The sequence below is a fragment of the Azospirillum thiophilum genome, assembly GCF_001305595.1.
GTDB classification, from domain to species: Bacteria; Pseudomonadota; Alphaproteobacteria; order Azospirillales; family Azospirillaceae; genus Azospirillum; species Azospirillum thiophilum.
Genome location: NZ_CP012401.1, coordinates 961,790 through 1,017,769, shown reverse-complemented (window position 1 = coordinate 1,017,769; position 55,980 = coordinate 961,790). Strand labels below are relative to the sequence as shown.

Annotated in this window: 51 protein-coding genes; 29 read left to right on the top strand and 22 right to left on the bottom strand. The window is 68.5% G+C overall.

All coding sequences use genetic code 11. The annotated features are described in order from the left end of the window. The first annotated feature begins 127 nt into the window (after positions 1–127). The 3 genes from AL072_RS04610 (at position 128) to hslU (ending at position 3,757) form a co-directional block, all read left to right on the top strand. Positions 128–1,726, top strand: coding sequence for a hypothetical protein (locus AL072_RS04610; RefSeq protein WP_045582495.1), 1,599 nt, complete (start codon positions 128–130; stop codon positions 1,724–1,726). Between the two features lie 103 nt (positions 1,727–1,829). Next, positions 1,830–2,393: an ATP-dependent protease subunit HslV gene (gene hslV, locus AL072_RS04605; protein WP_045581323.1), complete on the top strand. Its 564-nt coding sequence runs from the start codon at positions 1,830–1,832 to the stop codon at positions 2,391–2,393. A gap of 5 nt (positions 2,394–2,398) precedes the next feature. After that, positions 2,399–3,757: an ATP-dependent protease ATPase subunit HslU gene (gene hslU, locus AL072_RS04600; RefSeq protein WP_045581324.1), complete on the top strand. Its 1,359-nt coding sequence runs from the start codon at positions 2,399–2,401 to the stop codon at positions 3,755–3,757. Between the two features lie 160 nt (positions 3,758–3,917). On the opposite strand, the gene mltA is transcribed toward hslU, so the two are convergent. After that, a complete protein-coding gene (mltA, locus tag AL072_RS04595; RefSeq protein WP_045581325.1) occupies positions 3,918–5,129 on the bottom strand; it encodes a murein transglycosylase A in 1,212 nt (403 codons plus the stop codon). Continuing rightward, positions 5,129–5,806, bottom strand: coding sequence for a Tim44/TimA family putative adaptor protein (locus tag AL072_RS04590; RefSeq protein ID WP_045581326.1), 678 nt, complete (start codon positions 5,804–5,806; stop codon positions 5,129–5,131). The genes mltA and AL072_RS04590 overlap by 1 nt, the downstream gene beginning before the upstream one ends. A gap of 304 nt (positions 5,807–6,110) precedes the next feature. Here AL072_RS04590 and AL072_RS04585 point away from each other — a divergent pair, with 304 nt between their 5' ends. Both AL072_RS04585 and secB read left to right on the top strand, forming a co-directional pair. Further along, positions 6,111–6,773, top strand: a complete 663-nt coding sequence (locus AL072_RS04585) for an FxsA family protein (RefSeq protein ID WP_045581327.1) — start codon at positions 6,111–6,113, stop codon at positions 6,771–6,773. A gap of 172 nt (positions 6,774–6,945) precedes the next feature. After that, a complete protein-coding gene (secB, locus tag AL072_RS04580; RefSeq protein WP_045581328.1) occupies positions 6,946–7,434 on the top strand; it encodes a protein-export chaperone SecB in 489 nt (162 codons plus the stop codon). 130 nt (positions 7,435–7,564) lie between these two features. Here the strand turns inward: secB and rho are convergent, their stop codons facing one another. From rho to hemE, 4 genes are all read right to left on the bottom strand, one after another. Continuing rightward, positions 7,565–8,821: a transcription termination factor Rho gene (gene rho / locus AL072_RS04575; protein ID WP_045581329.1), complete on the bottom strand. Its 1,257-nt coding sequence runs from the start codon at positions 8,819–8,821 to the stop codon at positions 7,565–7,567. Positions 8,822–9,183: 362 nt separating this feature from the next. Beyond that, complete coding sequence (gene hemJ, locus AL072_RS04570) at positions 9,184–9,612, bottom strand: protoporphyrinogen oxidase HemJ (RefSeq protein WP_082108856.1); 429 nt, start codon at positions 9,610–9,612, stop codon at positions 9,184–9,186. Positions 9,613–9,639: 27 nt separating this feature from the next. Continuing rightward, positions 9,640–10,776 carry a ferrochelatase gene (hemH, locus tag AL072_RS04565; protein ID WP_045581330.1) on the bottom strand — a complete coding sequence of 379 codons (1,137 nt, stop codon included), beginning with the start codon at positions 10,774–10,776 and terminating at the stop codon, positions 9,640–9,642. 88 nt (positions 10,777–10,864) lie between these two features. After that, a complete protein-coding gene (gene hemE, locus AL072_RS04560; RefSeq protein ID WP_045582497.1) occupies positions 10,865–11,890 on the bottom strand; it encodes a uroporphyrinogen decarboxylase in 1,026 nt (341 codons plus the stop codon). 496 nt (positions 11,891–12,386) lie between these two features. Here hemE and AL072_RS04555 point away from each other — a divergent pair, with 496 nt between their 5' ends. Genes AL072_RS04555 through dnaQ form a run of 5 tightly spaced genes read left to right on the top strand, consistent with a single transcriptional unit; the run spans position 12,387 to position 16,056 of the window. Then, on the top strand, positions 12,387–13,226 hold the full coding sequence (locus AL072_RS04555) for a pyruvate, water dikinase regulatory protein (RefSeq protein ID WP_045581331.1): 840 nt from the start codon (positions 12,387–12,389) through the stop codon (positions 13,224–13,226). Positions 13,227–13,276: 50 nt separating this feature from the next. Then, positions 13,277–13,828, top strand: coding sequence for a Maf family protein (locus AL072_RS04550; RefSeq protein WP_425388584.1), 552 nt, complete (start codon positions 13,277–13,279; stop codon positions 13,826–13,828). Next, entirely contained in the window at positions 13,825–14,706 is an 882-nt protein-coding gene (locus AL072_RS04545) for a shikimate dehydrogenase (RefSeq protein ID WP_045581333.1), read from the top strand. Before AL072_RS04550 ends, AL072_RS04545 begins: the two co-directional genes overlap by 4 nt. Before the next feature lie 8 nt (positions 14,707–14,714). Next, entirely contained in the window at positions 14,715–15,380 is a 666-nt protein-coding gene (gene coaE, locus AL072_RS04540) for a dephospho-CoA kinase (protein ID WP_045581334.1), read from the top strand. Next, entirely contained in the window at positions 15,373–16,056 is a 684-nt protein-coding gene (gene dnaQ / locus AL072_RS04535) for a DNA polymerase III subunit epsilon (protein ID WP_045581335.1), read from the top strand. Before coaE ends, dnaQ begins: the two co-directional genes overlap by 8 nt. Positions 16,057–16,174: 118 nt before the next feature. Here dnaQ and AL072_RS04530 read toward each other — a convergent pair whose 3' ends face one another. Genes AL072_RS04530 through AL072_RS04520 form a run of 3 tightly spaced genes read right to left on the bottom strand, consistent with a single transcriptional unit; the run spans position 16,175 to position 19,762 of the window. After that, a complete protein-coding gene (locus tag AL072_RS04530; protein ID WP_045581336.1) occupies positions 16,175–17,149 on the bottom strand; it encodes a quinone oxidoreductase family protein in 975 nt (324 codons plus the stop codon). Positions 17,150–17,183: 34 nt separating this feature from the next. After that, positions 17,184–17,681 (bottom strand): methylated-DNA--[protein]-cysteine S-methyltransferase, encoded by a 498-nt coding sequence (locus AL072_RS04525; protein WP_045581337.1) that lies wholly within the window; start codon positions 17,679–17,681, stop codon positions 17,184–17,186. Positions 17,682–17,698: 17 nt separating this feature from the next. Next, complete coding sequence (locus AL072_RS04520; protein WP_045581338.1) at positions 17,699–19,762, bottom strand: thioredoxin domain-containing protein; 2,064 nt, start codon at positions 19,760–19,762, stop codon at positions 17,699–17,701. A gap of 213 nt (positions 19,763–19,975) precedes the next feature. On the opposite strand from AL072_RS04520, the gene AL072_RS04515 reads away from it, so the two are divergent. The 7 genes from AL072_RS04515 to AL072_RS04485 all read left to right on the top strand — a co-directional run bounded on the left by AL072_RS04515 (position 19,976) and on the right by AL072_RS04485 (position 26,380). Next, positions 19,976–20,227 carry a DUF6489 family protein gene (locus AL072_RS04515; protein ID WP_045581339.1) on the top strand — a complete coding sequence of 84 codons (252 nt, stop codon included), beginning with the start codon at positions 19,976–19,978 and terminating at the stop codon, positions 20,225–20,227. Further along, positions 20,224–20,598, top strand: coding sequence for a (2Fe-2S) ferredoxin domain-containing protein (locus AL072_RS04510; RefSeq protein WP_045581340.1), 375 nt, complete (start codon positions 20,224–20,226; stop codon positions 20,596–20,598). Before AL072_RS04515 ends, AL072_RS04510 begins: the two co-directional genes overlap by 4 nt. A gap of 34 nt (positions 20,599–20,632) precedes the next feature. Continuing rightward, a complete protein-coding gene (gene mnmE / locus AL072_RS04505) occupies positions 20,633–21,976 on the top strand; it encodes a tRNA uridine-5-carboxymethylaminomethyl(34) synthesis GTPase MnmE (RefSeq protein ID WP_045582498.1) in 1,344 nt (447 codons plus the stop codon). A gap of 132 nt (positions 21,977–22,108) precedes the next feature. Further along, complete coding sequence (gene mnmG / locus AL072_RS04500; protein ID WP_162492055.1) at positions 22,109–24,004, top strand: tRNA uridine-5-carboxymethylaminomethyl(34) synthesis enzyme MnmG; 1,896 nt, start codon at positions 22,109–22,111, stop codon at positions 24,002–24,004. After that, positions 24,001–24,615: a 16S rRNA (guanine(527)-N(7))-methyltransferase RsmG gene (rsmG, locus tag AL072_RS04495; protein ID WP_045581342.1), complete on the top strand. Its 615-nt coding sequence runs from the start codon at positions 24,001–24,003 to the stop codon at positions 24,613–24,615. The genes mnmG and rsmG overlap by 4 nt, the downstream gene beginning before the upstream one ends. 62 nt (positions 24,616–24,677) lie before the next feature. Continuing rightward, entirely contained in the window at positions 24,678–25,475 is a 798-nt protein-coding gene (locus tag AL072_RS04490) for a ParA family protein (RefSeq protein ID WP_045581343.1), read from the top strand. After that, positions 25,472–26,380 (top strand): ParB/RepB/Spo0J family partition protein, encoded by a 909-nt coding sequence (locus tag AL072_RS04485; RefSeq protein WP_045581344.1) that lies wholly within the window; start codon positions 25,472–25,474, stop codon positions 26,378–26,380. Before AL072_RS04490 ends, AL072_RS04485 begins: the two co-directional genes overlap by 4 nt. 28 nt (positions 26,381–26,408) lie before the next feature. Here AL072_RS04485 and AL072_RS04480 read toward each other — a convergent pair whose 3' ends face one another. Genes AL072_RS04480 through AL072_RS04460 form a run of 5 tightly spaced genes read right to left on the bottom strand, consistent with a single transcriptional unit; the run spans position 26,409 to position 30,770 of the window. Continuing rightward, positions 26,409–26,903, bottom strand: coding sequence for a dihydrofolate reductase (locus tag AL072_RS04480; RefSeq protein WP_045581345.1), 495 nt, complete (start codon positions 26,901–26,903; stop codon positions 26,409–26,411). Positions 26,904–26,937: 34 nt separating this feature from the next. Next, a complete protein-coding gene (gene hemW, locus AL072_RS04475; protein WP_045582499.1) occupies positions 26,938–28,107 on the bottom strand; it encodes a radical SAM family heme chaperone HemW in 1,170 nt (389 codons plus the stop codon). Beyond that, the gene (rdgB, locus tag AL072_RS04470; protein WP_045582500.1) at positions 28,095–28,694 is read right to left on the bottom strand and encodes an RdgB/HAM1 family non-canonical purine NTP pyrophosphatase; all 600 of its coding nucleotides are present in this window, start codon (positions 28,692–28,694) and stop codon (positions 28,095–28,097) included. Before rdgB ends, hemW begins: the two co-directional genes overlap by 13 nt. 12 nt (positions 28,695–28,706) lie before the next feature. Further along, positions 28,707–29,426 carry a ribonuclease PH gene (gene rph / locus AL072_RS04465; protein ID WP_045581346.1) on the bottom strand — a complete coding sequence of 240 codons (720 nt, stop codon included), beginning with the start codon at positions 29,424–29,426 and terminating at the stop codon, positions 28,707–28,709. A 39-nt stretch (positions 29,427–29,465) separates the two neighbouring features. Beyond that, the gene (locus tag AL072_RS04460; protein ID WP_200909779.1) at positions 29,466–30,770 is read right to left on the bottom strand and encodes an MFS transporter; all 1,305 of its coding nucleotides are present in this window, start codon (positions 30,768–30,770) and stop codon (positions 29,466–29,468) included. A 311-nt stretch (positions 30,771–31,081) separates the two neighbouring features. Here AL072_RS04460 and AL072_RS04455 point away from each other — a divergent pair, with 311 nt between their 5' ends. Continuing rightward, a complete protein-coding gene (locus tag AL072_RS04455; protein ID WP_045581347.1) occupies positions 31,082–33,346 on the top strand; it encodes an NADP-dependent malic enzyme in 2,265 nt (754 codons plus the stop codon). A gap of 53 nt (positions 33,347–33,399) precedes the next feature. On the opposite strand, the gene AL072_RS04450 is transcribed toward AL072_RS04455, so the two are convergent. Further along, positions 33,400–33,957 carry a GNAT family N-acetyltransferase gene (locus AL072_RS04450; protein WP_045581348.1) on the bottom strand — a complete coding sequence of 186 codons (558 nt, stop codon included), beginning with the start codon at positions 33,955–33,957 and terminating at the stop codon, positions 33,400–33,402. A gap of 11 nt (positions 33,958–33,968) precedes the next feature. Further along, the gene (locus AL072_RS04445; protein ID WP_045581349.1) at positions 33,969–34,574 is read right to left on the bottom strand and encodes a helix-turn-helix domain-containing protein; all 606 of its coding nucleotides are present in this window, start codon (positions 34,572–34,574) and stop codon (positions 33,969–33,971) included. Positions 34,575–34,736: 162 nt separating this feature from the next. Between AL072_RS04445 and AL072_RS04440 the strand changes: the two genes are divergently transcribed. The 7 genes from AL072_RS04440 to AL072_RS04410 all read left to right on the top strand — a co-directional run bounded on the left by AL072_RS04440 (position 34,737) and on the right by AL072_RS04410 (position 42,776). Then, positions 34,737–36,365: an ATP-binding protein gene (locus tag AL072_RS04440; protein ID WP_045581350.1), complete on the top strand. Its 1,629-nt coding sequence runs from the start codon at positions 34,737–34,739 to the stop codon at positions 36,363–36,365. 128 nt (positions 36,366–36,493) lie between these two features. Then, the gene (locus AL072_RS04435) at positions 36,494–37,537 is read left to right on the top strand and encodes a PstS family phosphate ABC transporter substrate-binding protein (RefSeq protein ID WP_425388575.1); all 1,044 of its coding nucleotides are present in this window, start codon (positions 36,494–36,496) and stop codon (positions 37,535–37,537) included. Positions 37,538–37,565: 28 nt separating this feature from the next. Next, on the top strand, positions 37,566–38,948 hold the full coding sequence (gene pstC / locus AL072_RS04430) for a phosphate ABC transporter permease subunit PstC (protein ID WP_045581351.1): 1,383 nt from the start codon (positions 37,566–37,568) through the stop codon (positions 38,946–38,948). Beyond that, positions 38,941–40,254 carry a phosphate ABC transporter permease PstA gene (gene pstA, locus AL072_RS04425; RefSeq protein WP_045581352.1) on the top strand — a complete coding sequence of 438 codons (1,314 nt, stop codon included), beginning with the start codon at positions 38,941–38,943 and terminating at the stop codon, positions 40,252–40,254. Before pstC ends, pstA begins: the two co-directional genes overlap by 8 nt. A 77-nt stretch (positions 40,255–40,331) precedes the next feature. Next, positions 40,332–41,078, top strand: a complete 747-nt coding sequence (gene pstB, locus AL072_RS04420) for a phosphate ABC transporter ATP-binding protein PstB (RefSeq protein WP_045582503.1) — start codon at positions 40,332–40,334, stop codon at positions 41,076–41,078. A gap of 91 nt (positions 41,079–41,169) precedes the next feature. Beyond that, positions 41,170–41,874: a phosphate regulon transcriptional regulator PhoB gene (phoB, locus tag AL072_RS04415; RefSeq protein WP_045582504.1), complete on the top strand. Its 705-nt coding sequence runs from the start codon at positions 41,170–41,172 to the stop codon at positions 41,872–41,874. A 173-nt stretch (positions 41,875–42,047) separates the two neighbouring features. After that, entirely contained in the window at positions 42,048–42,776 is a 729-nt protein-coding gene (locus AL072_RS04410; RefSeq protein WP_045581353.1) for an SAM hydrolase/SAM-dependent halogenase family protein, read from the top strand. Between the two features lie 111 nt (positions 42,777–42,887). On the opposite strand, the gene AL072_RS04405 is transcribed toward AL072_RS04410, so the two are convergent. The 3 genes from AL072_RS04405 to AL072_RS04395 form a co-directional block, all read right to left on the bottom strand. After that, positions 42,888–43,613, bottom strand: a complete 726-nt coding sequence (locus tag AL072_RS04405) for a Bax inhibitor-1/YccA family protein (protein ID WP_045582505.1) — start codon at positions 43,611–43,613, stop codon at positions 42,888–42,890. A gap of 145 nt (positions 43,614–43,758) precedes the next feature. Then, the gene (locus tag AL072_RS04400; protein WP_045581354.1) at positions 43,759–46,299 is read right to left on the bottom strand and encodes an ABC transporter permease; all 2,541 of its coding nucleotides are present in this window, start codon (positions 46,297–46,299) and stop codon (positions 43,759–43,761) included. Between the two features lie 187 nt (positions 46,300–46,486). Beyond that, positions 46,487–47,254 carry an ABC transporter ATP-binding protein gene (locus AL072_RS04395; protein ID WP_045581355.1) on the bottom strand — a complete coding sequence of 256 codons (768 nt, stop codon included), beginning with the start codon at positions 47,252–47,254 and terminating at the stop codon, positions 46,487–46,489. A 151-nt stretch (positions 47,255–47,405) separates the two neighbouring features. Between AL072_RS04395 and AL072_RS04390 the strand changes: the two genes are divergently transcribed. The 4 genes from AL072_RS04390 to thpR all read left to right on the top strand — a co-directional run bounded on the left by AL072_RS04390 (position 47,406) and on the right by thpR (position 50,924). After that, complete coding sequence (locus AL072_RS04390) at positions 47,406–48,023, top strand: arylesterase (RefSeq protein ID WP_200909777.1); 618 nt, start codon at positions 47,406–47,408, stop codon at positions 48,021–48,023. An 8-nt stretch (positions 48,024–48,031) separates the two neighbouring features. Then, positions 48,032–49,183, top strand: a complete 1,152-nt coding sequence (locus tag AL072_RS04385) for an FIST signal transduction protein (RefSeq protein ID WP_045581356.1) — start codon at positions 48,032–48,034, stop codon at positions 49,181–49,183. Positions 49,184–49,211: 28 nt separating this feature from the next. Further along, on the top strand, positions 49,212–50,255 hold the full coding sequence (locus AL072_RS04380) for an NADP(H)-dependent aldo-keto reductase (protein ID WP_045581357.1): 1,044 nt from the start codon (positions 49,212–49,214) through the stop codon (positions 50,253–50,255). A gap of 105 nt (positions 50,256–50,360) precedes the next feature. Continuing rightward, complete coding sequence (gene thpR, locus AL072_RS04375) at positions 50,361–50,924, top strand: RNA 2',3'-cyclic phosphodiesterase (RefSeq protein ID WP_045581358.1); 564 nt, start codon at positions 50,361–50,363, stop codon at positions 50,922–50,924. A gap of 6 nt (positions 50,925–50,930) precedes the next feature. On the opposite strand, the gene AL072_RS04370 is transcribed toward thpR, so the two are convergent. The 3 genes from AL072_RS04370 to dnaK form a co-directional block, all read right to left on the bottom strand. Further along, positions 50,931–52,148 carry a GGDEF domain-containing protein gene (locus AL072_RS04370; protein ID WP_045581359.1) on the bottom strand — a complete coding sequence of 406 codons (1,218 nt, stop codon included), beginning with the start codon at positions 52,146–52,148 and terminating at the stop codon, positions 50,931–50,933. Between the two features lie 213 nt (positions 52,149–52,361). Then, a complete protein-coding gene (gene dnaJ, locus AL072_RS04365; RefSeq protein ID WP_045581360.1) occupies positions 52,362–53,513 on the bottom strand; it encodes a molecular chaperone DnaJ in 1,152 nt (383 codons plus the stop codon). A 147-nt stretch (positions 53,514–53,660) separates the two neighbouring features. Beyond that, positions 53,661–55,577 carry a molecular chaperone DnaK gene (gene dnaK / locus AL072_RS04360; RefSeq protein ID WP_045581361.1) on the bottom strand — a complete coding sequence of 639 codons (1,917 nt, stop codon included), beginning with the start codon at positions 55,575–55,577 and terminating at the stop codon, positions 53,661–53,663. Positions 55,578–55,980: the final 403 nt, after the last annotated feature.

Genomic DNA, 55,980 nt, shown 5'->3' with positions numbered 1-55,980 from the left:
TTGTAGCAGGAAGCATCCGCACGCGCCAGCATCCGGCATGGCCGGACGGTATCTGTCCATTCCGACGATTGTCGTACCAAGGTGTGCGCTGTACAGTGATTCACATCCGATGCGTGCATATCCGCCGATGACGACCATCACACACCCATTCGCCGCAACTTTGTTCCTCATTCTCGCCTTGCTGCCTGCCGGCTGCGCAAGCGTGGCGCCGCAACAGTCGCAGAAAAGGGCACCGCCGGTCGCCGCCGGAACCACCGCCCCCTTCCGCTTCGGCGAACTGGCGATCGGATCGATGCGGCGGGGGATGCAGATCGGCCGCTATGTCTGGGACATCGACTGCGCCCCGCCTTACGACGACGTCTATTGGACCAGCGGCGTCAACATGAGGCGCGGCTCCACCGTCGAGCAGCGGTTCGGCGAGACGATGGCCGCTGCCGGCTTCGACGTGGTCGGCCGGCCGGGCGGCCCCGACAGCCCCGACGGCAACCGCAGCCGCGCCCGCTTCACCGTGCAGGGCGACCTGCTGAACGTGCAGCTTGAGTTGTGCCATCGCATGAACTGGCTGACCGGCGGCGACAGGGGCACGTCGGGCAGCGGCAGCGTGAAGGTCGAATGGACGGTCTACGACACCCGCGGCGACGGGCTGGTCCACCGCGCCGTCACCACCGGCGCCGCCACCCAGAACCAGGGCGTACCCCAGGGCGATACCTTGCTGATCGAGGAGGCCATCGCCGATGCGGTCGAAGCGCTCGCCGCCGACGCCGGCTTTCGCGCCCTGCTGTCGGGCGGAACCCCGCCCGCCGCTCATGCAATGGGGATGGCTCCGCCGTCTTCCGCGACCGCATCGGCCGGATCCGGCCCCGTTCCACTGACGCCAGCCGCCATGCCGCCTGCCCCGCCGCTCGCCGCATCGACGGCTTCCCCGTCCGGGATGCCAAGCCGGCTGCTGCTGCGGGCCGGATCCGGTCCCGGGACAGGCCCCGGATCTGGCCGGACCGCCGCGGCCCGGATCCCGGTCGGCCGCAACCATGGCCTGGTGATCGGCGAGACGGAGGTCGGGGGCGAGGTGCAGGCGGTGCTGCTGGCTCCCGTGCCCGGATCCGATCCCACCGTCGCCGTGCGGCCGGCGCGGGGAGTGGAGTTGACCGGCTGGGTGGTCGGACGCGACGCGGCCAGCGGCTTCGCGCTGGTCCGGGTGCCGGCACGGTTGAGCGCCTTGCCCTTGCGCACCGCCGCCCTCCGGGTCAGCGAGCCGGTACGGACGGTTCCGGGCGGACGGGGACGCGAGATCGCCGGGATCGTCGGAAGCCTGCGTGCCGACACAGGGGAAACCATGATGATCCAGGCGGATCTGGGCTCGGCCGCCCTGTTCGACGCGGTCACCGAGGTCTGCGACCCGCTGTTGGACGGCAGCGGCGCGCTCGTCGGCGTGGCTCCGTCGGCCGGACGGTCGGTGGCGACCCCGGCGGGGCTGGTCGATTTCCTGCCGATCGGCCCGCTGCTGAACCGACTGGGGGCGGACCCGGTCGGCGGGGTTTCGTCCGGCCATCGGTCCGACGGGGATGCCGCCGGCCGCGAAAAAGGCGGCCGCGACAAAGCCCGTGATCCCAAGCGGAACGGGCCGGGCCGCGGCACTCCCGCCGACCGATGGTGGAATGATGGGGAGCTTGACGAGGACCGGCCCGATGGCGACGTTCTTGACGAGGACAGTGCCCCTCCCACATAGACCGGATGCCCGACCGCTGTGATTCGATGGCCGGCGCCCGGCAGCGGCGCGCCGGTCCGGAACGGCGGGCGGCTTCCCCTTCATCCCCCAGCGTGGTTTCCGCATGACCTACCAAGCGTCCAATCCCCATGATCCCATCCAATGGCATGGCACCACCATCCTGTCCGTGCGCAAGAACGGTCAGGTGGTGATCGCGGGCGACGGGCAGGTTTCGGTCGGCCAGACCGTGATGAAGGCCAATGCGCGCAAGGTCCGCTGGCTGGCCGGCGGTACGGTGATGGCAGGCTTCGCCGGTGCCACCGCCGACGCGCTGACCCTGTTCGAGCGGCTGGAAGGCAAGCTGGAGCAGTATCCCGGCCAGTTGACCCGCGCCTGTGTCGAGATGGCCAAGGATTGGCGCACCGACCGCTATCTGCGCCGGCTGGAAGCGATGATGGCGGTCGCCGACAAGAGCGTTAGCCTGGTGCTGACCGGCAACGGCGACGTGCTGGAGCCGGAGGACGGGTTGATCGGCATCGGCTCCGGCGGGTCCTATGCCCTGTCGGCGGCCCGCGCGCTGATCGACATCGACGGCATGGATGCGGAGGCGGTGGCGCGCAAGGCGATGAGGATCGCCGCCGGCATCTGCGTCTACACCAACGAGAACGTCACCCTGGAAAGGCTGTGAGCGCCATGACGAGCCAGAACGCCGCCCAAACCGCCTCCGTCTCCGCCGAAACCGCCGCCTTCAGCCCGCGCGAGATCGTCTCCGAACTCGACCGTTACATCGTCGGCCAGAATGAGGCCAAGCGCGCGGTCGCCATCGCGCTGCGCAACCGCTGGCGTCGGCAGCAGCTGCCCGAAGCGCTGCGTGAGGAGGTCCTGCCGAAGAACATCCTGATGATCGGCCCGACCGGCGTCGGGAAGACCGAGATCGCCCGCCGTCTCGCCAAGCTGGCCCAGGCCCCGTTCCTGAAGGTCGAGGCGACCAAGTTCACCGAGGTCGGCTATGTCGGCCGCGACGTCGAGCAGATCGTCCGCGATCTGGTGGAGGCGGCCATCGGCCTGACCCGCGAGCGGCTGCGCAAGGAGGTCGCCGCCAAGGCGGAGCTGCGGGCGGAAGAGCGCGTGCTCGACGCGCTGTGCGGCGACAGCGCCAGTGCGGAGACGCGGGCCAAGTTCCGCAAGATGCTGCGCGAGGGCACGCTGAACGACAAGGAGATCGAGGTCCAGGTCGCCGACACCGGCGCCCCGGCCGGCATGCCGACCTTCGACATCCCCGGCATGCCCGGCGCCCAGATGGGCATGCTGAACCTGAACGACATGTTCGGGAAGATGATGGGCGGCCGCACCAAGACCCGCCGCATGACCGTGGCCGAAAGCCACGACGTGCTGATGGCGGAGGAGTCCGACAAGCTGCTGGATCAGGAAAAGGTGGTGTCGGAGGCGATCCGCGCCGTCGAGCAGAACGGCATCGTCTTCCTCGACGAGATCGACAAGATCTCCGCCCGGTCCGACGCGCGCGGCGCCGACGTCAGCCGCGAAGGCGTGCAGCGCGACCTGCTGCCGCTGATCGAGGGCACCACCGTGTCGACCAAGCACGGGCCGGTGAAGACCGACCATGTCCTGTTCATCGCGTCAGGCGCCTTCCATGTCGCCAAGCCGTCCGACCTGCTGCCCGAACTGCAGGGCCGGTTGCCCATCCGCGTCGAATTGAAGGCGCTGAGCCAGGACGATTTCCGGCGCATCCTGACCGAACCGGAAGCCAGCCTGATTCGCCAGTACAAGGCGCTGATGAAGACGGAGGAGGTCGATCTGGTCTTCACCGACGACAGCATCGACGAGCTGGCCCGGCTCGCCGCCGAGATCAACGGCTCGGTCGAGAACATCGGCGCGCGCCGCCTGCACACCGTGCTGGAACGCCTGCTGGAGGAGATCAGCTTCGCTGCCAGCGACCGCGCCGGCGAGACGATCACCATCGACGCCGCCCTGGTCCGCGAGCGGGTCGGCGGTCTGGCGAAGAACGCCGACCTGTCGAAGTTCATCCTGTAAACAGGTCCATCCTGGAGAGATGTGGACGGGGCGCCGCTCGGCGCCCCTGTTCGCGGCATCGGATGGAACGTTTGAAACGGGATGAAACAGAATCCCGGTGACCGTTCAAATGTTCCATCCGCCGGCGGGCCCGATCGGCCGCTTCACGTGAAACATCGCCCTACCCGCCCGCGGCAGCCACCTTCACCGATTTCGGCAACAGCAGCACATAGCTCCCGCGGCTCTTCATGACGCCTGCCGCCTGTTCCGCCTGCGGGCCGTGCCCCCAGAAGACATCGCCGCGCACCGGACCGCGGATTGCACCGCCGGTATCCTGGGCGACCAACAGGCGGCGCAGCCGCTGCCTGCCATCCAGCGGATCCTCGGCATCCAACCAGACCGGCACGCCATAGGGCATGAACTTGGAGTCCACCGCCAGGCTACGGCCCGGCGTCAGCGCAACGCCCTGGGCACCGTTCGGGCCGTCGCCGGTCAGCGGCTGGAAGAAGACATAGGACGGGTTGACGTTCATCACCGCCGCCGCCTGATCGGGATTGGCCAGCAGCCAGGCGCGGATGGTCTGCAACGAGACCTCCTCCCGCTTCAGCGCGCCGCGGTCAATCAGCTCCTTGCCGATGGCGACGTATTTGTGGCCGTTCTGGCCGGCGTAGCCGACCCGCATCTCGCTACCTCCGGCGAGCCGGACCCGGCCCGATCCCTGGATTTGCAGGAAGAAGGCGGCGATGGGGTCCTTGACCCAGAGCAGTTCCAGCCCCTTGCCGGCAAGGGCGCCACCGACGATGGCGGCGCGATCCTCATAGGGTTTCAGACGCCCGTCGACCACGCGGCCGGCGGTGCGTTCGCCCTTCCAGCGCTCGGCGAACTCGCCGAGATCGACCATCACCAGATCGGGCGGCCGGCGGTAGAGCGGCACCGGGTAGGCCGGATCCGGCCGGCGGCTGCCCTCCAGCTCGGCTTCGTAATAGCCGGTGAACAGGCCCTCGCGCGTGCCGTTGTTGCCGGCGGCATAGGGGCTGAAATGCGTCTCGAAGAAGCTGCGGGCGGCGGCATCGTCACCCGGCGGCAGATCCGCCAGCCGGGCGCAGGGACTCTGCCAATCGGCGATCCGGCCAGCCATCCCGCCCGGCCCGACCGTCCGGTCGGCCGGCAGGGTCTTGAAGCGGGCACAGGACCGGGCGAGCGCCGGCACCGCCTGGGCGACCGGGTCGGCGGTCCAGCCCGGCAGGTCGGCGAAGGACAGCGGCGCCAGCGTCAGCGCGTCGGGGGGCGGTTTGGGCTCTTCCCGCGGGGCGCAGGCCGAAAACAGCAACGCCACCGCCCCAAGCAGGACGGTGGCGCCGAAGCCGGTACGGGGACGGCGGAGAGACCGCATTACTGGACCTGCCGCACCTCGGCCAGCGACCAGTTCGGATCGCGCGAGCGGGTGTTGCGGGCGAAGGTCCAGACATCGACATTCTCGACCAGCGCCTTGGGATCGCCGTCGATGACGGCGCCGTCGCGGTCGCGCACCACATTGACCTGATCGGTGACCAGACGGACGGTGACCAGTGCGGTATGGCTGGCGTCCAGCTTCGCTTCGACCACCTCGGCCTCGCGGACGAACTCGATGCGGGCCTCGTGCTGCTCGCCGGCGGCCTGCCGATCGCGGATGACGCGGGCGAAGCCGTCATAGACGTCGTCGGCCAGCAGCGGACGCAGCGTCGCGGTGTCGCCGCGGGCGAAGGCATCGACGATCATCGCGAAGGCGGCCTTGGCACCTTCCAGGAAATGCTTCTCGTCGAAGCTCGGGTCGGCGGCGCGGATCTGGTCGATCGAGGCGGCCAGCGACAGCGGTTCGTCCGACGCCGGTGCGGCATCGGGTCGCGGCCGGTTGCGCTCGGGCAACGGCACGACATTGTCGGGCTTCGCCGGCGGGGCCGCGGTGAAGGGGTTGGAACGCTGCCGCTCCTCCCCCGTCCGGCGGCCGAGGACGCTGCGCAGCCGATAAACGAGGAAGGCCGCGATCATCGCGAAGATCACGATCTCGATGAACACGAACCCGTCTCCCATCATCTGTTCCTTCTCGAACGAAATATCATCAACGATGCGCAGCGGTGTGGCCCTGGCGGCCGGATCCGGACTGGATCTGCGCCGGATCCTGGCCTGATTCGGGGAGATCCGGCACCGTCGGCGCCACCCATCCCCGCCCCACCCCTGGACCTTGCGGCCGGACGGCATTACGTGTTGCCTGCCCATCCGTCATCCGGACCAAAACCGAGGCCGAAACCACCGATTTTTTGGAGCCGCCGGCCTTTCGACCGGACGACCTATCCAAACTTAGATAGGGGCAGCGAGCCCGAAGAGCAAGGACACCATGAATCCCCTGCTGTTGATCCTCCTTCTGCCGATCCTGGAGATCGTCGGATTCATCCAGGTCGGCGACTGGCTCGGCGCCGGCCCGACCATCGGGCTGCTGGCGCTGTCGGTGGTGGTCGGCGTGCTGCTGGTCCGCCATCAGGGGTTGGCGTCGCTGACCCGGGCGCAGGCCGCCGCGGCGCGGGGCGAGGCACCGATCGGCACGGTGCTGGACGGCTTCTGTGCCGTGCTGGCCGGCATCCTGCTGATCATTCCCGGATTCCTCACCGATCTGCTGGGACTTGCCTTGCTGATCCGCCCGTTGCGCCGCGGCATCGGCCGCTGGCTGCTGCGCCGGCTGGGTGCCGGACTACCGGTGTTCACCGCCGGGCAGACCGGGTTCGGCAGCGGTGGGTTCGGCGGCGCGGCGCCCGGTGGGTTCGGTGCCGACGATCCCCGCCACGCCACCCGCAACACCGCCCCCAACACTGCCGGCGATCCCTTCCGCCCGCCCCCCAGTGTGATCGACGGCGATTATCGCGACGTGACCACGGAGGACGGACGGCGCGATGCCGGCGCCCCGACGAATGCCCCTGCCGATGCCCGTCCCGATACCGACCGCGACGCGCCCCGGCTGACCGATTCCCAATGGGGGAAGCCCCGCCCGGATGAGCGGCGCTGACCATCCGCCCGCCCGGCGGTTTCCGTTGGCAGGACGACCGATCCGTGATAGCCAGCCCGTTGGGCGAAGGCACAACCGTCGCGAACCAAACCTTGCCACCTCACATCCGGGTCGGCCCGCCGCCCTGCCCTGTCCCGGGCCGGGAGCGTGGGCCGGCGATTAGGAGTCCGTTATGTCCGATCAGATGAGCAACGGCGCCGAGCAGCAACAGGCGTCCTCGCTGCCGATGCATGTCCTCGCGCAGTATGTGAAGGACCTCTCGTTCGAGAACCCCAACGCCCCGCAGAGCCTGCTGCCCAACCAGCCGCAGCCGCAGGTGAACATCGGCGTCGACGTCCAGGGCCAGAAGGTCGGCGACGACATCTACGAGCTGACCCTGAACCTGCGCTGCGAAGCCCGCCAGGGCGAGGCCGTGGCCTTCCTGGTCGAGCTGGCCTATGGCGCGCTGTTCCAGTTCCCCGGCCTGCCGGAAGAGCATCACCGCCCGGTCCTGATGATCGAAGGCGCCCGGATGATCTTCCCGTTCGCCCGCGCCATCGTCTCCAGCGCGACCCGCGAAGGCGGCTTCCCGCCGCTGATGATCAACCCCATCGACTTCGCCGAGCTGTATCACCGCCAGTCGGCCCAGCCGGCCCAGGGCGAGCAGCAGCCCCCGTTCTGATCCGGACGGGGATCGGAAAAAGAAAAAGGGCGGGTGGCCGACAGGCCCCCGCCCTTTTTCATGCACGAATTCCCTGCCCGGAAGGCCCGGATCCGGCAGGATCCAGGCTTGCCCCGGGCCGGATCCGGCCCTACTGGTTCATGCTTTCAAAGAACTCGTTGTTCGACTTGGTGTGCTTCAGCTTGTCGACCAGGAAGTCGACCGCATCGGTCACGCCCATCGGCATCAGGATACGGCGCAGGATCCACATTTTCGACATGGTGCCCTTGTCGACCAGCAGCTCTTCCTTGCGGGTGCCCGACTTGGAGATGTCGATGGCCGGGAAGGTGCGCTTGTCGGAGAGCTTGCGGTCCAGCACGATTTCCGAGTTGCCGGTGCCCTTGAACTCTTCGAAGATCACCTCGTCCATGCGGCTGCCGGTGTCGATCAGCGCGGTGGCGATGATGGTGAGCGAACCGCCCTCCTCCACGTTGCGCGCGGCGCCGAAGAAGCGCTTGGGCCGCTGCAGCGCGTTGGCGTCGACACCGCCGGTCAGCACCTTGCCTGAGCTCGGCACCACGGTGTTGTAGGCGCGGGCCAGACGGGTGATGCTGTCCAGCAGGATCACGACGTCGCGCTTGTGCTCGACCAGCCGCTTGGCCTTCTCGATCACCATCTCGGCGACCTGGACATGGCGGGTCGCGGGCTCGTCGAAGGTGGAGCTGATGACCTCGCCGCGGACCGAGCGGGCCATGTCCGTCACTTCTTCCGGACGCTCGTCGATGAGGAGGACGATCAGGTAGGCTTCGGGATGGTTGGTGGCGACCGAGTGGGCGATGTTCTGCAGCATCACCGTCTTGCCGGTGCGCGGCGGCGCCACGATCAGCCCGCGCTGCCCCTTGCCCAGCGGCGCCACCAGGTCGACGATGCGGCCGGTCAGGTTCTTCTTGGTCGGATCCTCGACCTCCATCCGGATGCGTTCTTCCGGATAGAGCGGCGTCAGGTTGTCGAAGTTGATGCGGTGACGGACCTTGTCGGGCGAGTCGAAGTTGATCGTGTTGACCTTCAGCAGGGCAAAGTAGCGTTCACCCTCCTTGGGCGAGCGGATCTGCCCTTCCACCGTGTCGCCGGTGCGCAGGCCGAAGCGGCGCACCTGGCTCGGGCTGACATAGATGTCGTCGGGACCCGGCAGGTAATTGGACTCCGGCGAGCGCAGGAAGCCGAACCCGTCCTGCAGCACCTCCAGCACGCCGTCGCCGAAGATCGGAATGTCGTTCTCGGCCAGCTGCTTGAGGATCGCGAACATCATGTCCTGCTTGCGCAGCGTGCTCGCGTTCTCGATCTGCAGCTCCTCCGCGAACGCCAGCAGTTCGGCGGGGCTTTTGCACTTCAGCTCTTGGAGATGCATCGGATTGCCTGTGAAATCGTCATGCGGGGGAGTGGCCTTGGGGATGGGGGGTGCCTGGAATCCTGGCCGACAGCGGTTGGGGGCGGCGGAGGCCGCAACGCGGTCGCGTCGGGTGGGCAGCGGGTGGCGCTTGGACGATCGTGTCCCGAGGCGTCCGGAAAATGGTCGCACGGAAGCGGATCGCCAGCCACCAGGCCCGGCTCAAGAACAGAGCGTCGGATCGGCAGATGTGGGCGTGGGAGGCCACGGGGCGAAAACCCTGTGGTCCTGACATCGTTATCGGATCGGTACGGTCAAGTCAAACGAAAGCGGAACCCGCAAAGCCCGCGGATTCCGCTTTTTCGAGGCGTGGAAGGGCCCGGTCAGAAGGGCTTCACGATCACGAAGATCACGATGCCGATCATCAGCAGCGTCGGCACCTCGTTGGCGATGCGGTAGAAGCGCTGCGGCCGGCTGTTGCGGTCCTCGGCGAAGTCGCGGCGCCAGCGGGCCATCATCATGTGGCTGGCGGTCAGCAGCAGCACGAACAGCAGCTTGGCATGCAGCCAGCCCTGCTTCAGCCATTCCGGCGTCAGCACGATCATGGCGATGCCGAACACGTACGCCGCGATCATCGCCGGGTTCATGATGGCGCGCAGCAGGCGACGCTCCATCACCTTGAAGCGTTCGGAGGCGTCGGATCCGGCAGGCGCATCGCAATGGTAGACGAACAGCCGCGGCAGGTAGAGCAGCCCCGCCATCCAGGCGATGATGCTGATGACGTGCAGCGCCTTGATCCATTCATACAGCACCAGGCATGTCCCCTCTTTCGTTTCGGTTCAGCGCCGCGCCTGCGGGCAGCCGGAGAAGCCGGACGGGCAGATCCGGTCGCCGTTATGGGCGCAGATCGCCGCCTTGCCCGCGACGGTCTGCCGCACCAGCCGGGCCAGCCCGTCGATGAAGCCGGGATGCACCCCGACCGTCGGTACACGGGTGAAATGGGGAACCCCTGCCTCCTTGGCGAGGTGGCGGTATTCGATCTCGATCTCCACCAGCGTCTCGGAATGCTCCGACACGAACGCCATCGGCACCACCAGGATCGGCACGCCCTCCTGTCCGGCCCGGCGGATCTCGGCGTCGGTGCTGGGGCCGATCCATTCCATCGGGCCGACACGGCTCTGGTAGCAGTTGATCCAATCGAGATGGTCGATGTCCAGCGCCGCGGCGATCGATTCCGCCGTCCGCTCGCACTGCCACTGATAGGGGTCGCCGGAAGCCACCACCTTTTTCGGCAGCCCGTGGGCGGAGAACAGGACGCGCGGGGTACCATGGGCCTTGGCGGCCTCGTACAGCGGGCGGATCAGATCCGCCGTCGCGTCGATGAAGCCGGCCTGGGTCGGGTAGCAGCAGAGCAGCCGGGTCGGCGCCGTCAATCCGACGGTCTGCGCCGCCTCGGCCCACGCCTTGGCGCTGGAGGCCGTCGTGGTGGTGGAGAATTGCGGGTAGAGCGGCAGCAGCACGACCAGATCCGGGTCGTAGGCCTTCACCCGGGCAGCCGTCTCTGCGCTCATCGGGTGCCAGTAGCGCATGGCGACGAAGACCTTGGCGTCGGTCCCGCCGGCCGCCGGATCTGGTGCCGGATCCGCTACCGGATCTGGCGCCGACGATGTCTCCAGGGCCGCCTCCAGGGCTGCCGCCTGCGCCTCCGTGTTCTCCAGCAGCGGCGACTTGCCGCCGATCTGGGCATAGATCGCCGCCGCCGGCTTTGCCCGCCGTCCGCTGATCAGGCTGGCGATCAGGAAACGGAACGGGTTCGGCAGCCGGATGATGGCCGGATCGTTGAACAGGTTGAACAGGAAGGGCCGCACCGCTTCGGGCGCGTCGGGGCCGCCGAGGTTGAACAGCACGACGGCGACACGCCGCGGCCGGTCGGCGGTGGCGGCAGCGGCGGAAGGCTGGGGGGAGAGCTGGGTCATGGTGCCCGCTAAACTGGAGCGTCACCGCCCCGCTGTCCAGCCCCCGCCGTCGCTTTTCAGCCGCAGGCCGACATTGTGGGCAAAGCCGTCAGCCGCGGTTCGGCCATTCCAGCAGCAGCCGGCTCAGCTCGGCCACATGGTCGGGTGGCGTCGACTGGATGACGCCATGGCCCAGGTTGAACACGAAGGGCCGGTCGGCCAACGCCTCCAGGATGCCGCTGGCCGCATTGGCCAGGGCCTTGCCACCGGTGGCCAGCATGATCGGATCGAGGTTGCCCTGCACCGGCAGCCGGGGTTGCAGCGTCCGGGCCGCCCAGAGCGGCGAGACGGTGGTGTCGAGGCCGACGGCGTCCACCCCGGCGTCGGCGACGTAATCCTCATAGGCATGGCCGGCACCGCGCGGGAAGCCGATGATCGGCGTCTCCGGATGCTTCGCCTTGACCAGTGCGACGATCCGCCGCGTCGGCTCGATCACCCAGCGCCGGAACTCTCCGATCGGCAGCACGCCGGCCCAGCTGTCGAACAGTTGCACAGTCTCTGCCCCCGCCTCGATCTGGCGGCAGAGATACTCGGCGGTCACCTCGACGATCAGGTCGATCAGCCGGGCGAAGCCCGCCGGGTCGCCATAGGCCCAGCGCTTGACATGCGCATACTCCTTGGACCCGGCCCCTTCGACCATGTAGCAGGCGATGGTCCAGGGAGCCCCTGCAAAGCCGATCAGCGTCGTTTGCTCCGGAATCGCGGTGGAGAGCCGGCGCACCGTCTCATAGACCGGCGCCAGCGTCTCATGGAAGCGGTCGCGCGACAGACGCTTGAGGTCCTCGACATTGCGGACCGGATCCAGCTTCGGCCCCTCCCCTTCCAGATAGGCCAAGGGCTGGCCCAGCGCATGCGGCACCACCAGGATGTCTGAGAACAGGATCGCCGCATCCATGCCATAGCGGCGCAGCGGCTGCAGGGTCACCTCGACCGCGAAGTCGGGATTGTAGCAGAGGTCGAGGAAGCTGCCCGCCTTGGCCCGCAGTTCCCGGTACTCCGGCAGATAGCGTCCGGCCTGACGCATCAGCCAGAAGGGCGGACGTGACCGCACCTCTCCCGCCAAAGCGGCGAGCATCGGCTTGCGGGTCGGATTCTGGACGGCGGAGCTGGAAGCGGTCAAGACGATGCGTTCCCCTGAATGCGATTTCGAATCCCGCGATTCCAACCCTGTTCGGGTCCGGAATCGGGACAGGGTTTTATCCCCTCTTCTTCACTATATTTTTTAATGGGAGAAAGGAAGAGGAGGTAGTGGATGGCTGTGGATAACGGTGATCCCCATGGCGATCGAATCTATCCACAGATCCGGGGGCTTGTGTCGGCATGTGCGCGGATCTGTGGACGATTCGGAGCACTACCCCCGGAAACGGCGGAAATGCTATAGCTGGGCCGACGGGAGTCCCGTGGATAACAAGGCGGACGGGGCCGGATCTTCCCAGCTTCCGAAGCGGTCGGCGAAGTTGTTCTCCGCTTGGCCGTACCGGGGAGGAGGAGTCCCCCAGCCGGGATGAAACGCAGGCGGATCCGGTTGTCCACAGATCTGGGCCGGGTTCTCCACAGAATGTTGGGGACGGATGAAAGAGTTCCACCTACATCTCGTGTCCGATGCGACGGGCGAGACCATCAACAGCGTGGCGCGCGCCTGCGTCATCCAGTTCGACGACGTGCGGCCGATCGAACATTTCTGGAATCTGGTGCGGACCGACCGCCAGCTCGACCTCGTGCTGGAGGGGATCCGGGACAACCACGGGCTGGTGATGTTCACCCTGGTGGACGAGACGCTGCGCCGCCGGTTGCAGGATTTCTGCCGTGAGATGCAGGTGCCCTGCATCCCCGTGCTCGATCCGCTGATCAACGCGCTCGCCGCCTTCCTCGGCGTCGAATCCCAGCGCCAGCCCGGCCGCCAGCATGTGCTGGACGCCGAATATTTCAGCCGCATCGATGCGGTCGATTTCGCCCTGTCGCATGACGACGGGCAGTCGAACTGGGACCTGCACGAGGCCGACGTGGTGCTGATCGGCGTGTCGCGCAGTTCGAAGACGCCGACCTGCATCTATCTGGCCAACCGCGGCATCAAGGCGGCCAACATCCCGCTGGTGCCCGGCAGCCCGTTGCCGGCGGAGGTCGATCTGCTGACCCGGCCGCTGATCGTTGGGCTGACCAAGGACCCCGACCGGCTGGTGCAGATCCGCCGCAACCGGCTGAAGCTGCTGAATCAGGGCGAGGGCTCCAGCTATGCCGATCCCGAGCTGGTGCGGTCGGAGGTGCAGGAGGCGCGCCGCCTGTTCAGCCGGCGCGGCTGGCCGGTGATCGACGTCTCCCGCCGGTCCATCGAGGAGACGGCGGCCGAGATCATGATGCTGCTGGCCCGCCGTCAGAGCGGCAGCTTCAGCCCGGAAGGAAAGAAGACGTGAGCGCGGTGCCGACGCTCGTCCTGGCGTCCGGCTCGCGCACGCGGGCGGCGATGCTGGAGCAGGCCGGGCTGACCGCCATCCTCGACAAGCCGCTGGTCGACGAGGAGGAGGTCAAGGAGGCCGGACGGGTGGAGGGGGTGTCGGCCGACATCGTCGCCGAAGCCTTGGCCGAGCTGAAGGCCCAGCGCATCACCCGCCGTCATCCCGGCGCGCTGGTGATCGGGGCCGACCAGATGCTGGAATGCGAGGGCCGTTGGTTCGACAAGCCGGCCGGCCGGGACGCGGCGCGCGACCAGCTGCTGGCCCTGCGCGGCCGGACCCACCGGCTGGTCAGCTGTGCGGTGGTGGTGCGCGACGGCGAGCGGATCTGGCACAAGACCGACAGCGCCCGGCTGACGATGCGCAATTTCTCCGAAGCCTTCCTCGACGCGTATCTCGAGCGTGCCGGCGAGGGTGTGCTGCATTCGGTCGGCGCCTATCAGCTCGAAGGGCTGGGGGCGCAGCTGTTCCACCGGGTCGAGGGCGACTTCTTCACCATCCTCGGGCTGCCGCTGCTGCCGCTGCTCGGATTCCTTCGCGTGCATGGAGTCGGCAAGGAATGACGGCATTCCATTCTATCAGTGGCAAGGCGAAGGTCGCCGGGGTGATGGGCTGGCCGATCGGTCATTCGCGTTCGCCCCGGCTGCATGGCTGGTGGCTGCGTCACTATGGCATCGACGGCGCCTATGCCCCGCTGGCGGTGGCGCCGGAGCGGGCCGAACAGGCGATCCGCGCCCTGCCCGCGCTTGGATTGCGCGGCTGCAACGTCACGGTGCCGTTGAAGGAGATCGCCTTCCGCACCGTCGACCGGCTGGACGACACCGCCCGGCGCATGGGCGCGGTCAACACCATCGTCGTCGCCGAAGACGGGGCGCTGGAAGGCGGCAACACGGACGGTTTCGGTTTCATCGAGAATCTGCGGGCCGAGCGGCCGGACTGGACGGCGGATCTGGGACCGGCGGTGGTGATCGGTGCCGGCGGCGCCGCCCGTGCGGTGGTCGTCGCCCTGCTCGATGCCGGCGCGCCGGAGGTCCGGCTGGTCAACCGCACCCGCGCCCGTGCGGAGGAGCTGGCGGCGGATCTGGCTGCTGCCGGCCTGGCGGGACCGGTGACGGTGGTGGAGTGGGTTTCACGTGAAACAGCGCTTGACGGGGCGGCGCTGCTGGTCAACACGACGACCCAGGGCATGGCCGGACAGCCGGCGCTCGATCTGCCCCTGCGCGCCCTGCCGGTTACGGCACTGGTCAACGACATCGTCTATGTGCCGCTGGAGACCCCGCTGCTGGCCGAGGCGAGGCTGCGCGGCAATCCGGTGGCCGGCGGCATCGGCATGCTGCTGCATCAGGCGCGTCCCGGCTTCAAGGCCTGGTTCGGCGTCGAGCCCGAGGTGACGGCGGATCTGGCCCGTTTCGTCCTGGCCCGCTCCTTGTCGGAAGGCTGAGGCGGGGCATGATCGTGCTGGGCCTGACCGGCTCCATCGGCATGGGCAAGAGCACCGCCGCCCGCATGCTGAAGGCGATGGGCGCACCGGTCTGCGATTCCGACGCGGTGGTGCATGGGTTGCTCGACCGCGGCGGCCGCGCCGTCCCGGCCATCGGCGCGGCCTTCCCCGGGGTGGTGATCGACGGCGCGGTGAGCCGGCCGGCATTGGGTGCCGCGGTGTTCCGCGACCCGGGGGCGCTCAAGAGGCTGGAGGCGATCCTGCACCCGATGGTGCAGGCGGCGCAGCGCGATTTCCTGGCACGAGCCGCGCGGCGTGGTGCCCGGATCGCGGTGCTCGACATTCCGCTGCTGTTCGAAACCCATGGGGAGCGACGGGTCGATGCGACGCTCGTCGTCTCCGCTCCCTTCTCCGTCCAGCGCGCCCGCGTGCTCGCCCGTCCGGGCATGACGGCGGAGAAGTTCGCCGGCATCCTGGCCCGTCAGATGCCCGATGTGGAAAAACGTCGGCGTGCCGACTATGTCGTGCCCACCGGCGGCGGTCGGCTGGTGACGCGGCGGGCGCTCCAAGGCATTGTGCGCGACGTGGCACGGCGTAAGGGGCGGCGCAAAGGGCGTCATTGGCCGCCGCGCGGCTATCAACCGGGGCAAGCGGGACAGGTCCATCATGCGTGAAATCGTTCTCGACACCGAAACCACAGGCTTCAAGCCGGAGGAAGGCGACCGGCTGGTCGAGATCGGCTGTATCGAGCTGGTCAACCACATCGCCACTGGCGAACGCTTCCACGTCTATATCAACCCCGAGCGCGACATGCCGCCCGATGCCTTCGCCGTCCATGGGCTGAGCGCGGAGTTCCTGTCTGACAAGCCGCTGTTCAACGACGTCGCCGCCGATTTCGTCGCTTTCATCGGCGACGCGCCGCTGGTGATCCACAATGCCGCCTTCGACATGAAGTTCCTGAACTGGGAACTGAAGATCGCGGGCTACCCGACGATGCCGAAGGAGCGTGCCGTCGACACGCTGCTGATGGCCCGCCAGAAGTTTCCCGGCTCGCCCGCCACGCTGGACGCGCTGTGCAAACGCTTCGGCGTCGACAATTCCAACCGCACCCTGCATGGCGCGCTGCTCGACGCCCAGCTGCTGGCGGAAGTCTATCTGGAGCTGTTGGGCGGGCGGCAGACCGGCCTCGCCTTTGCCGGCGGCCCGACGGCGAAGGGCGGATCCGGCGGCCCGCTCCGCATCGACCGCCCCTTCCGCGAGGCCCGCGTCTTCGCCATCAGCGAGGAGGAGGTGGCCGCCCATGCGGAGATGCTGAAGAGAATGAAGAATCCGCTCTGGACGGTGGAGTAGCCAGCGTCCATTGCCCCTCCTTAACCCCCCTCCCTAACCCTCCCCCGCTCTCGGCCGGCCGAAGGCCGATCCGATTGCGGGAGAGGGCCGGGATGGGGGCATTCGTTAGCTGGCGGTCCTACGGCACGAGCACCGTCGACCCGGTGGTCGCGCGCGATTCCAGCGCCCGATGCGCATCGGCCGTGTCCTTCAGCGCAAAGCGCTGGTTGACGGTGAAGGTCACCCCGCCATTCCTCACCGCGTCGAACAGGTCCGCTGCCGAGGTCATCAAATCCTCGCGCTTGGCGGTGTAGGTCGCCAGCGTCGGCCGGGTGACATAGAGCGAGCCCTTCGCCGCGAGCAGCCCCAGATCCAGCGGTGCCGGCGCACCCGACGCGGCGCCGAACAGCACCATCAGGCCGCGCGGACGCAGGCAGTCCAGCCCGTCGAGGAAGGTCGTCCGGCCGACGCCGTCATAGACCACCGGCACGCCCTGCCCGTCCGTCAGATCCTTCACCCGGGTCACGAAGTTCTCGCGGGTGTAGTCGATGGTGTGATGGCAGCCGTGGGCCTGGGCCAGCTCGGCCTTTTCCGCCGACCCGACGGTGCCGATGACGGTGGCGCCGAGATGCCGTGCCCAGGAGCACAGCAGCAGCCCCACCCCGCCGGCCGCGGCCTGGACCAGGATGGTGTCGCCCGGCTGGACCGCGTAGGTGCTGCGTAGCAGATACTGGGCGGTCAGCCCCTGCAGCAGCGTGGCCGCCGTCGCCTGCTCGTCCAGCCAGCTCGGCAGCGGTACCAGCCGGTCGGCGGCGATCAGCCGGCTTTCGGCATAGGCGCCGATCGCCATGGCGTAGCCGACGTGGTCGCCGATCTTCAGCGTGGTGATGTCCGGCCCCAGCGCCTCGACCACGCCGGTCCCGGCCATGCCGATCACCGCCGGCAGGTTCGGCAGCCTGTAGGCGCCCGACCGGTGGTAGGTGTCGATGTAGTTCAGCCCGACGGCGGTCTGGCGGATGCGCACCTGGCCGGAGCCGGGCTCGCCGACCTCGATTTCGTCCCAGCGCAGAACCTCCGGCCCGCCGTGCTCATGGATGCGGATCGCGTGAACCATGATGGTGTCGTTTCCTTCTTGCTTGGGTATCGGGTCAGAGCAGGGCGAACTGTTCGGCCGCCGCGGCGTTGCCCTGCCCGATCGCGGCATGCCGGCGTTCGAGCGCCAGCAGCCACGCCTTGGTGTCGAGCCCGCCATGGCCGGAATAGCCGCCGGGCGCCCCGCCGCTGGCCAGCACCCGATGACAGGGGATGACGATCGGGATCGGGTTGGCGCCGCAGGCCCCGCCGACCGCGCGTGGGGCGCTGCCCAGCATCTTCGCCATCCCGCCATAGGTCGCGGTGCCGCCATAGGGGATCGCCAGCATCGCGTCCCACACCTCGCGGCGGAACGGCGTGCCGGCCGGCTTCAGCGGCAGGTCGAAGCGGTGGAGCCGGCCGGCGAAATAAGCCGCCAGCTGCCGGGCCGTTTCGTCCAGGACCGGATCCGGGTCGTCATGGTCGAATCGGCCCCAGCCGACTTCGGTCAGAGCGGTTCCGTCGCCGGCCAGCATCAGGGGCCCGAGCGGGCTGTCGATGGTCAGGCGTGCCATGTTGTCCTCCCCGGATTTCAGCTCTTCGACGTCAGCAGGGCGGCCAGATCCGCCGGCTCCGTCACCGGGGCCGAACATGTCATGCCGCGGCAGACATAGGCGGTGGCCTTCCCGTCGCGCATCCCCTTCCCCCGCGCCGGGTGGCTTGGCGGCAGATCGCCTTGCGGATCCGGCCCCGGCGCCAGCAGTGTCAGGATGCGGTTGGGCAGCGAGCGGTCCAGCACGGTGCGGCGCAGCGCCTCCGTCTCCGACGTCTTCGGCGGACCGACGATGACGATCTGCAACGGCGTCTGCATCAGCTCCACCGCGTTCAGGAAGGTCGGCAGCGGGAAGAAGTTGCGCGTCAGTTCGCCGGAGAAGGCGGCGGCGAGCGCCTCGGCCCGTTCCCGGTAGGCATCCTCGCCGGTGCGCTGGAACAGGATGGTCAGCACCGCCAGCATGGTGCCGTTGCCGCTGGGGGTGGCGTTGTCGTAGGCGCTCTTGGTGCGGACGATCAGCCCCTCGGCATCGTCGGCGGTGAAGAAATAGCCGCCATTGGCGCCGTCCCAGAAATGGGCGTCGAGCGTGGCGACCCAGAGCTTCGCCTGGTCGAGCGCTGCCGGATCCCCGGTCGCCTCGTGCAGGGCGAGCGCGGCGCGCGCCATCTGGGCGTAATCGTCGAGCATGCCGGAATGCTTGCCCTGGCCGTGCCGCCAGCTGTGGCAGAGCCGGCCCTGTACATCCATCCGGTCGCGGACGAAGGCGAAGGCGCGGCCGGCGGCCTCCTGCCATTCCGGTTCGTCCATCGCCAGGGCGGCATGGGTCAGGGCCGCGATCATCAGGCCGTTCCAGTCGGCCAGCACCTTGTCGTCCCAGCCCGGTCGCACCCGCTTGGCCCGCGCCCGCAGCAGGATGTCCCGTCCCCGGGCGAGCGTCGCCTCGGTGGCATCGTCGGCCAGCGTCAGGCCGCCCAGCCGGTTCAGGATGGTGGCGCCTTCCCAATTGCCTTGGGGCAGCACCTCGAACACCCGCTTGAACAGGGCCGACCCGTCCGCGCCCAGCACGGGGCCGAGCAGCCGGTCGACCTCCTCCTCGTTCCAGATATAGAAGAGGCCCTCCTCTCCCTCGCTGTCGGCATCCAGCGTCGCGGCGAAGCCGCCGCCGTCGGCGATCATCTCGCGCAGCAGCCAGCCGACCGTCTCGCGGATGCGGACCTCCAGCAGCGGATCGCGCGTCTCCTGCCAGACCAGGACCATCAGGTCGAGCAGCTCCGCGTTGTCGTAGAGCATCTTCTCGAAATGCGGCACCAGCCAGCGTTCATCGACCGAGTAGCGGGCGAAGCCGCCGCCGAGATGGTCGTAGATGCCGCCCTGCGCCATGTTCGCCAGCGTGTGGGTCACCGCCTCGCGGAAGGGGTCGCGGCCGGTGCGCTGCCATGCCCGCCACAGCAGCTCGAACAGCGGGACCTGCGGGAATTTCGGCGCGCTGCCGATGCCGCCATGGATCGGATCGACCTCGCGCAGCAGCCGTTGCGCCACCTGGTCCAGCACACCGGCGTCGACCGCACCCGCCGGGCGGTTCTCGCCGAGCCCGGCGAGCGCCGATTTCAGCGCATCGACATTCTTGGCGACCTTGTCCGGTTCCCCGGCATAGGTGCCGGCGATGCCGCGCAGCACGTCGGGGAAGCCGGCGCGGCCATAGCGCGGCGCCGGCGGGAAATAGGTGCCGCCCCAGAAGGGCTCGGCATCCGGGGTCAGGAACATGGTCAGCGGCCAGCCACCCTGCTGCCCGAGCAGCGCGAGCGCCGACTGGTAGATGGTGTCGAGGTCGGGCCGCTCCTCCCGGTCGACCTTGACGCTGACGAACAGCTCGTTCATCAGCGCGGCGATCTCCGGATTCTCGAAGCTCTCATGTGCCATCACGTGGCACCAGTGGCAGGCGGCATAGCCGATCGACAGCAGCATCGGCTTGTTCTCCGCCCTTGCGCGGGCGAAGGCCTCCGGTCCCCACGGCATCCAATGCACCGGGTTGTCCTTGTGCTGGAGCAGGTAGGGGCTGGTCTCCCGGCTCAGCAGGTTCGCGCCCAACGGAGTGGCCGGCATGGCAATGTCCGATCAGTTTGAGTGTCTGGCAATGGCGTGCGGTAAATCAATAGGTGGTGCCGGGGTGGCGTTGCGCCAGTGCATCCTATCTGTATAGTGGGGCATGGGCCGCGGCCGCGCTCAACCCCAAAATCGACAGGGCCCAAGCCGTGCCGGCATCCGGCCGGAAAACGGCCCAACAGTCGGCCCTGTATTCGATAAGGGGGGGGTCCCATGAAAATCACCATCGACATCGATTGCACACCCGAGGAAGCCCGGCATTTCCTGGGCCTGCCCGACGTGAAGCCGATGCAGGATGCCATGATGCAGGAGATCCAGGATCGGATGCGCGCCAACCTCCAGGCGATGGACCCGGAAACCATGGTGAAGACCTGGCTTCCCGCCGGCATCCAGGGCATGGAGCAGATGCAGAAGATGTTTTGGTCCCAGATGGCATCCGCCCTGGGCCAGGAAGGACGAAAGTGACCGAACCCGTATCGAACGCCCAGAAGCCGTATTTCGAAGCCCATGTCTTTTGCTGCACCAACCGCCGCCCCGACGGGCACCGGCGCGGATCCTGCGCTGCCCATGGTTCGGAGAAGCTGCGCGACTATATGAAGGCCCGCGCCCGTGAACTCGGCTTCGACGGCAAGGTGCGGATCAACTCCGCCGGATGCCTCGACCGCTGCGAACTGGGCCCGACCTTGGTGATCTATCCGGAAGGGGTCTGGTACACCTATCACAGCACCGCCGACATCGACGACATCCTGCAGACCCATCTGGTCGAAGGCAGGCGGGTCGAACGCCTGATGCTGACGCCGGAGCAGCGGGAGCTGCGGCCGGAACAGCGCGGCTGACCGGCTGTCGATGTTCGCTTCGATGCCAGCCATCATGCCCGCTTTCACTTCCGCGACCATCTTCGCGCTCGCCACCGCCCCCGGCCGCTCCGGTGTGGCGGTGGTCCGCATTTCAGGGCCGGAGGCCGGATCTGCGCTCGCCGCGCTGACCGGCCGGCCCCTGCCGCCGCCGCCGCGGCGGGCGGTGCTGTCCCAGCTGCGCAATCCCCGCAGCGGCGACGCGCTGGACGATGCCCTGGTGCTGCGCTTCACCGGCCCCGCCAGCTTCACCGGCGAGGATGTGGTGGAACTGCATCTGCATGGCGGCCGGGCGGTCGTCTCCGGAGTGATCGAGGCGCTGGGGGATCTGCCTGGCCTGCGGCTGGCCGAACCCGGCGAGTTCACCCGCCGCGCCTTCGAGAACGGCAAGCTCGACCTGACCGAGGCCGAGGCGGTCGCCGACCTGATCGATGCGGAAACCACGGCACAGCGCCGGCAGGCGTTGCGGCAGATGGAGGGTGCGCTCGGCCGGCTCTATGACGGCTGGCGCGAGCGACTGACCCGCGCGCTCGCCCATATCGAGGCCGACATCGATTTCGCCGACGAGGATCTGCCGGGCGGGGTCGCCGATGCGGTCCGTCCGGTGGTCGCCGCTTTGGCAAGCGAGATCACCGCCCATCTCGACGACGGCGGGCGCGGCGAGCGGCTGCGCGAGGGGCTGCACATCGCCATCGTCGGCGCGCCGAACGCCGGCAAGTCGAGCCTGCTGAATGCGCTCGCCCGCCGCGATGCCGCCATCGTCTCCGCCCGCGCCGGCACCACCCGCGACGTCATCGAGGTGCATCTCGACCTGGGCGGCTATCCGGTCGTGCTGGCCGACACCGCTGGACTGCGCGAGGCCGCGGCCGACGAGGTGGAGGAGGAAGGCATTCGCCGGGCCCGCGACCGGGCGGCGCGGGCCGACGTAAAGGTCGCGGTGTTCGACGCCACCACCCTGCCCGTCCTCGACGCCGCGACGCTGGCCCTGATCGACCGTGACACCGTGGTCGTGTTCAACAAGATCGACCTCGCCGTCGTGACCGACCCGCGGCCGGATCTGGCCCCGGTCATGGTGTCCGCCCACAGCGGCGCCGGGCTGAAGGAACTGGAAGAGCGGCTGACCGCCTTCAGTGCCGACCGGCTCGCCATCGGCAGCGCCCCGTCCCTCACCCGCGCCCGCCATCGTGCCGCTTTGGCCGAGTGCCGGGAATCGCTGATTCGAGCTCTCGAGGCGCCGCTGCCGGAACTGGCGGCGGAGGATGTCAGGCTCGCCAGCCGTGCGCTGGGCCGTATCACCGGGCGGGTCGATGTGGAGGATCTGCTGGACGTGATCTTCCGGGATTTCTGCATCGGCAAGTGAGACCGCTGTTTCACGTGAAACAGCGCAACCGCGGGCAACGGTGGCAAACGCATTCAACGCATGCAGTCACCTCGCCAGCTTCCCGGATGCAAGTCCTTGGATCCGGGTCTGCGTTCCGCTATGGTCCCGCACATGCGAAGCTATGACGTCATCGTTGTCGGCGGCGGTCACGCCGGCTGTGAGGCTGCCGCCGCGGCCGCGCGCATGGGTGCGCGCACGCTGCTGCTGACCCACAAGATCGAAACCATCGGCGAGATGTCCTGCAATCCCGCCATCGGCGGCTTGGCCAAGGGTCATCTGGTGCGGGAGATCGACGCGCTCGACGGCGTGATGGCCAAGGCCATCGACCGCGGCGGCATCCAGTTCCGCATCCTCAACCGAAGCAAGGGCCCTGCCGTGCGCGGTCCGCGCGCTCAGGCCGACCGCAAGCTCTATCGTCAGGCGATGCAGTCGCTGCTGGCCGGGCAGGAGAACCTGTCCATCGAGGCCGGCGGCGCCGAGGACCTGATCGTCGATGACGGCCATGGGATCGATGGGCACCGCATCACCGGTGTCGTCACCGGGTCCGGCGAATCCATCCGGGCCGGTGCGGTGGTGCTGACCACCGGCACCTTCCTGCGCGGCCTGATCCATATCGGCGAAGAACGCACCCCCGCCGGCCGGGTGGGAGAGGCGCCGTCCATCGGCCTGTCCGACACGCTGGCCCGGCTGGGCTTCCCGCTCGGCCGGCTGAAGACCGGCACGCCGCCGCGGCTCGACGGCCGCACCATCGATTGGGATGCGCTGGAAAAGCAGCCGGGCGACCTGCCGCCGCCGCCCTTCTCCTATATGACCACGCGGATCGACACGCCGCAGATCGACTGCGCCATCACCTGGACGACGCCTGAGGCCCATGCGCTGATCCGTGCCAACCTGCATCGCGCGCCGATGTATTCCGGCCAGATCACCGGCACCGGCCCGCGCTATTGCCCGTCGATCGAGGACAAGGTCGTCCGCTTCGCCGAGAAGGACCGGCACCAGATCTTCCTGGAGCCCGAGGGGCTGGACGATCCCACCGTCTATCCCAACGGCATCTCCACCTCCCTGCCCCGCGACGTGCAACTCGGCATTCTCGCCAGCATGCCGGGGCTGGAGAAGGTGGTGATGATCCGCTCCGGCTACGCCATCGAATACGACTATGTCGACCCGCGCGAGCTGAAGCCGACGCTGGAAACCCGCCGTGCGCCGCGCCTGTTCCTGGCCGGCCAGATCAACGGCACCACCGGTTACGAGGAGGCGGCGGCCCAGGGGCTGATGGCCGGCATCAATGCCGCGCTGGCGGCGGGCGGCAACCGCGACGGCTTCGTGCTCGACCGTGCCGACGCCTATATCGGCGTGCTGATCGATGACCTGATCGGGCGGGGCACCAACGAACCCTACCGGATGTTCACCTCGCGCGCCGAATACCGGCTGCTGCTGCGGGCCGACAATGCCGACCAGCGCTTGACCGCCAAGGGCATCGCCATCGGGTGCGTCGGGTCCGAACGCCGCGATGTCTTCGAGGTCAAGAGCGTGGCGCTGGCCGCCGGCCGGACGCTGGTCGCCTCGCTGCAGGCGACACCGGTCGAGCTGGCGCGCCAGGGCGTGGCGGTCAACCAGGACGGCGTGCGCCGCAGCGCAGCCGACCTGCTGCGCTACCCCGACATCGACCTCGCCGCCCTCGCCCACCTGTGGCCGGAGCTGGCCGGGATCGCGCCGGAGATCGCCGAGCAGCTGGAGATCGACGGCAAATATGCCGGCTATCTCGGCCGGCAGGAGGCCGACATCCGTGCCTTCCGCAAGGACGAGTCGCTCGCCCTGCCCGACGACCTCGATGTCGACGGCATCGGCAGCCTGTCGGCCGAAATCCGGCAGAAGCTGCGCCAGTCGTGCCCGGCGACGTTGGGGGCGGCTGCCCGCATTCCCGGCATGACCCCGGCGGCGCTCGTCGCCCTGCTGCGTCATGTGAAGCGTCGCGATAGCGTCTCTTCCGGAGTGGCTGCCGAATGAGCCGGTTCGACGCGGTCGCGTTCCAGGAAGCCACGGGTGTTTCACGTGAAACACTCGACCGCCTGATCGCCTACGAGGCGCTGCTGCGCAAGTGGCAGCCGAAGATCAACCTCGTCGGTCCCTCCACCCTGCCCGATGCCTGGAATCGCCATTTCCTCGACTCCGCCCAACTCTTTCCGCTGTTGCCCGACGGCGTGCGCGTGCTGGTCGATCTCGGCAGCGGCGCCGGCTTTCCCGGTCTGGTGCTCGCCATCCTCGGCGTGCCGCAGGTGCATCTGATCGAAAGCGATGTGCGCAAATGCGCCTTCCTGCGCGAAGTGGCGCGCATCTGCGACGCGCCGGTGACCGTGCATACCAAGCGGATCGAGACGGTCACCGGGATCGAGGCCGACGTCGTCACCGCCCGGGCGCTCGCGCCGCTGACGGATCTGCTGGGCTGGGCCCATCCCTTCATCGGGTCGCGCGGATCCTGCCTGTTCCTGAAGGGCGCGGCGCTGGACGACGAATTGACCGCCACCACGCGATATTGGACAATGCGGACCGAGCGAACCGACAGCCGCACCGATCCGACCGGAACCGTCCTGCGCGTGACTGACCTTGAGCGTGTGTGAAGCCCGTGCCTGACACCGTCCTCCCACCCTCGTCCCGCCAACCGGACTCCCGAGAGGCTGCCATGTCTGCCGTTACCCGACCCCTTGCCCGTGTGGTTGCGATTGCCAACCAGAAGGGCGGCGTGGGTAAGACCACGACGACGATCAACCTCGCCACCGCGCTCGCCGTCATCGGCAAGCGGGTGCTGGTGATCGACCTCGACCCGCAGGGCAATGCGTCCACCGGCCTCGGCATCCCGCGCTCCGACCGCCGCGTCGGCATCTATGACGTGCTGTTCGATGACGTGTCGCTGGAGGATGCGGCGACCCCCTCTTCCGTGCCGAACCTGTCGATCATCACCTCGTCGGTCGATCTGTCGGGCGCCGAGATCGAGCTGGTCGGTGCCGAGCGGCGCGAGTTCCGCCTGCGCGAGGCCGTCGCCAACAGTTCGCTCGAATATGACTATGTCCTGATCGACTGTCCGCCGGCGCTGGGTCTGCTGACGCTGAACGCGCTGGTGGCGTCGCATGCGGTCATGGTCCCCTTGCAGTGCGAGTTCTATGCGCTGGAAGGATTGAGCCATCTGGTCCGCACCATCGAACGGGTGAAGCGGGCCTTCAACCCGAACCTGGATATCCATGGCGTCGTGCTGACCATGTTCGACAAGCGCAACAATCTGTCGGACATGGTGGCGGCGGACGTCCGCGGCTTCTTCGGGGAGAAGGTGTACGACACCGTGATCCCGCGCAATGTCAAGGTGTCGGAGGCGCCGTCGCACGGCAAGCCGGTGCTGATCTATGACATGCGCTGCCCCGGATCCCAGGCCTACATCCATCTGGCGGGCGAGGTGCTGCGCCGTGAGAAGAGACTGACCGCATGATCGACGACACCAAGCAAGGCGGCGCCCGGCGCGCCAGCCTGGGCCGCGGCCTTTCCGCCCTGTTCGGCGAGGCGACCGAGGATTATTCGGCGCTCGACAAGGTGCGGCAATCCAAGCAGGTGCCGATCGAGTTCGTCCATCCCGGCCGGTATCAGCCGCGGCGGAAGTTCGACGAGGAGGCAATCAAGGGCCTTGTCGAATCGATCCGCGACAAGGGCATCCTGCAGCCGCTGCTGGTCCGCCGCGATGCCGAGGACGCCAATTCCTACGAGCTGATCGCCGGCGAACGCCGCTGGCGCGCGGCGCAGATCGCCGGCCTGCACGAGGTTCCGGTCATCATCCGCGACCTCAGCGACCGCGAAGCGCTGGAAATCGCGCTGATCGAAAACATCCAGCGCCAGGATCTGACCCCGCTGGAAGAGGCGGAGGGCTATCGCCGCCTGATGGAGGAGTTCGAGCACACGCAGGAGGATCTGGCACGCGCCGTCGGCAAGAGCCGCAGCCATGTCGCCAACATGATGCGCCTGCTGTCCCTGCCGGATCCGGTCAAGACCATGGTGCAGGACGGCGCGCTGACCGCCGGCCATGCCCGCGCCCTGCTGACCGCCCCGGATCCGGCTGCCGCTGCGCGTGAAGTGGTGACGCGCGGCCTGAATGTCCGCCAGACCGAAGACCTGATGCGCGGCGACCAGCCCAAGGCGAAGAAGGGCGGATCCGGCAGCGGTTCCGCGGCTGCACCAGCGGTGAAGGATGTCGACCTGATCAATCTGGAGGAGGAGATCTCCGCCCGCATCGGGCTGAAGGTCGCGATCAATCCCCAGGGCCAGCGGGGCACCATCACCATCCACTACCAGACGCTCGACCAGCTGGACGACGTGCTGCACCGCCTGGGCGGCGAGGAGTGAACCAGGTCCGAAGGACGCCGGTGGTCATTCAGACCCGGGCCTTCTCCAGATCGATGTAGCGGTAGAACAGCCCGTTCTCCTCCATGGGCGCGCTCGACCAGACCTCCACCCATTCGGTGCCGATGGCTGGCATCAGCGTGTCGCCCTCGACCACGCTTTCGATACGGGTCAGGTGCAGACTGTCCGCGATGGGCAGGGTTTCGCGGAACAGCGCTGCCCCGCCGATCACGCACAGTTCGGCCGCGCCACCCTCCTGCGCCCAGGCGATGGCGCCGCCAAGCGTGGCGAACCAGCGGGCACCGTCATGCGCGCCGGGCGGGGACTGGCGGCTGACGACCAGATTGTCGCGGCCCGGCAATGGACGGCGCGGCAGGGAGTCCCAGGTCTTGCGGCCCATCAGGATCGGCTTGCCCAGCGTCAGTTCCTTGAAGCGCTTGAGATCGCCGGGAAGATGCCAGGGCAGCCGGCCGTCGCGGCCGATCACGCCGTTCGTCGCGGCTGCCACCAACAGGCTGATGCGCATCCCCTGCCCTCTCCCAAGTCGCAGCAAGCGCAGCTTACGCCAAAAGTGCGGCGAGGACTGCGTTCAGTCGCTGTAGTCCATCCGATGTCGCAGACAGGCGATCGGCGTCGCGGGTCAGGAACCCGCCGTCGATCAGGCGCGACAGCGCCGCCGGATCGACCAGATCGTCGAGCGGCCGGCCGGCCTCCTCGACCAGACGGGCGAGCCGCACGCCTTCCGTCAGCCGCAGCCCCATCATCAGCAGCTCGGTGGCGCGGGCGTCGCGGTCGATTGCATTGGGTGCCGCAGCGCCATGGCCGTCGCGCTCGACCCGCTCCAGCCAGATTTCCGGGGCGCGGTGGGCGCGGGTGGCGAACTTGTCGCCATCCAGCGTCAGCCGGCCATGGGCGCCGGGTCCGATCCCGACATAATCGCCATAGCGCCAATAGGTCAGGTTGTGGCGGCTTTCCTCGCCCGGCCGGGCATGGTTGGAAATCTCGTAGGCCGGCAGGCCCGCCGCACCCAGCTGGCTCTGCGTTGCCTCATAGAGGTCGCCGGCGAGATCCTCGTCGGGCAGCACCAGGTCGCCGCGGGCGTGCAGCGGGTAGAAGGCCGTCCCCTCCTCGATCGTCAGCTGATAGACCGACAGATGGCCGACGGCGTAATCGAGTGCGCGCGCCAGCTCAGCCTGCCAAGCGGCTACCGTCTGGCCGGGCCGGGCATAGATCAGGTCGAAGGAGAAGCGGTCGAAGGTCCGGGCCGCCAGCTCGATGGCGCCGGTCGCCTCCGCCGCATTGTGCTGGCGGCCGAGGAAGCGCAGGCTGGAATCGTCCAGCGCCTGGATGCCGAGCGAGACGCGGTTGATCCCGGCGGTGCGGAAGGCGCGGAACTTGTCGGCCTCGACGGAGGTCGGGTTGGCCTCCAGCGTCACCTCCAGCCGGTCGGCGACCGGCCAGCGTTCGGCGACGCGGTCGATCAGCGCGCCGACGGTGGCCGGCTCCATCAGCGACGGGGTGCCGCCGCCGAAGAAGAGGGAGGTGACGGTGCGGCCGGCGGTCAGATCTGCGTAATGGTCCAGCTCGCGCAGCAGCCCTGCCCGCCAGCGGTCATGATCGACCCGCTCACGGACATGGCTGTTGAAATCGCAGTAGGGGCACTTCGATTTGCAGAAGGGCCAGTGGACGTAGATGGCGAAACCGGGATTGGATGCGCTCACCGGAAGCAGCGCTCCACCAACTGGCGGAAGGCGTCGGCGCGGTGGCTCATCTCGTGCTTCTTCATCGGATCCATCTCGCCGAAGGTCAAGGCCTGGCCGTCCGGCAGGAACATCGGGTCGTAGCCGAAGCCATGGGGCCCTTGCGGCGGCCACACCAGCGTGCCGTAGCAGCGGCCCTCCACCGTCTCGACATGGCCGTCGGGCCAGGCGAGCGACAGGGCGCAGACGAAATAGGCGCTGCGGTCCGTCTTGCCGGCAAGGCCGTCCTCGACCTTGCGCATCGCCATGGCGAAGTCCTTCTCCGGCCCGGCCCAGCGGGCGGAATAGATGCCGGGATCGCCGTTCAGCGCCGGCACCACCAGCCCGCTGTCGTCGGCGAGCGCGACATGGCCGGCGGCTGCCGCGGCCTTGGCCTTCAGCTCGGCATTGGCGACGAAGGTCGTGCCGGTTTCCTCCGGCTCGGGCAGGCCCAGCTCCCCGGCCGCGGTGAAATTGGCCACAAAGGGGCCGAGCAGGTCGGCGATCTCGCGCACCTTGCCTTTGTTGTGGCTGGCGATGACGAGGGTGTCGCCGGTGAAGCGGCGGGGAGCGGACATGGTCATGACCCCTTATTTGATGCCGAGAACCTGCTTCTGCAACGCCACCAACTCGGTCACGCCCTTGCGGGCGAGCGCCAGCAGCTCCATGAACTGCGGCTCGGAGAAGGGGGTTTCCTCGGCGGTGCCCTGGATTTCGACGATGCCGGCCTTGCCGGTCAGGACGAAGTTCGCGTCGGCCTGCGCCTTGGAATCCTCGTCGTAATCGAGGTCCAGCACCGCGTTGCCCTGATAGAGGCCGCAGGAGACGGCGGCGACCTGATCGCTCAGCGGCATGGTCTTCAAGGCACCGATCTGCATCAGATGCTGGAAGGCCAGATGCAGGGCGACATAGCTGCCGGTGATGGCGGCGGTGCGGGTGCCGCCGTCGGCCTGGATGACGTCGCAGTCGATCTTGATCTGCTTCTCGCCCATCGCCGAACGGTCGGTGACGGCGCGCAGCGCGCGGCCGATCAGGCGCTGGATTTCCTGGGTGCGGCCCGACTGCTTGCCCTTGGCCGCCTCGCGGTCGGTGCGGCTGTGGGTGGAGCGCGGCAGCATGCCGTATTCGGCGGTGACCCAGCCGAGACCGGTGTTCTTCAGGAAGCGCGGCACCGTCTCGTCGACGCTGGCCGTGCACAGCACATGCGTGTTGCCGAAGCGCACCAGGCAGGACCCCTCGGCATAGCGGCTGAAGCCGGGTTCGAGGGAGACGGTGCGCAGTTGGTCGAAGGCGCGGCCGGAGGGGCGCATGGGCATCATTCCGAAGGTCGTTTGCAATCGGGCGGCAAGCTAACGGCTCCGCCCCTCCCCGTCCAGCACGGCGTCCGCAACCGCCGTCTGCGGGACGGGCACGATGACGGCCGGCCGCGTCGCCTGCTCCAGCCACAAGGTCAGCAACGGCACGGCAAGTCCCAGCACTATGGAGATGCCGGCCATGGTCGACACATGCTCCAGCCTGCCGTCGGGGGCGTTGGTGAGGATTTCGGCCGACAGGAAGGCGCCGAAGGCGGAGCTCAGATGCTGCACCGCCGACACCAGCGCCATGAAGCCGGCCCGCTCCTGCGGTTCCGGCACGCGGGAGAAGGCGGCGCCGTTGGCGACCATGCGGATGCCGACGAACATCATGAAGAAGGGGAACAGGCCCAGCACCGGCATCCAGGGCCGGTAGCCGATGAAGGCGGTGAAGATCACGGCGCACAGCCCGGCCGTCGCCGCGAAGGTGACGGGGGTGGAGCCATGGCGGTCGACCAGCCGGCCGGCCCAGCGCGCGGTGAAGAAGCTCAGCGTGCCGCCGGTCAGATAGACCAGGCTCAGATGGTCGCGCGGGAAGCCGAGATTTCCCTGCACATAGGCGGCGATGTTGGGAATAATCATGAATTGCTGGATCTGCACCAGCGCCACGGTGGCGTAGGCCAGCCAGACGGCGCGGCGCGACAGCAGCGCCGTCATCCGCACCCAGGCCCCCGTCCCCACCCCCGACCCGGGCCCGCTTCCCAGCCCGGCGGCCAGATGCCCGCGCTGCGGCGGCAGGATGGCGATCGCGGCGACGGCGACGACCAGCCCGGCGAGCGCCACCGCAAAGAAGGGGGCCCGCCATCCGCCATACAGCGCCAACTCCAGCCCCACCGGCACCCCGACGATGGCCGCCAGCGAGAAGGCCGACATGACGATGCCCATCGCCTGACCGCGGCGCTGCGGCGCCACCCGGTCGGTGACGGTGGCGATGGCGACCGCCACGGCGGGGCCGCCGAACAGCCCGGCCAGGACACGGGTCGCCAGCAGCGACGGGAAGTCCCAGGCCAGCCCGCCCAGCGCGGTGGAGACGATCAGCCCGGCCATCGCGACCGCAAGCGCCCGGCGGCGGTCGAAACGGTCGAGCAGCATCGATCCGATCAGCCCCGCCACCGCGGCTGCTGCCGTGTAGCTGCCGCCGATATAGCCGATATGCGCCGCCGGGATGTCCAGCGCCCGCGCGAAGTCGGGGCCGAGCGGCATCACCATCATGAAGTCGAGGATGTTGATGAACTGCACCGCCGCGATGACCAGCGTGATGCGGCGCTCGTCGGGCGTCAGCGCCGTGGGGGCCAGGGACAAGGTGACGGCTCCGGCAGAGGGAATGGAAGGGGTGTCGGATTTCCCATTGCGATGCATGGTAACAGGGCCGGGCCATCCGCCCCACCGCCGGGGTCATGCAGGGGAAGCGGGCCAGATAGGACGTAAGACGAACGGGATGTGTCGTTGTTCGTCAAAAAAATGCATGATTCGTACAAAAAGCGGGCAATGGAGGCTTGGCGAGTTGCGCGCAGGGCGTATACCATCGCGGCCCCACCGTCGGCAGCGCACCGCATATAAGGCACCAACGACGACCGACGGGCTTCAGAACTCCGTTGAGGAACACGACATCCATGTCCGACACCAAGCGCGTCACCGACGAAGAGGCCCTGCTGCTGCATTCCAGCGGCCGGCCCGGCAAGCTGGAAATCACCCCGACCAAGCCGCTGACGACCCAGCGCGATCTGGCGCTCGCCTATTCGCCCGGCGTGGCGGTGCCCTGCCTGCGCATCGCCGACGACCCGTCGCTCGCCTACGACTATACGGCCAAGGGCAACATCGTCGCCATCATCTCCAACGGCACGGCGGTGCTCGGGCTGGGCGACCTGGGGGCGCTGGCCAGCAAGCCGGTGATGGAAGGCAAGGCGGTGCTGTTCAAGCGCTTCGCCGACGTCGACGGCATCGATCTGGAGGTCGACACCCGCGACGTCGACGAGTTCGTCAACTGCGTGCGCTTCCTCGGCCCCAGCTTCGGCGGCATCAATCTGGAAGACATCAAGGCGCCCGACTGCTTCATCATCGAGGAGCGGCTGCGCGAACTGCTCGACATCCCGGTCTTCCATGACGACCAGCACGGCACCGCGATCATCGCCGCCGCCGGCCTGGTCAACGCCTGCGACATCACCGGCCGCCGGATCGAGGACGTGAAGATGGTGGTGAACGGTGCCGGCGCGGCGGGCATCGCCTGCGCCGAGCTGTTCTGCACCATGGGTGTTTCACGTGAAAACATCATCCTGTGCGACACAAAGGGCGTGGTCTACCGCGGCCGCACCAGCGGCATGAACCAGTGGAAGTCGTCCTTCGCCGTCGACACCGACAAGCGCACGCTGGAAGAGGCGGTGGCCGGATCCGACGTCTTCGTCGGGCTGTCGGCCAAGGGGGCGATGACGCCGGAGATGGTGGCCTCTATGGCGGCCAAGCCGATCATCTTCGCGCTGGCCAACCCGGATCCGGAGATCACGCCGGAGGAGGTGAAGGCGGTTCGCAACGACGCCATCGTCGCCACCGGCCGGTCCGACTACCCGAACCAGGTCAACAACGTCCTGGGCTTCCCCTACCTGTTCCGCGGCGCGCTGGACGTTCGCGCCACCACCATCAACGAGGCGATGAAGGTCGCCGCCGCCAAGGCGCTGGCGGCGCTGGCGCGCGAGGATGTGCCGGACGAGGTCGATGCCGCCTATTCCGGGCGCCGGCTGCGCTACGGCCCCGACTACATCATCCCGGTGCCGTTCGATCCCAGGCTGATCGTCACCGTCCCGGCCGCCGTCGCCCAGGCCGCGATGGAAAGCGGCGTGGCGCGCAAGCCGATCGTCGACCTGTCCGGCTACAGGCACAGCCTGCGTACCCGCCTCGACCCGACCGCCGACAGCCTGGAACTGATCCTGGAGAAGGTGCGGACCAACCCGCGCCGCGTCGTCTTCGCCGAGGGCGAGGAAGAGCGGACGATTCGCGCCGCCATGTCCTTCCGCGCCCATGGCTACGGCACGCCGGTGCTGATCGGGCGCGAGGAGGTGATCAAGGAACAGCTGGCGGCGATGGGCCAGCCGAACATCCAGTTCGAGATCCACAACGCCCGCCTGTCCGATGCCAACCGCCGCTATGCTGACCATCTGTACCGCCGCCTGCAGCGCACGGGCGCCCTGCTGCGCGACTGCCAGCGGATGGTCAACCAGGACCGCAACGTCTTCGCTGCCTGCATGGTGGCCCAGGGCGATGCCCATGCCATGGTGACCGGCCTCACCCGCAGCTTCGGCGTGGCCTATGAGGAAATCCGCCGGGTCGTCGATCCCAAGGCGGGCGAGCCGGTGTTCGGCCTGCACCTGTTCATCACCCGCAACCGCACCGTCTTCATCGCCGACACCACCGTCCATGTCCGTCCCGACGGCAAGACGCTGGCCGACATCGCGATGGGGGCGGCGGCCAAGGCCCGGCAGATGGGGCACGAGCCGCGGGTGGCGATGCTGTCCTTCTCCAACTTCGGCCAGACGCCGCATCCGAACACCGATCCGCTGCGCGAGGCCCTGGCGATCCTCGACAGCCGACGGGTCGATTTCGAGTATGACGGCGAGATGTCGGCCGACGTGGCGCTGGACTATCAGCTGATGAAGCGGGTCTATCCGTTCTCGCGGCTGTCCGGTCCGGCCAACGTCCTGATCATGCCGGGGCTGCATTCGGCCAACATCTCGGCCAAGCTGCTGAACAAGATGGCCGGCGGCCAGATGATCGGCCCGCTGCTGATCGGCATGGACAAGCCTGCCCAGATCGTCACCATGGGCGCCTCGGTCAACGACATCGTCACCGCCGCGGCGCTGGCGGCGCATGATTCGCTGCCCTGGTGAGGTGAGTCCTTCCGGGTGGGGATTTCCCCTCTCCCGCTGGAGAGGGGAAATCCCTAGTCGAGAGCCTTGTAGAAATACGTCGTGTCGCAGAAGCCGCCACCGGGCCACAGGGCGTAGTTCGGGATGACGCCGGCCTTCACCCAGCCGGCGCGGGCATAGAGGCGTTCCGCGTCGGGCGAGGCGGTGTCGAGCACCAGCAGCGTCTTGCCCGCCGCCCGCGCCGCCTCCTCGGCAGCCTGCATCAGCAGGGCGCCGACACCGCGGCGGCGGGCACGGCGGTGGACCAGCATCTTGGACAAATCGGCGCGGTGGGGCTGGTTCGGCGGCTGGCGGACGACCAGCTGGACCGTGCCCAGGGTGTCGGCCCCATCCTCCGCGATCAGCAGGATGCGGTCGCCACGCTCCACCCCATCCGCCACCTCCCGCCAGAAGCCCTCGGCGGTGGCGCGGTCGAGCGGCGCCATGAAGCTGACGGAGGCGCCGCCCTCCACGCAATCCAACAGCACGTCGGTCAGTCCCGGCACCGCGGCGCGGGATTCAGCCGCCGTGAGCGCACGGATTCTCACCGCGCCGGGCCCATGTGGCTGACGCTCCAAGCAGGCACCATCCATCGCAGGCTCCTTCAGCGTTTAGCGGCGTTTAGGGCGGACCGCCCGTCGGTGGTCAGCGCGACGATGTAGCGGGCGGGGCTGTCGGTCGGGTTGTGGAAGCCGGTCGGCCGGTCGAGCCGCATCGCCAGACAATCGCCGCCGGACAGCCGGTGCGTCACCTCGCCCACCGTCAGCTCGATGGTGCCGTCCAGCAGATAGATCTGCTGCTCGACCACGGCGGCGCGGGCGCCGCTGTCGTAGGACACGCGGGCGCCGGGCGGCAGCTCCACCTCCACCAGCTCGATGGGCGACGGGTAGCCGGACGGCGACAGGTTGCGGCGGCGGTAGCCGGTCGCCGGATCCTGCCAGGCGACCTGATCGGCGCGGCGGGCGACCGGGCCGGCATCGGCGTGACCGGTATCGGCGAACAGGGCGGCCAGCGTCACCCCCAGCCCGGCCGCCACCCGGTCCAGCACATTGGCGGTCGGGCTGCTCTCCCCCCGTTCGATCAGGGAGATCATGGAGCGGCTGACACCCGACCGTTCGGCCAGGGCATCAAGGGTCAGGCCACGGTCGGCCCGCAGCGCGCGCAGTCTTGCGGCGAGGCGGCTGTCGATGTCGTTTCCGATATTTTCCATTAAGATAGAATGATCATCCATTATCCTGGAGTCAACGGGCTTCCGCACAGTCCTTCCTATTAATCTTTTATGACCGCCGCGCAGCATCGGCGGCGATGGTGTAGAACGGCCCATCATCGCATATGTCACCCTTCGATCCTCCTCCGACCCGGTGCCGATCCCATGCGCCTGAAGGCGTTGCCGCCCGCCCCGCTGCTGACCGCCGTCCTGCTGATGCTGGTGCCGTTGCTGGCCGTGCTGGCGCTGGCGGTCCAGGCCGGCGCACTGCATGGCGGCCTGGCGGCGGTCGCGGCTGCATCGGCGCTGGCTGGCGCGGTGACGGTCCTGCGTGTCTACCGCCGGGATGCCGATGCCGTGACCGATTACGCCGCCCGGCTGGCCGAGGCCGAGGAGCCGCTGGTGCCTGGCGGAACGCCGCCGGCATTGCGGGCGCTGGCCGCCACCATCGGCCGGCTGCACCGGGTCGGGCTGCGGCGGGCCGAGAGCGTGCGGCTGCAGCTCGACGCCGACGAGGCGGTGATCGACGCCCTGCCCGCCCCGCTGCTGCTGATGGATGCCGAGCGTCAGGTGGTGCGCGCCAACGCCACCGCGCGGGAGCTGTTCGGCGACAAGGTGGTGGACCGCGACCTCGCCTCCTCCCTGCGCACCCCGGCGGTGCTGGAGGCGGTGGATTCCGTGCTGCGCGGCGGCGCCTCCCGCATCATCGAGTTCACGCTGCCGGTGCCGGTCGAGCGCAGCTTCGAGGCGCAGGTGAAGCCCTTCCAGCGGCTGGTTCCGGAGCCGGATCCCTCGCTGCTGGACGGCGAGAGCGACGAGAATGAACCGGCGCCCCGCCCGCCCGCGGTCGCCCGCATGGCGATCCTGACCTTGCACGACGTCACCACGGCCCGGCGATCCGAACAGATGCGCGCCGACTTCATCGCCAATGCCAGCCATGAGCTGCGCACGCCGCTGTCGTCGCTGCTGGGCTTCATCGAGACGCTGCGCGGCCCGGCGCGCGACGATCCGGAGGCGCAGGACCGCTTCCTGTCGATCATGCACGACCAGGCGAGCCGGATGACCCGGCTGGTCAACGACCTGCTGTCGCTGTCCCGCATCGAGCTGGACGAGCATATGCCGCCCAACGGCCGGGTCGACGTGGTGGAGGAGCTGGAGAACGTCATCGCCGCGCTGGAGCTGAAGGCGGCCCAGCGCCGGATCCGGCTGCGGCTGGAAGCGCCGGAGGATCTGCCGCGCGTCATCGGCGACGAGGACCAGCTGACCCAGGTGTTCCAGAATCTGGTCAGCAACGCGATCAAGTACACGCGCGAGGATACGGACGTCACCGTCACGGTGGCGCTGGCCGACGGCACCGCGGTCGGCTTTGCCGGGCTGCCGGTGCCGGGCGGTCCCCTTGCCAAGGAGCGGCGCCTGCTTCGCGGCGGCACCGCCATGGTGTCGGTGTCGGTGCGCGACCGCGGCGACGGCATCGCCCGCACCCATCTGCCCCGGCTGACCGAACGCTTCTACCGCGTCGACGCCGCGCGGTCGCGCGCCATGGGCGGCACCGGGCTCGGGCTCGCCATCGTCAAGCACATCCTGAACCGCCACCGCGGCCGCCTGACCATCGAGAGCGAGGTCGGGGTGGGCAGCGCCTTCACCGTCTATCTGCCGGCCGTGGGAGAGGCCATGTCCCCCTCGTCCTCCCGGGGAGAGGGGGAGGCGCGGCGGGACCTTCGGAACGGCCATGCGGTGTTTCCCCCTCACCCCACCCCTCTTCCCGGGGGGGAGAGGGGGGCCGGCGGGGTGTGAGGGAAGCGATGCCGCTTCGTGACACCGTCATGAAAGCGTCATAAAAACGTAATCAATCGGTCGCCCTCCGGGTCTATGGTCCGCGCCATTCCGATGGACCATTCAGCCGTTTCGCGAGAGGGGCACCCGTGACCGACCGGACGCATGTCTTCACCATGGCCGTTCTGGCGCTGGCGCTCGCCGCTGCGGCGACACCGGCGCAGGCGCAGTCGCGCGACCAGATCCGCGCCGTCGGTTCATCCACCGTCTTCCCCTTCACCACCGCGGTGGCGGAGGCCTTCGGCAAGACCGGCAGGTTCAAGACGCCGGTGGTGGAATCGACCGGCACCGGCGGCGGGCTGAAGCTGTTCTGCGCCGGTGTCGGCCCGGCCCATCCCGACATCGCCAACGCCTCGCGCCGCATCAAGAAGTCGGAAATCGACCAGTGCGCAGCCAACGGCGTCACCACGATCACCGAATTGAAGATCGGCTATGACGGCATCGCCCTGGCCTCGTCGAAGAAGGGCGCGCCGGTCTCCCTGACCACGATGGTGCTGTGGAAGGCGCTGGCGAAGGAGGTGCCGGTGAACGGCGCCCTGGTCGCCAACCCCTACCGGCTGTGGTCGGACATCGACCCGTCGCTGCCGAAGGCCGCCATCGAGGTGCTGGGCCCGCCGCCGACCTCCGGAACGCGCGATACCTTCAACGAGCTGGGCATGCTGGAAGGTTGCCGGAAGGTCGCGGAGGTTGCCGCGGTCGTGCCGGACGAGAAGGCGCGCGAGCGCGTCTGCATGACCATCCGCGAGGACGGCGCCTATGTCGAGGCTGGCGAGAACGACAACCTGATCGTCCAGAAGCTGAGCGCCAACCCCGGTGCCTTCGGTGTCTTTGGCTACAGCTATCTCGACCAGAACCGCGACACGCTGCGTGCCGCGAAGATGGACGGGGTGGAGCTGACGGCGGAGACGGTGGCCGCCGGCGGGTACGAGCTGTCGCGCCCGCTCTACATCTACGTCAAGAACGCCCATGCCGGCGTCATCCCCGGCATCCGCGAGTTCGTCGGCGAATACACCTCCGAACGCGCGCTGGGCGAGGAGGGCTATCTGATCGACAAGGGCCTGATCGCGGAGCCGAAGCCGCTGCGCGAGGCGGCCCGCGTCCAGGCGGTCAACCTGACGCCGCTCAAGTTCTGACCGTTTCCCTCCGCGCCGAGCGACCCGCATGCAGCTGACCCTCCTTGCCCTGATCCTGGCCCTGCTCACCGTCATCGGCTTCCTCGCCGGCCGGTCGCGCGCGGCGGCGTCCGTCGGCGGCCGGGTTGCGGAGCTGCATTCGGTCCCCTCCTATCACGGCGTCTATGTCGCGCTGTGGGCCGGGCTGCCGGCGCTGCTGCTGTTCGTGGCCTGGACGGCATCGGAAGGCTGGCTTGTCCTGCAACTGGTGCTGTCCGGCCTGCCGGAGCGGCTGACCGCTGGCGACGGCCAGTCCGCCGTCCTCTTGAAGGCCGACATCCTCAACCTCGCCCGCGGCATCGCCACCGGGCGCGAGCCCGACCCAGCGGTGGCCGAGGCGGCGCGGCGCTATGCCTCCTTCCGCGATCTTGCCGACTGGAGCCTGCTCGCCATCGGCGCCAGCCTTGCCGTCGCCGGGCTCGCCTGGGGCCGCCATCGCATCGGCCCGGACCTGCGCGCCCGCCCGGCGGTCGAGCGGGTGGTGCGGGTGGCGCTGGTGGTCTGCTCGCTGGTCGCCATCCTGACCACGGTCGGCATCGTCCTGTCGCTGCTGTTCGAGGCGCTGCGCTTCTTCGCCGTGGTCTCGCCGCTCGACTTCCTGTTCGGCACCCATTGGAGCCCGCAGATGGCGATGCGGGCCGATCAGGTCGGGTCCAGCGGCTCCTTCGGTGCGATTCCGCTGTTCGCCGGCACATTGCTGATCACCGTGGTCGCCATGCTGGTGGCGGTGCCGGTCGGGCTGATGGCGGCGATCTACATGTCCGAATATGCCGGGCGCGGCATGCGCACCTGGCTGAAGCCGGCGCTGGAGATCCTGGCCGGCATCCCGACCGTGGTCTACGGCTTCTTCGCGGCGCTGACCATGGCGCCCTTCGTTCGCTCGGTCGGCGAGGCGCTCGGGCTGGACGTCAGCTCGGAATCGGCGCTGGCCGCCGGGATCGTCATGGGGGTGATGATCATCCCCTTCGTCAGCTCGCTGTCGGACGATGTCATCAATGCGGTGCCGCAGAGCCTGCGCGACGGCTCCTACGGCCTGGGCGCCACCAAGTCGGAGACGATCAAGCAGGTGGTGCTGCCGGCGGCGCTGCCCGGCATCGTCGCCGCGGTGATGCTGGCGATCAGCCGCGCCATCGGCGAGACGATGATCGTCACCATGGCGTCCGGCCTGACCGCCAACCTGACCGCCAACCCGCTGCAGGCGGTGACCACCGTCACCACGCAGATCGCCACGCTGCTGGTCGGCGACCAGGAGTTCGACAGCCCGAAGACGCTGTCGGCCTTCGGCCTCGGCCTCGTGCTGTTCCTTGTCACGCTCTGCCTCAACATGGTCGCCCTGCGGGTGGTCCGGACCTATCGGGAAAAATATGACTGACCTTCTCGAACAGGACATCTCGGCCGCCCCGCCCTCCCCCGCCCCGGCCGCCACCTCGAAGTCCCGCCACAGGAGCGAGGCCTTCGCCCGCCGGCTGCGCGCCCGCCATGCCGCCGAGCGCCGGTTCCGGCTGGCCGGGGCCGCCGCGGTGGCGCTGGCGGCGCTGGTGCTGGTGCTGCTGCTGGGATCGATCGTCGCCCGCGGCGGCAGCGCCTTCTGGGAGACGCGGATCCGGCTGGAGGTGACGCTGGACCCGGCGGAGGTCGCCGACCGCAACTACACCGTCCTGCTGCGCCGGGCGCTCCATGCCCAGTTCCCGCAGGTGACCGACCGCGCCGGCCGCCGCGTGCTGAACGAGCTGCTGTCGTCCGGCGCGCCCTACGAGCTGGAGGCGATGGTCGCCGGGGACGCGTCGATCATCGGCACGACGCGGACCGTCTGGGTGCGTGCCGACGACGAGATCGACCAGCTGGTGAAGGGCCGCTATCGCCGCGACCTTCCGGAGAGCGAACGTGGTCTGAGCGACGCCAAGATCGCGGCAGCCGACACCCTGATGGCCGGCGGCGCGCTGGCGCAGGGCTTCAACACCACCCTGTTCACCGCCGGCGACAGCCGCGAGCCCGAACAGGCCGGCATCGGCGGCGCCATCGTCGGCTCGCTGCTGACCTTGCTGGTGACCATGGCGCTGTCGGTGCCGGTCGGCGTCTCCGCCGCGGTCTATCTGGAGGAGTTCGCGCCGAAGAACCGCTGGACCGACCTGATCGAGGTCAACATCAACAACCTCGCCGCGGTGCCGTCGATCATCTTCGGCCTGCTCGGGCTGGCGGTGTTCCTCGGCTTCTTCGGCATGCCGCGCTCGGCCCCGCTGGTCGGCGGCCTGGTGATGGCGCTGATGACGCTGCCGGTGATCATCATCGCGTCGCGCGTCGCGCTGAAGTCGGTGCCGCCCTCGGTCCGCGAGGCGGCGCTGGGCATCGGCGCCTCGCCGCTGCAGACGGTGCTGCACCATGTGCTGCCGCTGGCGATGCCCGGCATCCTGACCGGCACCATCATCGGCATGGCCCGCGCGCTGGGCGAAACGGCGCCCCTGCTGATGATCGGCATGGTCGCCTTCATCGTCGACGTGCCGCATGGCCTGACCGACAGCGCCACGGTGCTGCCGGTGCAGATCTACATGTGGGCCGACAGCCCCGAACGTGCCTTTACCGAGCGCACCTCGGCGGCGATCCTGATCCTGCTCGGCGTCCTGATCCTGCTGAACGGGGCGGCCGTCGTCCTGCGCAAGCTTTTCGAAAGGCGGTGGTGAGCGTCATGAGCATCCAGACCCAACTGAAGCTGCGGCCCCGCACCGACCGGCGCAGCGGCGGCGCCATCGCCAGCAAGATGACGGCAACCGGGGTGAAGGTGTTCTACGGCGCCAAGCAGGCGTTGAAGGGCATCGACCTCGACATCCAGGAGAACCGGGTGCTGTCGCTGATCGGCCCGTCCGGCTGCGGCAAGTCGACCTTCCTGCGCTGCCTGAACCGGATGAACGACACCGTCGAGGGCTGCCGGGTCGAGGGGCGGATCGCGCTGGACGGCGAGGACGTCTATGGCAAGGCCGTCGACGCGGTGCAGCTGCGCGCCCGCGTCGGCATGGTGTTCCAGAAGCCCAACCCCTTCCCGAAATCGATCTACGACAACATCGCCTATGGTCCGCGCATCCACGGCCTTGCGTCCGGCCGCGACGAGCTGGACGAGGTGGTGCAGACCTCGCTGAAGCGCGCCGGCCTGTGGGGCGAGGTGAAGGACCGCCTGCGCGAACCGGGCACCAGCCTGTCGGGCGGCCAGCAGCAGCGGCTGTGCATCGCCCGCGCCGTCGCCGTCAGCCCCGAGGTGATCCTGATGGACGAGCCCTGTTCGGCGCTCGACCCCATCGCGACCGCCCATATCGAGGAGCTGATCGACGAGCTGCGGGCCAACTACACCATCGTCATCGTCACCCACAACATGCAGCAGGCCGCCCGCGTGTCGCAGCGCACCGCCTTCTTCCATCTCGGCGAGATGGTGGAGTGCGACGACACCGAGGAGATCTTCACCAACCCGCGCGACGAGCGCACCCAGGGCTACATCACCGGCCGCTATGGCTGACCCTTGCCGACGCCTCCGCCCCCTCCCTCCCTGTTGAAAAGGCTGTGCCATGCCGGTTAACGTCGAGACGCGCGCTGTGAACGGAGCCTCCATGAACGCGGCCCTCAAGCCGCTCGTCCTGATCGTCGAGGACGAGGCCGATATCCTGACGCTGCTGAAGTACAACCTGGAAAAGGAAGGCTTCCGCGTCGCCACCGCCAGCGACGGCGAGGAGGCCCTGCTGGCCGCCGGCGAACAGACGCCGCACATCGTGCTGCTGGACTGGATGCTGCCGCTGATGAGCGGGCTGGAGGTCTGCCGCCAGCTGCGCCGCAACGCCAAGACCCGCGACATCCCGATCATCATGCTGACCGCCCGCGGCGAGGAGGGCGACCGGGTGCGCGGCCTGAATTCCGGCGCCGACGACTACATCACCAAGCCCTTCTCGCCGACCGAGCTGGTGGCCCGCATGCGTGCGGTGCTGCGCCGCGCCTCCCCCGGCATGACCGACGAGGTGCTGACCTTCGCCGACGTGACCATGGATCTGGCTGCCCACCGGGTTCGCCGGAACAGCCGCGACGTACACCTGGGCCCGACCGAATTCCGCCTGCTGCGCCATTTCATGCAGCATCCCGGCCGGGTGTTCTCACGCGAGCAGCTGCTCGATCTGGTGTGGGGCCACGACGTGTATGTCGAGCCGCGTACGGTCGACGTACACATCCGCCGCCTGCGCAAGGCGATGAACGAAGAGGACGAGCTGGACCTGATCCGCACCGTACGTTCGGCGGGGTATGCGCTGGATACGAAGTCGATGTGAGGGGTTCTGCATCGATTTCCCCCTTCCCATCCCTCCCCCGCTGTCGCGGGAGAGGGGGCAGGATCCTTGTCGGGATGAGGGTATGCAAAGGAGTGGCGGAGTTCCCTCTCCCGCGATCGGACGGACCTTCGGTCCGCCGAGAGCGGGGGAGGGTTAGGGAGGGGGCAACGCTGATGATCCTGCTCTTCACCGACTTCGGCCTCTCCGGCCCCTACACCGGCCAGATGAAAGCGGTGCTGGCGCAGAACGCGCCCGGCGTCCCCGTGATCGACCTGTTCGCCGACGCCCCCGCCTTCGACCCGCAGCTGTCCGCCTACCTGCTTGCCGCCTACGCTCCGGCCTTCCCTGCCGGAAGCGTCTTCCTCTGCGTCGTCGATCCCGGTGTCGGAACCGACCGGCGGCCGGTGATGGTGGAGGCCGACGGGCGCTGGTTCGTCGGGCCGGACAACGGGCTGTTCGCCTTGGTCGCCCGCCGCGCAGCGTCGCTGAACACCTGGACCATCGACTGGATCCCGGATCGGCTGTCCGCCAGCTTCCACGGCCGCGACCTGTTCGCCCCCGTCGCTGCCGCGCTGGCGACCGGCCGTCCGGTGGAACGCAGCCCGCTGCCGGGTGCCGCCATCGACCGGCCCGGCTGGCCGGACGAGCTCGCGCGCATCGTCTATGTCGACGTGTACGGCAATGCCATGACCGGGATGCGGGCCGGCGCCCTGGCCGCCGATGCGGTGCTGACCGTCCCCGGAACCCGCATCGCCCGCGCCCGCACTTTCGGGGCGGTCGGGGCGGGAGAGGCGCTGTGGTACGAAAACTCGAACGGGCTGGCCGAGATCGCGGTCAATTGCGGGCGTGCCGACCGGGTGCTCGGACTCGAGGTCGGCGATGACGTGACGGTCGACTCGTGAAACCGGCGTCCTGAAAACGAAACCGCCCGGAAGCGGTGGCTTCCGGGCGGCGGCTTGTCCGATAATCCTGGTCCGAAGGCAACGCCGGACCCCGAGCGACGGTCCTCGGGGTTAGTCGTTGTTGCGCTGGCCCAGGAACTGCAGCAGGAACTGGAACAGGTTGATGAAGTCCAGGTACAGCGTCAGGGCGCCCATCAGGGCGAGCTTGCCGGTGCTCTCGTGATCGTAGCCCTCGGCGTAGCTTTCCTTGATCGACTGGGTGTCGTAGGCGGTCAGGCCGGTGAAGATCAGCACGCCGATGGCCGAGATCGCGAAATGCAGGGCCGGCGACTGGAAGAAGATGTTCGCCAGGCCGGCGATGACCAGGCCGATGATGCCCATCATCAGGAACGAGCCCATCTTCGACAGGTCGGCCTTCGTGGTGTAACCGTAGAGGCTCATCGCCAGGAAGGTCGCGGCGGTGACGAAGAAGGTCAGCGCGATCGACGCCCCGGTGAAGACCAGGAAGATGGCCGACATCGACAGGCCCATCGCGCCGCAATAGGCCCAGAAGATCATCTGTGCCGATGCGAAGGACAGGCGCTGGATGCCGAAGGACAGCACCATGACGAACGCCAGCGGGGCCAGCATCACCACCCACTTCAGCGGCGTGCCGAAGATCGCCGCCATCATGGCCGGGCTGGACGACACCAGCGCGGCGACCAGGCCCGTCAGGATCAGGCCGGCGCCCATGTAGTTGTACACGCGCAGCATGTGCTGGCGCAGGCCTTCGTCGAAGTATCCCCGATCTGTCGCGCGGCCTGCGGTCGCGAAGCGGTTATAGGTCGGGTCTGCCATGTTGGTTTCCTCGGTGGAATAGGGTGATCCCGTCGCCATGACATATTGGCGAGTCCGCAATGCGGTTCAATAGGAATCGTTCGCGCTTTTCCAAGATGAAAAAGCTTTCACGATTCCTTTTTCCTGCGGCTTTCTGCCACGGCGATCACTCGTTCCGAAGCAACGGCGCCGACGGCTGGCCCAACGCCCGCCAAGTACCATAGAACCCGAAAGCGAGCGTGATCGCGGTGCTGAGCAGCGCGGTGGTGACGACCGCCGACGGCAGGAAGCTCCATTCCCAATGCATCAGGAAGCGCAGCACCGCCCAGGCGGTCAGCGTTCCGATGCCACCGGCGATGATCGCGGTTAGCAGGCCGAGCAGGCCGTATTCCAGCAGGAAGGCGCGCAGCACGTCGCCGCGCGTCGCCCCCAGCACCTTCAGCACCACCGCGTCGTAGACCCGGCGGCGGTGTCCGGCAGCGACCGCGCCGGCCAGCACCAGCGTGCCGGCGGCCAGCGTGATGCCGGCGACGATGCGAACCGCGGTGCCGATATGGCCCAGCATGTCCGCCACCGTGTCCAGCGCGTCCTTCACCCGCACCATCGTGATGTTGGGGAAGCGCTGCAGCACGCCGCGCTGCACCTGCGCCTCGGCCTCCGGCGTGGCGCGGACGGTGGCGATCCAGGTCTGCGGCGCCCCTTCCAGCGTGCCGGGGGCGAAGACCATGGTGAAGTTGATCGCCATGCTGGTGAAATCGGCGGCGCGGACGTTGGCGACCTTCGCCTCGATGCTGCGGCCCAGGATGTTGACGAGCAAGGTGGCGCCGGGGCCGATGCCGAAGGCGTCGGCGACGCTCTGGTGGATGGAGATCAGCGGCGGCCCGGCATAGTCGGCCGGCCACCAGCTGCCGGCGGTGACGGTCGAATGCTCGGGCAGGGTCGCGGAATAGGTGATGCCGCGGTCGCCGGCCAGGATCCAGGCCTGTTCCGGGTTGACCAGCGCCTTTTCGGCCTCCTGCCCGTTCACGCTCTCGATCCGGCCGCGCAGGCTCGGCACCGCCTCGAAGTTGCTGGCGCCGGGGATGCCGGTGACGAGATCGCGCAGGGGATCGAACTGGTCGCGCTGGATGTCGACGAAGAAGAAGCTGGGGGCGTCCTGCGGGATGGTCTCCGACACCCGGCGGGAGAAGTTGCCCTGGATCAGCGCGATGGCGACCAGCACCGTCAGACCGAGGCCGAGCGACAGCACCACCGCCCCGGTCGGATTGCCCGGCCGGTGCAGGTTGGCGAGCGCCAGCCGCAGCTCCGGACGCCGCACCCGGCCCAATCCTCCCTGGCCGACGCGGGCGGCGCCCCAGGTGACCAGCGTCGCGGCGGCGCGGAAGGCGATGAAGGTGGCGATGGAGCCGCCGACGAACCACAGGGCGAACAGCTTGTTGTGCGCGGTCAGCACCGCCAGGCCGGCGAGCGCCAGGGCGGACAGGACCATCGCCACGGTGTAGGGCGTGCGCGGCCGACCGGCCGCCGGGGCGATGACGTCGCGGAACAGGGCGCCGGCCGGCACCTCCCGCGCCCGGCCGAGCGGCCAGAGCGAGAAGGTCAGCGCGGTCAGCACGCCATAGAGCGCCGCGAGCGCCAGGGCGCCGGGATAGACGCCGATCTGCGCCGACACCGGCAGCACGCCGTCGAGCAGCCGGCCCAGCGCCAGCGGCGCCACCGCCCCCAGCGCCAGCCCGATGACGATACCGAGCAACGCCAAAGCCAGGATCTGCGCCAGATAGAGTTGGAAGACCAGGGCGCCCGGCGCGCCGATGCACTTCATCATGGCGATGGTGCGGGCACGCGAGTCCAGATGGCTGCGCACCGCGTTGCCCACCCCGACCCCGCCGACCAGCAGCGCGGTCAGCCCGACCAGCGTCAGGAACAGCGTCATGCGGTCGATGAAGCGCTCGATCTGCGGCGAGGCGTTGGTGAAATCGCGCATCCGCCACGGCGCGTCGGGGAAGCGGGCGCGCAGGTTGTCCTGCCACGTCTTCAGGTCGGTTGCGGCCGGCAGCGCCACCCTGGCGCTCCACCAGGTGAGACTGCCGGGTTGCAGCAACCCGGTGCCCTCCAGCGACGGCAGCGCCACCAGCAGCCGCGGCCCCAGCGAAAAGGCGTTGGACGAGGCGCGGTCCGGCTCGCGGTCCAGCACGGCGGCGACCCGGTAGGCGCCCTCGCCGACATGGATGGTATCGCCCGGCTTCACGCCCAGCCGGTCGGACAGGCTCGCCTCGATCACCGCGCCCCAGTGGCCGTCCTTCTTCGCCAGCGCATCCTTGAGGTCGCCGCCGCCCTGCAGCGTGACGGTTCCGTAGAGCGGATAGACGTCGTCGACCGCCTTCAGCTCGACCAGGGAGGCGCGGACCTCGTCGGTCCCGCGCGCCATCGCCCGCATCTCGGCGGAGGTCGACACCCGGCCGGCGGCGGTGAGCGCCGCCATCTGCTCGTCCGTCGGCGGGCTGTAGAGTTGCCGCAACGCGACGTCGCCGCCCAGGATGGAGCGCCCGTCGTTGGCCAGCCCGTCGAGCAGCCCGCTCGACACCGACTGCACCGCGGCGATGGCGGCGACGCCGAGCGCCAGACAGGCGAGGAAGACCTGGAAGCCCTTGAGGCCGGTGCGCAGCTCGCGCCGGGCGAGGCGGAGGGCGAGGCGGAGATCGGTCATGCGAGCCTCGCGGCGGTGTGGCGTGTTGCGGCGGATGCCCCCTCCCTAACCCTCCCCCTCTTCGAGGGAGAGGGGACTGCCGCCGCTTTGCAAGCTTTCCCCTCCCTCGCCGAAGGCGGGGGTGGGAGGGACCCGCGGCGATGCCGTGGGAGGGAGGGGGCATCCGGCGCTTGCATCATCATCCCCCTCATTCCCCCGCCGCCTGGAGGCGCGCACGCCTTGCCGCCTGCCCGTCGTCGGCGATGCGGCCGTCGGCCAGCCGCACCGTGCGGTCGCAGCGGGCGGCGAGGTTCGGGTCGTGGGTGATGAGGACCAGCGTGGTGCCGCGCCGCTCGGCCAGATCGAACAGCAGCTTGACGATGGTGGCGCCGGTATCGATATCGAGGTTGCCGGTCGGCTCGTCGGCCAGCAGCAGAGAGGGTTCGGTGACGAAGGCGCGGGCAAGCGCGGTGCGCTGCTGCTCGCCGCCGGAAAGCTGGCCGGGATAATGGTGGACACGGTGGCCCAGCCCGACCGACTCCAACCCGATGCGGGCGCGGTCGAAGGCGTCGGCCACCCCGGCGAACTCCAGGGGGATGGCGACATTCTCCAGCGCCGTCATCGTCGGCACCAGATGGAAGGCCTGGAAGACGATGCCGACATGCTGGCGGCGGAAACGGGCCAAACCGTCCTCGTTCAGGTGCCCGAGGTCCTGGCCGGCGACGCGGACGATGCCGCCGCTGGGCCGCTCCAGCCCGGCCATCACCATCATCATGGTCGACTTGCCGGACCCGCTGGGACCGACGACGCCGACCCGTTCTCCGGCCTCCACCTGAAGATTAACGCCCCGCAGGATGTTGACGGGTCCGGCACCGCTGTCCAATCTCAGGTGGACGTCGTCGAGATCCACGATGTTCTGGCCGGTGGATCGGGCGATGGATTTGGGCGACGTTGCAGAGGATTGGACTTTGGACATGCGAATCTCGCATAAGCGGAATGGACCATCGCCATATGGCTCGACCCGGCGCGCTTTCAACACGGTGTCCCTCGGGGCATCCTTCAAGGCAGCCCTCTCGGGCGGCCTGTCCGCCGCGGTGCTGGCCTTCACCATTGCCGCAGGGGCGTCGATGACCGTTCCGACGAGCGCCGCCGCCGCTCCGGTCAAGCTGCTGGCGCTGGGGGACAGCCTGACGGCCGGCTACGGCCTGGCCGAACCGCAGGGCTTCACCCGCCAGCTGGAAAAGGCGCTGTCCGGCAAGGGCTACAGCGTCACCGTCATCAACGCCGGCGTGTCGGGCGACACCACCGCGGGCGGCCGGGCGCGGCTGGACTGGGCGCTGGCCGACAAGCCCGACGCCGCCATCGTCGAACTCGGCGCCAACGACATGCTGCGCGGGCTCGACCCCGATCAGGCGAGGGCCAACCTCGACGCCATCCTGAAGACCCTGACGGAGCGGAAGATCCCGACGCTGCTGGCCGGCATGTTTGCCTCGCCCAGCCTGGGCAAGCCCTACACCGACAGGTTCAACGCCATCTATCCCGACTTGGCGAAGAGCTACGACCTGCCGCTCTATCCCTTCTTCCTCGACGGGGTGGCGCTCGACCGGACGCTGATCCAGCAGGACGGGCTGCACCCGAACGCCCAGGGCGTTGCGGTGATCGTGGAGCGCATCCTGCCCTCCGTCACCGCCCTGCTCGACGGCCTGCCCCAAATCCAGAAGAACACGGCAAAGACCGGAGGCTGAGACCGATCATGACCGTTACCCTCGACAGCGACATCCGCTTTCACGCCGCCTGCGCCGCCGGGGCGGAGTGGGGACCGACGGTCAAGGCCTGCCTCGACCGGCTGGGGCCGGTCGCCGGCTGCAACCTCGGCTTCCTCTACCTGACTGACGGGCTGGCGGAGCATGCGACCAGCATCGTCACCCTGTTGCGCGGCGTCACCGGCATCCGCAACTGGGTCGGCACCGCCGGCATCGGCGTGATGGCCAACGGAACCGCTCTGTTCGACGAGCCGGGGCTGGCGATCATGGCCGCCCGCCTGCCGGAGGACGGTTTCCGCCTGTTCCCCACCGTCACCGACGGGCTGGAGCCGCTGCGCCGCAGCGCGGGCGGCTGGCTGGACAAGCATGGCGCGGCGCTGGCGCTGGTTCATGTCGATCCACACCATCCCGACATGGCCGGGCTGGTGAACCGCCTGTCCGAGGAGGCGGGCGTCTTCCTGGTCGGCGGGCTGACCGCGTCGCGCGGGGAGTTCCCGCAGATCGCCGCCGGTGTCGAGGATGCCGATCCGGTCACCGACGGCGGCGTATCGGGGGTGCTGTTCGCGCCTAATCTTCCGGTCGCCACCGCCCACACCCAGGGCTGCCGCCCGATCGGGCCGACCCACACCGTCACCGCCAGCGACGACAACGTCATCCTGGAGATCGACGGCCGGCCGGCGCTCGACATCTTCAAGGAGGACATCGGGCCGGATCTCGCCGCCGACCTGCGGCAGGTCTCCGGGCTGATCTGCGCCGGGCTGCCGATCGCCGGATCCGACACCCAGGATTATCTGGTCCGCGACCTGATCGCCATCGATCCCCGCGCCGGCTGGATTTCCATCGCCGAGCGGGTGACGACCGGCCAGCCGGTGATGTTCACCCGGCGCGATCCCGACACCGCCGCCGCCGACATGCGCCGGATGCTGGACAGCCTCAAGAAACGGGTGAAGGCGACGCCGAAGGGGGCGGTGTATGTCAGTTGCATCGCCCGCGGCCCCGGCCTGTTCGGCGCCGCCAACGCCGAGCTGTCGATGATCCGCGAGACCTTCGGCGACATGCCGCTGGCGGGATTCTTTGCTTCGGGTGAGGTCTCCCACAACCGGCTCTATGGCTACACCGGCGTACTGACGCTCTTCCTCTAAAGATCATTTCGAATAAGGAACGTTCCGGATGCAGTATCGTCCGCTTGGCCGCACCGGCCTGTCGGTCAGCGCCATCGGCCTCGGCACCATGACCTGGGGCCGCCAGAACACCGAGGCGGAAGGCCATGCCCAGATGGACGCGGCGCTCGACCGCGGCATCACTTTCTGGGACGCGGCGGAGATGTACGCCATCCCGCCCACCGCCGACACCTACGGCAAGACGGAGCAGGTGATCGGCAGCTGGTTCCAGGCGCGCGGCAAGCGCGACCGGGTGATCCTCGCCAGCAAGATCATCGGCGCGCCGGCCGGCGGCTTCGGCTGGGTGCGCGACGGCAAGTCGCGGCTGGACCGCGCCAACATCTTCGCCGCGGTCGAGGCCAGCCTGTCGCGGCTGAAGACCGACTACATCGACCTCTATCAGATCCATTGGCCCGACCGCGTGACCAACCGCTTCGGCGTCCGCACCTACCGGCACAAGCCGGAGCTGGACGATGTGCCGATCGAGGAGACGCTGGCGGCGCTGGCGGAACTGGTCCAGGCCGGCAAGATCCGCCATGTCGGCCTGTCCAACGAGTCGCCCTGGGGGGTGATGCGGTACCTGCGCGCCGCCGAGACCGCCGGTTTGCCGCGCATCGCCTCGATTCAGAACGCCTACAACCTGCTGAACCGGACCTTCGAGACCGGCCTGTCGGAGGTGGCGCTGCGCGAGGATGTCGGGCTGCTGGCCTATTCGCCGCTAGCCGCCGGCACGCTGACCGGCAAGTACCTGAACGGCGCCATCCCGCCGGGCAGCCGCCGTGCGCTCGACCACCGGCCGTCGCGCTATGCCACCGTCAATGCCGACGCCGCGACGGAGGCCTATCTGGACATCGCCCGCCGCCATGGCCTGGCGCCCAACCAGATGGCCATCGCCTTCACGGTGCAGCAACCCTTCGTCACCTCGTCCCTGATCGGGGCGACGACGATGGAGACGCTGATCTCCAACATCGACTCCATCGACCTCACCCTGTCGCCCGAGGTGCTGGCCGAGATCGATGCCGTGCACAACCGCATGCCGGATCCGTGTCCGTGAGCCGTTGGTAAAAGTGCTGGCCGTGGTTGCCCCCTCCCCGTCCCTCCCCCGCTTCGCGGGAGAGGGGGCAATCCGCAGCCGTTGCAGCAACCCCAGAGGTGCCCCATGCTCCGCCTGTTCGTCGCCCTCGACCTGACGGAAGAAATCCGCCAGCGGCTCGCCGGACTGGCGGGCGGGGTGCCCGGGGCGCGCTGGACCGAGCCCGAGAACCTGCACTTGACCCTGCGCTTCATCGGCGAGGTGCCGGAGGATCAGGCGATGGACATCGATGCGGCGCTGGCAGAGGTCCGGGCGCCGGCCTTCGCGCTGACCCTCGACGGGGTCGGCGTGTTCGGCAGCGGGCGCCGGGCGCGAATATTGTGGGCGGGGGTGGAGCGCGGCGCGGCGCTGGCCCATCTGCAGGCCAAGGTGGAATCGGCGCTGGTGCGCTGCGGCCTGCCGGCGGAGGAGCGGAAATTCTCCCCCCACATCACGCTTGCCCGGCTGAAGGACGCGCCGGCCGACCGCATCGGCCGCTTCCTGTCCGACCGCGCCCTCTTCCGCGCCGGTCCGATGCCGGTCGGGCATATCACGCTCTACCGCAGCCATCCCGGCAATGGCGGCGCCGTGTACGAGCCCTTGCGGGAGTATCCGCTGGACGGCGGCCCCGAGGAGGAGACAGCCGGTTGACGCCGGTCAGGCGACCATGCCGTCCCGCGGCTCCCCGGAAGCGGCTCCAGAACCCGGCTTGGATGCGATCCCCGCCCCGGCCCCGACCACGCGGTTCTTGCCGTCCTGCTTGGCCCGGTACATGCGGTGGTCGGCCAGCTCGACCAGGGCCTCCCAGTCGGCGGGGCGGTCAGCGGTCTGCTCGGCGACGCCGATGCTGGCGGTCTGGAAGCTGCCGTCCGGCCGTTTGCCGAAACCGGCCCGGCGCATCCGCTCCACCGCCATCATCGCGCCGTCCATCGGGGTGTCGGGCATGAGGACCAGGAATTCCTCGCCGCCCCAGCGGATCAGCGCGTCCGACTGGCGCAGCAGGCTGCGGATGGTGTTGGCGGCGTGGCGCAGGACGCGGTCGCCCTCCTCGTGGCCGAACCGGTCGTTGACCGTCTTGAAATCATCCAGGTCGACGAAGATCGCCGTGAGCGGCTGGGATGCCCGTTCGGCATGGGCGACCTGGAGTTTCAGCAACTCCTCGCCGATGCGGCGGGAGAAGGCGCCGGTCAGCGCGTCGTGCGCCGCCTGCTCCAGCAGCGCGATCATGAAATGCAGCTGGCTGATCGCCGCCAGCGTCGCCACCACCGCGATCAGAACCAGCAGCCACAGCGCGCTGATGTAGGACGGGAACGGCATCACCAGCGAGCCGTAGAAGCCGGCGGCGAGATGCGCGCCCAGCATCGGGGCGGCGAACAGGGCGCCTTCCAGTGCGGTCAGCGGAAAGACGCTCAGTCCTGCCACCATCACGAAGGGCAGGTAGCCGTAGCCGGCGCTGACCGCGATGCGCAGGTCGTCGACCCCCTGATTGTACAGCAGCGGATGCGAGATGGCGAAGAACAGCGTTGGGATCGCCAGCAATGCCGCGAGCCGCCACCAGGCGCAGAGCATGTCGTCGCAGGACCGGCGCTCGAAGGCCAGTGCCAGGAAGGCGGCGCTGGCGGTCAGGCGCAGCAGGATCAGCCAGACGGCGAGCGACCATTCGAAGACGGAAACGTCGATGACGATCCACAAGGGCGTCAGCACGCCGAACACCAGCGCCACCATGCGGACGCGCGACTGGATCATGGCGGCGCGGCGGCGCTGGAGGATCGGCGTGTGGCCGGCCGGCTGGATCAGGGTGGGCAGTTCGTCGCCGCGCAGGAAGGCGGTGAGCAGGGCGCCGAAAAGGGAGGCGAGAAGCCTGTCAGCCCGCATGCGGTTGCCCGTCCCCGGCACCGGCCGGGCATGTCGCCAAGGAATTAGCCATGATGGGTGATTACACGCGCATGACAGCCCCTTCAACGGCTTTCGCATGAAAAAGGCGGGGCATCCATCGAAAATCGGCCGAAGGCCGGGAGATGCGACAAAAAGTAACGGACGGCGCAACATCGCTACGCCGCCCGCTCCATTTCCGTCGGCGAAGGATCGTCAGTCCTTCAGGTCTTCCCACAGCTCCTTCACCTTGGCGAAGAAGCCTTCCGACTGCGGGTTCGATCCTTCCTTGGCGGCGCCCTCGAACTCGCGCAGCAGTTCCTGCTGGCGCTTGGTCAGGTTCACCGGGGTCTCGACCACCGCCTGGATGTACATGTCGCCGCGCTGAGCGCTGCGCAGCACCGACATGCCCTTGCTCTTGATGCGGAACTGATGGCCGGACTGGGTGCCTGGCGGCACCGTCACCTTGGTGCGGGTGCCGTCGATGGTCGGCACCTCCACCGCACCACCCAGCGCCGCGGTGGTCATCGGAATCGGCACCCGGCAATGAATGTTGGTGCCGTCGCGCTGGAAGATCGGGTGCGGCGCGATGGCCAGGAAGATGTACAGGTCGCCGGCCGGCGCCCCGCGCAAGCCCGCCTCGCCCTCGCCCGCCAGACGGATGCGGGTTCCGTCCTCGACACCGGCGGGGATGTTGACCTGCAGGGTCTTCTCCTTGCGCAGCCGTCCGGAACCGCCGCAGTTCTTGCAGGCGTCCTTGATGACCTTGCCGGCGCCGTGGCAGCCGGGGCAGGTCCGCTCGATGGTGAAGAAGCCCTGCTGCGCCCGCACCTTGCCGTGCCCCTGGCAGGTCGGGCAGGTGATCGGCTGGGTTCCCGCCGCCGCGCCCGAGCCGTTGCAGCTGTCGCACTGCACGGTGGTGGGAACGCGGATGGTGGTCTGGGTGCCCTTGAAGGCCTCCTCCAGCCCGATCTCCAGATTGTAGCGCAGATCCTGGCCGCGGCCGGACGCACCGCCGCCGCCGCGCCGGCCGCCCATGAACTCGCCGAACATCTCGTCGAAGATGTCGGCGAAGCCGCCGCCGCCGCCGAAGTCAAAGTTGAAGCCGCCCGCGCCCGCGCCCGCACCGGGACCGCGTCCGTTCTCGAACGCGGCATGGCCGAAGCGGTCATAGGCTGCGCGCTTCTGATCGTCCTTCAGGACCTCGTAGGCTTCGCTGATCTCCTTGAACTTCTGCTCGGCGTCCTTGTCACCCTGGTTGCGGTCCGGGTGGTACTGCATCGCCATCTTGCGATAAGCCTTTTTCAGCTCATCCGCGCTGGCGCTCTTCGCCACACCGAGCAGCTCGTAATAATCCTGTTTCGCCATGGGGGCCGACCGCCTTTGAGTCGTTCTGGTCCAAACTGTCCGCGTCGTGCCGGAACCTGAGCCCAGCATACCGAAGGCCCGCCGCCGGGGAAAGGCGGCGGGCCATCGATGCTCGCGTCAGATCCGTATCAAAAAGAAGCGCTGGCCTCAGGCCGACTTCTTCTTGTCGTCCTGGACCTCCTCGAAGTCGGCGTCGACGACGCCCGGCTCGTTCGGCTGGGCGCCCGGCGCCTCGCCGCCCGCAGCCGGGGCCTCGCCCTGGCCGGCCTTGTACATCGCCTCGCCCAGCTTCATCGACACCTGGGCCAGCGCCTCGGTCTTCGCCTTGATGCCTTCCAGATCCTCGCCGTCCAGCACCGACTTCAGCTCGGTCACGGCGGCTTCCGCGGCGGTCTTGTCGGAGGCCGGGATCTTGTCGCCGTTCTCCTTGATGGTCCGCTCGGTGGTGTGGATCAGGGCGTCGGCGTGGTTGCGGGCGTCGACCAACTCGCGGCGCTTCTTGTCCTCGGCCGAATGGGCCTCGGCGTCCTTGACCATCTTCTGGATGTCGGCGTCCGACAGGCCACCCGACGCCTGGATGCGGATCTGCTGCTCCTTGCCGGTCGCCTTGTCCTTTGCCGTGACGCTGACGATGCCGTTGGCGTCGATGTCGAAGGTCACCTCGATCTGCGGCACGCCGCGCGGGGCCGGCGGGATGCCGACCAGATCGAACTGGCCCAGCGCCTTGTTGTCCTGCGCCATCTCGCGCTCGCCCTGGAAGACGCGGATGGTGACGGCGTTCTGGTTGTCCTCGGCGGTCGAGAAGGTCTGGCTCTTCTTCGTCGGCACCGTGGTGTTGCGGTCGATCAGGCGGGTGAAGACGCCGCCCAGCGTCTCGATGCCCAGCGACAGCGGGGTGACGTCGAGCAGCAGGACGTCCTTGACCTCGCCCTTCAGCACGCCGCCCTGGATGGCGGCGCCGATGGCGACCACCTCGTCCGGGTTGACGCCGCGGTGCGGCTCACGGCCGAAGAACTGCTTCACCGCGTCGATGACCTTGGGCATGCGGGTCATGCCGCCGACCAGGATCACCTCGTCGATCTCGCTGGCCTTCAGGCCGGCGTCCTTCAGGGCCGCCTTGCAGGGCTCGATCGTGCGCTGCACCAGCTCGTCCACCAGGGCTTCCAGCTTGGCGCGGGTCAGCTTGATGTTCAGGTGCTTCGGACCGGTCTGGTCGGCGGTGATGAAGGGCAGGTTGACTTCGGTCTGCGTGGTGGACGACAGCTCGATCTTCGCCTTTTCCGCGGCCTCCTTGAGGCGCTGGAGCGCGAGCTTGTCCCGGCGCAGGTCGATGCCCTGCTCCTTGTGGAACTCGTCGGCGAGATACTCGATGATCCGGCTGTCGAAGTCCTCGCCGCCCAGGAAGGTGTCGCCGTTGGTCGACTTCACCTCGAACACGCCGTCGCCGATCTCCAGCACGGAGATGTCGAAGGTGCCGCCGCCCAGGTCATAGACCGCGACGGTGCCGGTGCCCTTCTTCTCCATGCCATAAGCGAGCGCGGCGGCCGTCGGCTCGTTGATGATGCGCAGGACTTCCAGCCCGGCGATCCTGCCGGCGTCCTTGGTGGCCTGGCGCTGGCTGTCGTTGAAATAGGCCGGGACGGTGATGACCGCCTGGGTGACCTTCTCGCCCAGGTAATTCTCAGCCGTCTCCTTCATCTTGGTGAGGATGAAGGCGCTGATCTGGCTCGGGCTGTACTTCTTGGAGTGCGCCTCGACCCAGGCGTCGCCATTGTCGCCGGAGATGATGCGGTAGGGAACCAGACCCTGGTCCTTCTTGGTCAGCGGATCGTCGAAGCGGCGGCCGATCAGACGCTTGATCGCGAAGAGGGTGTTTTCCGGATTGGTGACGGCCTGACGCTTGGCCGGCTGGCCGATCAGCCGCTCGCCGCCCTGGCTGAAGGCGACCATCGACGGCGTGGTGCGCGCACCTTCCGCATTCTCGATGACCTTGGCGCTGCCGCCTTCCATCACGGCGACGCACGAGTTCGTGGTGCCGAGGTCGATACCGATCACTTTGCTCATGTTCAGCCTCTTTCGTTCGGCAGATGCGTGGCGGCCCGTCTGGTCCGGCACCGCCGCGATCCCCATTGGGTCGGTGAAACGTCGGTGGAGCGCTTGAGGGTCCTGGCCCTTGGGGTCTAATCCTTGGGGTACGGCCCGTGCTGGCGGAGATATAGGCGGAGCCGTTTCGGGCTGCAACAGGGTGGCTGCCCTTTCGACCCGCAAAAGCGGGGAAAAGCTGTGCCGTCCAGTCCGGCGCATCATGCCTCCCGATGCCGGGCCCATGCACCTGATATGGATGTGGCGAATGCGCTGACGGTACAATCGAATACCGCCGTATTCAAAAAAAGGATGATGAATATCCGGATATTCACCGCTTCTGATTCAACTCGTCACGTGTATTACAAGTCAATAATGGTTCGTG

What these genes read in the sequence shown, in the direction of transcription:
- rho (WP_045581329.1), bottom strand. Translation starts at nt 8,821, where the DNA reads ATGCATCTCCAAGAGCTGAAGTGCAAAAGCCCCGCCGAACTGCTGGCG.
- AL072_RS04450 (WP_045581348.1), bottom strand. Translation starts at nt 33,957, where the DNA reads ATGGATGGTGCCTGCTTGGAGCGTCAGCCACATGGGCCCGGCGCGGTG.
- pstA (WP_045581352.1), top strand. Translation starts at nt 38,941, where the DNA reads ATGACTGACCTTCTCGAACAGGACATCTCGGCCGCCCCGCCCTCCCCC.
- AL072_RS04405 (WP_045582505.1), bottom strand. Translation starts at nt 43,613, where the DNA reads ATGGCAGACCCGACCTATAACCGCTTCGCGACCGCAGGCCGCGCGACA.
- AL072_RS04480 (WP_045581345.1), bottom strand. Translation starts at nt 26,903, where the DNA reads ATGCGCATCAGCCTGTTGGTGGCAGCCGCGACGAACGGCGTGATCGGC.
- pstB (WP_045582503.1), top strand. Translation starts at nt 40,332, where the DNA reads ATGACGGCAACCGGGGTGAAGGTGTTCTACGGCGCCAAGCAGGCGTTG.
- AL072_RS04400 (WP_045581354.1), bottom strand. Translation starts at nt 46,299, where the DNA reads ATGACCGATCTCCGCCTCGCCCTCCGCCTCGCCCGGCGCGAGCTGCGC.
- hslU (WP_045581324.1), top strand. Translation starts at nt 2,399, where the DNA reads ATGACGAGCCAGAACGCCGCCCAAACCGCCTCCGTCTCCGCCGAAACC.
- hslV (WP_045581323.1), top strand. Translation starts at nt 1,830, where the DNA reads ATGACCTACCAAGCGTCCAATCCCCATGATCCCATCCAATGGCATGGC.
- AL072_RS04445 (WP_045581349.1), bottom strand. Translation starts at nt 34,574, where the DNA reads ATGGAAAATATCGGAAACGACATCGACAGCCGCCTCGCCGCAAGACTG.
- AL072_RS04610 (WP_045582495.1), top strand. Translation starts at nt 128, where the DNA reads ATGACGACCATCACACACCCATTCGCCGCAACTTTGTTCCTCATTCTC.
- AL072_RS04545 (WP_045581333.1), top strand. Translation starts at nt 13,825, where the DNA reads ATGACGGCATTCCATTCTATCAGTGGCAAGGCGAAGGTCGCCGGGGTG.
- AL072_RS04380 (WP_045581357.1), top strand. Translation starts at nt 49,212, where the DNA reads ATGCAGTATCGTCCGCTTGGCCGCACCGGCCTGTCGGTCAGCGCCATC.
- dnaK (WP_045581361.1), bottom strand. Translation starts at nt 55,577, where the DNA reads ATGAGCAAAGTGATCGGTATCGACCTCGGCACCACGAACTCGTGCGTC.
- hemE (WP_045582497.1), bottom strand. Translation starts at nt 11,890, where the DNA reads ATGCTCGCCGCTTTGGCGGGAGAGGTGCGGTCACGTCCGCCCTTCTGG.
- rdgB (WP_045582500.1), bottom strand. Translation starts at nt 28,694, where the DNA reads ATGTCCGCTCCCCGCCGCTTCACCGGCGACACCCTCGTCATCGCCAGC.
- rsmG (WP_045581342.1), top strand. Translation starts at nt 24,001, where the DNA reads ATGAGCCGGTTCGACGCGGTCGCGTTCCAGGAAGCCACGGGTGTTTCA.
- AL072_RS04440 (WP_045581350.1), top strand. Translation starts at nt 34,737, where the DNA reads ATGCGCCTGAAGGCGTTGCCGCCCGCCCCGCTGCTGACCGCCGTCCTG.
- thpR (WP_045581358.1), top strand. Translation starts at nt 50,361, where the DNA reads ATGCTCCGCCTGTTCGTCGCCCTCGACCTGACGGAAGAAATCCGCCAG.
- AL072_RS04555 (WP_045581331.1), top strand. Translation starts at nt 12,387, where the DNA reads ATGAAAGAGTTCCACCTACATCTCGTGTCCGATGCGACGGGCGAGACC.
- dnaQ (WP_045581335.1), top strand. Translation starts at nt 15,373, where the DNA reads ATGCGTGAAATCGTTCTCGACACCGAAACCACAGGCTTCAAGCCGGAG.
- secB (WP_045581328.1), top strand. Translation starts at nt 6,946, where the DNA reads ATGTCCGATCAGATGAGCAACGGCGCCGAGCAGCAACAGGCGTCCTCG.
- AL072_RS04385 (WP_045581356.1), top strand. Translation starts at nt 48,032, where the DNA reads ATGACCGTTACCCTCGACAGCGACATCCGCTTTCACGCCGCCTGCGCC.
- mnmG (WP_162492055.1), top strand. Translation starts at nt 22,109, where the DNA reads ATGCGAAGCTATGACGTCATCGTTGTCGGCGGCGGTCACGCCGGCTGT.
- AL072_RS04390 (WP_200909777.1), top strand. Translation starts at nt 47,406, where the DNA reads ATGACCGTTCCGACGAGCGCCGCCGCCGCTCCGGTCAAGCTGCTGGCG.
- AL072_RS04525 (WP_045581337.1), bottom strand. Translation starts at nt 17,681, where the DNA reads ATGGCACGCCTGACCATCGACAGCCCGCTCGGGCCCCTGATGCTGGCC.
- dnaJ (WP_045581360.1), bottom strand. Translation starts at nt 53,513, where the DNA reads ATGGCGAAACAGGATTATTACGAGCTGCTCGGTGTGGCGAAGAGCGCC.
- phoB (WP_045582504.1), top strand. Translation starts at nt 41,170, where the DNA reads ATGAACGCGGCCCTCAAGCCGCTCGTCCTGATCGTCGAGGACGAGGCC.
- AL072_RS04370 (WP_045581359.1), bottom strand. Translation starts at nt 52,148, where the DNA reads ATGCGGGCTGACAGGCTTCTCGCCTCCCTTTTCGGCGCCCTGCTCACC.
- hemH (WP_045581330.1), bottom strand. Translation starts at nt 10,776, where the DNA reads ATGACCCAGCTCTCCCCCCAGCCTTCCGCCGCTGCCGCCACCGCCGAC.
- AL072_RS04485 (WP_045581344.1), top strand. Translation starts at nt 25,472, where the DNA reads ATGATCGACGACACCAAGCAAGGCGGCGCCCGGCGCGCCAGCCTGGGC.
- AL072_RS04550 (WP_425388584.1), top strand. Translation starts at nt 13,277, where the DNA reads ATGCTGGAGCAGGCCGGGCTGACCGCCATCCTCGACAAGCCGCTGGTC.
- AL072_RS04395 (WP_045581355.1), bottom strand. Translation starts at nt 47,254, where the DNA reads ATGTCCAAAGTCCAATCCTCTGCAACGTCGCCCAAATCCATCGCCCGA.
- AL072_RS04590 (WP_045581326.1), bottom strand. Translation starts at nt 5,806, where the DNA reads ATGGGAGACGGGTTCGTGTTCATCGAGATCGTGATCTTCGCGATGATC.
- AL072_RS04585 (WP_045581327.1), top strand. Translation starts at nt 6,111, where the DNA reads ATGAATCCCCTGCTGTTGATCCTCCTTCTGCCGATCCTGGAGATCGTC.
- AL072_RS04530 (WP_045581336.1), bottom strand. Translation starts at nt 17,149, where the DNA reads ATGGTTCACGCGATCCGCATCCATGAGCACGGCGGGCCGGAGGTTCTG.
- pstC (WP_045581351.1), top strand. Translation starts at nt 37,566, where the DNA reads ATGCAGCTGACCCTCCTTGCCCTGATCCTGGCCCTGCTCACCGTCATC.
- coaE (WP_045581334.1), top strand. Translation starts at nt 14,715, where the DNA reads ATGATCGTGCTGGGCCTGACCGGCTCCATCGGCATGGGCAAGAGCACC.
- mnmE (WP_045582498.1), top strand. Translation starts at nt 20,633, where the DNA reads ATGCCCGCTTTCACTTCCGCGACCATCTTCGCGCTCGCCACCGCCCCC.
- AL072_RS04490 (WP_045581343.1), top strand. Translation starts at nt 24,678, where the DNA reads ATGTCTGCCGTTACCCGACCCCTTGCCCGTGTGGTTGCGATTGCCAAC.
- AL072_RS04515 (WP_045581339.1), top strand. Translation starts at nt 19,976, where the DNA reads ATGAAAATCACCATCGACATCGATTGCACACCCGAGGAAGCCCGGCAT.
- AL072_RS04455 (WP_045581347.1), top strand. Translation starts at nt 31,082, where the DNA reads ATGTCCGACACCAAGCGCGTCACCGACGAAGAGGCCCTGCTGCTGCAT.
- AL072_RS04520 (WP_045581338.1), bottom strand. Translation starts at nt 19,762, where the DNA reads ATGCCGGCCACTCCGTTGGGCGCGAACCTGCTGAGCCGGGAGACCAGC.
- mltA (WP_045581325.1), bottom strand. Translation starts at nt 5,129, where the DNA reads ATGCGGTCTCTCCGCCGTCCCCGTACCGGCTTCGGCGCCACCGTCCTG.
- AL072_RS04410 (WP_045581353.1), top strand. Translation starts at nt 42,048, where the DNA reads ATGATCCTGCTCTTCACCGACTTCGGCCTCTCCGGCCCCTACACCGGC.
- rph (WP_045581346.1), bottom strand. Translation starts at nt 29,426, where the DNA reads ATGCGCCCCTCCGGCCGCGCCTTCGACCAACTGCGCACCGTCTCCCTC.